The sequence below is a fragment of the Pseudomonas sp. PDM32 genome, from assembly GCF_019219225.1.
GTDB classification, from domain to species: Bacteria; Pseudomonadota; Gammaproteobacteria; order Pseudomonadales; family Pseudomonadaceae; genus Aquipseudomonas; species Aquipseudomonas laurylsulfatiphila.
In genome coordinates, this window is record NZ_JAHUWE010000009.1 from 1 (window position 1) to 57,671 (window position 57,671).

The window sequence follows — 57,671 nt, forward strand, 5'->3', positions numbered from 1 at the left end:
AGCTGCGCGACAAAGGCATGAGCGAAGCCGACGTACACAAACTCGCGCCGCACAAGGTGATCCCGGGCAATCGTCCGAGCAACACCCTGGTGGTCGAGCGCATCAGCCCGCGTCGCCTCGGCGCACTGGTGGCGATGTACGAACACAAAGTCTTCGTGCAAAGCGTCATCTGGGGCATCAATGCCTTCGACCAGTGGGGCGTGGAGCTGGGCAAAGAGCTGGGCAAGGGCGTCTACAACCGCCTGGTCGGCAGTGAAGAAACCCCGGCCGAGGACGCCTCGACTCAAGGGCTGATCAACTACTTCCGCGGTCGGCACCGCGGGTAATCTGTCGAAATCTGCTGAAGCTGACCGGCCGCCGTGGGTCGTTTGTCCCCCCTCGTGGCAGACATCAATCGTCCAATAGCGGACTATCAGTATCACGTCATTACCTGGCGTTGTTCTGCGACGGCTAAAGCAAACTGAACTGTCTGACTCCCCCTTCAAATCGGACAATTGAAATGGATACAGATCGGCACCGGTTAACGCAGTTGCCGTGGTGTTGCGTTGAGCATTTTTTTCATCAGTCGCCGCAGGGAAGTGGCATCTCGGTATCCGACGCGTTCGGCGATGGTGTCCACTGAGTATTTGCTGTTAACCAGCAGCTCCCTGGCCTTATTGGCCTGGACCCGCTGGATCAGCCGCAACGGACTGTGGCCGGTGGCCTTGTGGATGTGTCGAGACAAGGTTCGCTCTGACAAGCCAAAGTCGGATGCCAGTGCCCTGACGCCGATGACCACCGGAAGCGAGGCTTCGATGTGGGCCGCCAGTTGCGCGATCAATTCATTTCCCTGAGCCATCATGGCAGGAACCATGAAGGGCGATTGCAGTTGCCGACCATCGATCAGTAGCGTCCGTGCAACCGCATCGGCCAATGCCGGGGAGAAACGGTTGCGCAGCAGCTGCAACATCAGATCGCTTTGACCTAACGCAGCACCCGCCGTCACCAGCGGCGGGTCGAGGATCACCATTCGGTCTGCATCTACCTTGCAGTCCGGCGCCCACTGCTGGAGTAGAGGCGCCATCCACCAAGAGGTGGTCACGCAGCGTCCTGCGAGCAGGTTCGCCGCCTGCAACACTAATACCGCACAGCACGACGCCGCGACCTGCCCTCCGGCCTAGACACTCCAAGTGCCAGCCGTTCGCCCTGCCCCGCTTTGCAACGGGGCAAGGCAGCTCATCGTTACTGTTTGATCAAATCACTGGGCTTCCAGCTCTGGTCGAAAAACGCTTGCTTGGGACCATACAAACGCACGATTACCAGGAAGCCTTTGCCCGGTACGGTACGAATCCAGTTCTTGCCCGTACCCGGTGATTCGGGGCCGAAGTAGAGGTCGGTCGAGCCATCGCTGTTCTGCGCCGGTTTGTCCATCTGGTTGAGCGACGGGAACGGCTGGCCGTTGTCCAGGCCCGAGGCGGTCAGGTTGTCGTAGGCCGTCACCGACCAGAACAACGCTGCCGGCACATTGGCGGGCAGGTTGAGCTTGTAGGTGTGGGCGCCGTCGAGGAACTTGCCGTCGGCATCGCGGGTGGTGGCGGGATATTTGGCGCCGGCGCCGACCATGTTCATCACCATGCCCGGGCTGTCCGAGTAGGCAGAGGTGAAGAACGCCACACGCTGTTCAAGGTTGGTGAACGTGCCGCTGGACTGGAACTCGGTGTTTTCCCCGGCGAAGGTGTTCACGTACTGGCGATCCGTGTAGTACAGGCCGCCCGGCTCTTTCATCAGCAGATGACTGGTGACCACCTTGCTCATCTTGAACGCGGTGCGTGCCGCCTCATCCAGCAGCTTGCGCCGCTCGGCATCCGGGGCGAAGACCTTGCCCTTTTCGATGCCGATGGTGTGCAGGAAGCCGCGCATGTCCATGTCCGCCGGGTCGACCGCTTCGGCTTCAATGAAGCGCGACAGCAGGTCGAAGTAACGGCCGTCCTCGGGGAACAGCATGTTGATCGGGGCACCGGTGGCATCGGGGAACTGCATCGGCAGCGCCGAATCCTTCTTGCCCAACGGATAGATCTTGGTGCGCTCGACTTCGGCCACCGGCACGCTCAGGTCTTTCGGGTCCTTGAAGAAGGTGCGCCAGAACAGGAACACGTTGTTGGTGCGCGAGCGGTAGACGTAGCCCTCAGTGGGTTCCGGGCCGGTGTAGCCAGGCGGCAGCAGCACATAGGTGCCGCCCTTGCCCTTGTCCGGGCCGGCCAGGCCGACGTCGCCGCGCCAGGTCTTGCCGTCAATGGTCGGACCGACAATCGGCCGCTGGAAGAAGTCGTCGAACATGCCCTGCACGCCGGGCGGTGCTTCGACCACCAGCGGACCGTACTTCGCCAGGTCCAGATAGCTCATTGCGTAGACCAGGTCGGAGTTCGGCGTGGTCACCAAGGTCTTGGCGTTGATGCGCTTTTTCCAGGTCGGCAGGATGTTGTAGCCGGCGCCGAATTGTTTCTCCGACGCCTCCTTCATCGACCAGATGTTGATGGCCGGCAACGACCAGAGATACGACTGCACGGCACGCTGGAAAATCAGCTCGTCGATCATGCTGCGTGCGGTGGCCTCGGTCGGGAAACCGTTTTCGAAGGGCTGGTTGGCCAGCTCTTCGTACCGCGTGGCGGCATCGGCGACGCCGCTCAGGGAGACCGCCACTGCCAGGGCGGTCAGGGTGTTACGCAAGCTGCTCATGGGATGTCCTTATGTGGCGCAGTTTGAAGATAAATAGGGGCACTGTTTTCAGTTGAGCTTGACCACCGCCGGCGGCGTCCACTGGCCGTTCATCGCGGCGGCTTCAGGCCAATAGGCGCGTACGTAGAGGGAGAAGTCGGCGCCCTTGGGCGCGGGCAGCCAGTTGCTTTCCTTGTCGGCACCCGGGGATTCGCTCTGCACGTACAGCGTCAGCGAGCCGTCGGCATTGGGCTTGAGCGATTTGTTCTTGGTGCCCAGGGAATAACGGCCCAGCGGGTTATCCGCGAAGAAGTGCTGTTCGTTATACAAAGTCAGCGACCAGAAACCCTTGACCGGCGGCAAGGCATCTTTAGGGAAGGTCACGCTGTAGCGCTGGCCGCCATTGAGGCGCGTGCCGGACTGATCCAGGTCCTGGTAGAAGTACTTGGTCTCGATCTGCTTGTTGACGAAGATGTTCGAGCGGGCCACCGCGGTGCGCAGGAAGTAGTCGGTGCCGAACGCTGCGCCGTTGTCGATAGTGCTCCAGTGATTGGGCAACTGCTTGCCATAGTTGCGGAACTGCAACAGCGGCTTGACCACTTCGACATCAGACTTTTGCGCCTCGTCGATCATGGCCTTTTTAAGCACCGGATCACGCTGGGCGATCTGTGCCAGTACCGACAACTGCGCATAGCGTGCTTCTTCGCCGGGCAATGGCTTGGCGTCCTTGAGGAGTGCCGGCAGTTCATCGAAGAATTTTTCCGGTAGCACCCAGCGGGTTTCTTCGGCGCCTGCCGCTTCTGCCGGGAATTTCGGCGACTTGCTCCAGTCACGCTGCTTGAGCTTACCGTCGTACTTGGACACCGGGTACATATCGATGCCGGACAAGTACTGTTGAATCGCCTTGCGATCCTCGGTTGTATCGTCCTGGAACACCCGTGGAATCACGAAACCGGTGTTGGTCTTGGCGCGGAAAACCTGGGTGATGCCCTCAGGCACCTTGCCGTTCCAGTCCGGGCCCACCAGCAGGTAGAAACCGGGTTTGGTGCCGTACATCTTGCCCAATTCGGCGAAGCTGTCGGAGCGCAGGTCCACGACCTGATACACCCAGAACCGGTCGCCGAAATCCGGTACCTGCAACACCACCGGCTCCAGATCCAGCGCGATGCTGCCGGCGCCGTAGACCACGTCCTGGTTCGGGCAGGCCACCAGGCGTTCACCCGGCGAGATGTAATCGGTGAGCATCGACAGATGATTGATCGGCGCCACGGGCACGATGCCGCCCATCAGGCCGGCTTGCGGCAGATCCTTGAACTTCAGCCGCCGGTTATAGATGTTGGCCATCGGCCAACCCCAGAAATAGGCTTCGCGCGCCATCATGCGCACATAGGTTTCGGTCACCTTCACATCGGCCTCAGGCCCGGACACCTGAGCCACCGGCTCACTCTGCGCCTGCACGGCAGTCGCGCCGAGCAACATCGCCGTTGCGAGCAGGCAAAGGGAGAAAAGAGGAGTCTTTTTCATGAAGGTGCTTCCTTGCTTGGGAGTTTTACAAAGATGTGTTCTTACTTGGAATCACATCTAGAGAAACTACCAGACGAATATGATTCGACCAAGAAGAGCCGTGAACTAAGTCATGTTGTTCGCCGCTGCTGTCCGCAAGAAAGTTTATGCCAAACTGATGTGCTTCGAGCCTTTAAACCGACCGGTTGAGCATTAGCAAACGTACTGCCAGAGCCGTCATCACCACAGCAAAGCTATAAGTGCCAAGGCGTTTGGAAAATAGGCCCTCGCGGAAACGACCATGCAGTCGACCGCTGAAGAATCCGAGCAGGGAATGGAAAATCAGTGCGATCAGCGCAAGCAATAATCCCAAGAATATCAACTGTGAGGTAACGCTGCTTACACCCACGCTCACGAACTGCGGTAGGAATACCATGAAGAACAACAGCGCTTTGGGGTTCAACAGGCTGTTGAGCGTGGCTCTGACAAAAATCTTGCGCATCGAAGCCTGTGTTGCTTGAGCATCTGTATCCACAGGAGGAGCCCTCAATGCTTGCCAGGCCAACCACATTAGATAACAAGCGCCTGCCCACCGCAGCAGGTCAAATGCAGGAGCCCAACTCATTACCAGTGCGCCAAGCCCCGTACTGACAATGATGGTCATCAGCACATCGGCCAGGGTTATTCCCAGAGCTGCGGCGATACCCGCGCGCCAGCCGTGGGCAACTGCATGACTGGTGACGATAGCCATGTTAGGGCCAGGCACTATCAGCAACAGCAAGGCTGCAACAACGAAAAGGTAGAGATTAGTGGTGTCCGGCATAAAAATACGTCCTTCGGGAAGAAGTTATGCTAACCGGTGGTGATTAGGCAGACGCAGGTACAGTGAGGGTTGATTTGGCCATAACAGTCAGGCATGAAAAAAAAGAATCTGAAAACATGTCGACTGGTTGAAAACAAAGTCAAAAACAGCCCTTGGGAGAGCGTCTGCTCTTGGCCCAGAGTGTGTAAAAACGCTTCGCCAAAATTGAAGTGGGCGCATCTACGTTAAATCTGAAATTTATCGACACGTCAGCAGATGTGGATTTCGCGTAGAAGCGCGATTTCCAGTCCAGCTTTGAGTACCTGTCGCGCTCAAAAACGTTTTTACACACCCTCGGCCGTTTTCAGCCGGTCACCAAAGGCAGAAAACGGCCAGAAACAGTCACTGGAAACCCATCAGCGAATTTGTAATGAGCTTCCCATTGCCCGCTCTACCTTGTTAGAGCAGGCTGGTACGGGATGAGTGACTGCTAAACTCTACTCCGCCAACCCTAACCGCAACCGGCTTCGATGGGATAAGCCGGCTTGCAAGGCAAATGCAACTATCACGGTAGATGGCGCGGAAAAGCTGCTCAGGCCGCCGCCGGAAAACATCAACGCAAGACCCAATGCGGCGGCGCCAAACCAGGCCGTCAAGCCCACCGGGTTAAACGCGACCACCCGTTCGAGCGCTGCCACGTCACTGCGTCCGTAGACAATCTGCGCCAACGCCACACCCACCCAGGCCACCACGAAAATCCCCTGATAGGCCAACGCCTTGAGGAGGTAGGCAAACACGTCTGCGAGCATCAAGCCGTAGACGATCACCCCCACCGCCACTGCCCACATCAGGTACGAACCGCGAAGGCCAATTCGACCAAAGAACGCCTGCATGTTCAGGGTTGCCAAGTAATAGTTGGCGGTGTTGATCCGGGTTTGTGTGGCCCAGACAAACAGCAATCCCCACAGGCCCATCAACTGCAAAATCGCCATCACCACCGAGACTTCGTTCAGCGCGCCTTCGTGGGGAATGCTGCTGACCAGGTAAATACCCGCCGCGCCGTTGAGCAGAAACGTCACCGCGTAGAACGGCATGCCGAAGTTCCAGCGACCGTGGTACTCGGCGTCTTCAGGCTTGCCGAAACGCGCATAGTCGAAGGTGAACAGCATCAACACCCAGACGCCCATGTAGGCGACAAAACAATCCCACCAGCCGAATGCACCAGGCGTTGCCGGGCCGAAATCCAGCCATTGCGGCTGGTAGCCATAACGGCTGATCGATAGCCCCACCGCCACCAGCAAACCACCGAGATACACCGGCAGCAACACACCGTTGAGCTTGTCCAGCCAGTGCTGCACGCTGCCCAGGATCATCGGCACGCTGTAGAGCACCACCACCAATGCCGCCAGCGGATAGACCAGTTCCGGGTACAGGTGATTGAGCGCGACGGCGATCACCGAACCTTCAAACACCGCGTAATAGATCGCGGTCGAGAAGAAAATCAATGTCGCCAGGCACGCCCCGGTGCTGCCGAACAACAGCCGTGAAAACAACGCCACCGACAAACCGCTGCGAATCGCAAAGCGGCTGAGCACGCTGTTGACCAGTCCATAACTGATCACCGACAGGACCATGCCGATCAGCGCATTGCGCGCACCGAACGACAACGCCAATGAAGCACCCACCACGATGTAAAACATTGCACTGCACACCGCCCACCAGGCCATGGTCAGGGACAGTCGACCCATGCGCGCTTCGGTGGGAACAGGATGATGCGCCGGGTCTTGCCCGGTTTGACTCGATTGCGATAAAGCAGCCATATGCGTGAACTCCAAAACCAGTCAAAGGTTGAAGCGCGGGCAGCCGTCACCACGCCGAAGTGCGGCGTTGGCGTACCGTTTGGCATGGCCCGCGCTAGACGGCGGGCAGAATCAGGAAGGGAACAGCTTGCTCAGGCAGCTGAGTTTTTTCTTATAGGAACGTCGCGCTTCCAGCGCCTCTTCGAGGGTTACCGCGACAAAGCGGGCCTTCTGGTTGGGTTGCATCTGGCCGATCAAATCGAGGTCGGCGCTGATAACCGTGCCAATCATCGCGTAGCCGCCGCCGGACACCGCATCACGGTGCAGCACGATGGGTTCGAGCCCGGCGGGCACCTGGATCGAACCGATCGGGTAGCAACTGTCGACGATGTTCGACGGATCAGAACCGGCACCGAACGGCTGCTCCCGGGGCTGAAAGCTCAGCGCACTACCGCCCTTGAAGCGATAGCCGATGCGGTCGGCTTCCGAACCGACCGTCCACGGCTCGGCGAAAAAGCTCTTCGCCGCCGATTCGGTCAAGCGGTGGTAGTACAAGCCGGGCACCACCCGCAGGGTGATTTCGCCACCCAATGATTGCCGTAAGGCCATGGGCAAACTGGCCCCGGCGCGGCTCCTGCCACTGGCGATGCCCACCGGCAATTCGTCGCCTGCAATCAGGCGTCGCCCCTGAAAACCGCCGAGCGCGCCCAGCGCATAGGTGGAGCGACTGCCGAGCACCACCGGCACATCAATGCCGCCAGCCACCGCCACGTAGGCACGAGCACCGGCCTTGGGAAAGTCAAAGCGCAGTACTTGCCCGGCTTTCACCATGAACGCGGTGTCGTGGTGCATTTCCACGCCATCGACCCGTGGCGTCATGTGCGCGCCGCTGACCGCCACCAATGCATCCTGCTGAAACTCCAACTCAGGCCCGAGCAGCGTGCATTCCAGCGCCGCCAAACCTGCCGGGTTGCCGACCAGTTGATTGGCCGCGCTCAAGGCGTATTGATCCAGCGCGCCGGATGGCGGAATGCCCAAGTGGTAATACCCTTCGCGGCCCAGGTCTTGTACCGAAGTGGCGAGGCCGGGTTTGAGGACCTTGATCATGCCAACACCTCCTGCAACGACTTGGGATAGCCAACGGGATCGGCGAGGAACGCGTCCAGCGAAAACTCCACCGGCCGAATCCGCAGATCAAAACAACCGGCTTCCACTTCGGCCACCGCGTGGTCGTAGGCTTCACGGTCCATCGGTTTGAACTGCACGATGTCGCCTGGACGGAAAAACACCATGTGTTCTTGCAGGTACGCGAGGTTCTGTTGCGGGTCGTAGATCGGCGCGGGCGTGACGCCAAACATCTGATAACCGCCGGCGCCGCGCACCGAGTAAATGCAACCAAAGCAACCGCCGTGACCAAGGGTCAATTTCGGTGTGTCGGTGCGCGGGCGCAGGTACTTGGGCACCTGCAACTGACGCTCGCGCTCGACCATCTGGAACATGAACGGCAGCCCGGCAACGAAGCCGACCATCGAGACAAACCACGGCGCGCCACTGTGGGCCGCGATGAATGCATCGACGTCGGCCAGACCGTTGATTCGTGCGGCGTATTCCAGGTCCGTGGCGCTCGGGTCTTGATGGCGGTCGCGAAAACGCATCAGGGTTTCGTGGGTCCAGGGATCGTTGTAGAGCACCGGAATCTCGATAATCCGCGTCTGCAAAGTGCGCTCGGCAACGGCTCCGGCCTCGGCGATTTTTACCGCTTCGAGCAAGGTGTGAGGGGCGATGCGATCCGGGTCGAAACGAATCTGGAATGAGGCGTTGGCCAGGCAGATATCGAGCACGCCATCCAGCGCCAGCCGTTCCACGGCGCGGGTGACGGCCAATCCTTTGAAGAACGCGTCCAGGGACATGCTGTCGCTGACTTCGGCAAACAAATGCTCATCGGCGCCAAAGCTGTAGCGGATGGGAGTACTCATGCTTCACCTCCGCTGCGGCGCTCGGCCAGCCAGGTTTCCAGGGTGCCGGTGTGAAAGTCGGCGCTGTGCAGCCACGGTTGTTCCAGCAATTCTCCGTGCAACGCCAAGGTGTTGGCCATGCCGGTGAGCGTGGTTTGCTCTACTGCCACCCGTGCGCGAGCCAGGGCCTCGGCACGATCACAGCCATGGACAATCAGCTTGGCCAGCAGCGAGTCATAGTACGGCGGCACGCGGTAACCTTGATAGAGATGGGTGTCAACGCGAACGCCCTTGCCTTGCGGCCAGATCAACGATTCGACCAGACCGGGGCTGGGGAAGAAATCCCGTGCCGGGTCCTCGGCATTCAGGCGCATTTGCAACGCGGCACCTTGGAGCTGGATGTCGCTTTGCTTGAAGCCCAGCGGCTCACCACCGGCAATGCGCAACATGGCCTGAACCAGGTCAATACCGGTGATCAGCTCGCTGACCGGGTGCTCAACCTGAATCCGCGTGTTCATCTCGATAAAGAAAAACTCGCCGGTGGCATCGTCGTACAGGTATTCCAGGGTGCCGGCGCCCTTGTAGCCCAGCGACTCGGCCAGGCGTACGGCGCTGGCGCAAAGCGTCTCGCGCTGCTGCGGATCGAGGGCCGGCGACGGTGCTTCTTCAAAGATCTTCTGCCGACGTCGTTGCAGCGAACATTCGCGCTCGAACAAATGCACGGCGTGCTGTCCATCGCCCAACACCTGTACTTCGATGTGCCGGGCACGGCTGATAAACCGCTCCAGATACACCGCGCCGTTGCCGAATGCTGCCTGTGCCTCGCGCTGGGAACGGGGAAATTCTTCGCTCAGTTGCTCGGCGTTTTCCGCCAGCCGAATACCGCGCCCGCCGCCACCGGCCGAAGCCTTGATCAACAGTGGATAGCCGACCGATTCGGCCGCCTCGAGCGCCGACGCGACGTCGAACAGTTCACCGGGCGAACCCGGCACCACCGGTACGCCGGCCTCCTGCGCAGTACGCCGCGCCTCGGCCTTGTCGCCCATGCGGCGGATGGTATCGGGGCTTGGTCCAACGAAAATCGCACCGGCCGCGAGCACCGCTTCGGCGAAATCGGCGTTCTCCGAGAGAAACCCATATCCCGGATGGACCGCGTTGGCGCCCGTAGCTTTAAGGGCACCGAGCAATGCCTCGACGTTCAGGTAACTTTTATCGGCACGGGCCGGGCCGAGAATGTGCACCTCGTCGGCCATGCGCGCCGCCCGGGAATCGACGTCCGCTTCGCTGCATGCAGCAACGGTGGGAATCCCCAGCTCCCTGGCGGCACGGATAATCCGCACGGCAATCTCGCCGCGGTTGGCGATCAGTAATTTACGAATGCCTTGAGTCATGATCGTGCCCTCACTCGTCGTCGAGTGTTGCGATGACCTGACCCGGCTCCACCGGATCACCGTCTTCTACCAGGAAGGCGCTGAGGCGACCGGCCGTCCCGGCGGTCAGTTCGGAAAACTGCTTCATGACCTCGATCAGGCCAATCACCGTGTCGGCGCTGACTTGCGCGCCGACCTCGACGTAGTTCGCCGATTCAGGTGTGGCTTTGCGATAGAAGGTACCTGGCAATGGGGTGATGACAGTGTGTTCGGCCATGTCTGTTCCTTTTGGAATAGTTGTAGAAAGGCAGGCAAAAATGAGTCGGTATTCAATCCCTGGCGTCTGTGTGCCGGGTCATTCGTCCAGCTTCAGCGCGGAGCGCGAACCTTGATCCCGGCGTTATCCAGTGCTCTGCGTGTGGCCTCAACCAACGACAGAGCACCAGGGGTGTCGCTGTGCAAACAAATGGAGTCGAATTCAATCGCCAGGTCTTCACCTTCGACTGTGCGCACCACACCTTCCTGGCAGGCCCGCAGCACACGCGCGGCCACCTGGGCCGGGTCGTAGGCGCGCACGTTGCGGGTGAAGACGATGGAGCCGCTCAAGTCGTATTCGCGGTCGGCATAGAACTCGCGAATCACCGGTTGCCCCAGCTCTTTGGCGACGCGCCAGATCACCGAGTCGGGCATGCAATACAGCAGCAACTCAGGCTCCAGGCGCTGCAGGTTCTCCACCAGCAAACGGGCGGCTTCCTCGTCCCGGGCCAGGTGCATGTACAACGCGCCATGGGGTTTGATGTGTTGCAGCGCCACGCCTTGAACCCGGGCGAGTTCACGCAAGGCACCCAACTGGTAAAGCATGTCGTCGACCAGTTCCTGCGCCGGGGCATTGATATGTCGGCGGCCAAAACCGACCAGGTCGCGAAACCCTGGATGCGCGCCGATGGCCACGCCCAGGCTTTTCGCCCGTTCGATCGTGCGACGCATGGTGCCGGGATCGCCGGCATGAAAACCGGTGGCGATGTTGGCCGAGCTGATGAAGGCCATCAGTTCATTGTCGACGCCGTCGCCGATGGTCCATGGACCGAAGCCTTCGCCCATGTCCGAGTTGAAATCTATTGCCTGCATGACGCTTGCTCCTGACGCTTGTGACTTCATGCAGACCACGTTAAATTCCAGCCACCCCCTTGGGAAGATCTATTATCAGATGGGTCATCTTCTGAAAAACAGATACCTCGTCGTCCGGAGTTTTCATGTCACTGACCCTGCGCCAGGTCCGCTATTTCGTCGCTACGGCCGAAATCGGGCAAATCTCGCAAGCCGCGATTCATTTGAATATTTCCCAGTCGGCGGTGACCACCGCGATCAAGGAACTGGAGGGGATTCTCGGCACACTGTTGTTCCAGCGCTCGGCCCAGGGCATGAGCCTGACCGATGCCGGTCGGCACTTTCTCAATCGTGCCTATGTGATTCTGCGCAGCGTCGATGACGCGTTGAACAGCCCGCTGCCGGACATTCGCGCCAGTGGCCTGTTGCGATTGGCAGCGAGTTACACGGTGATCGGGTACTTCCTGCCGCACCACCTGCAACGCCTTGAACACTGGCACCCGGACGTGGCAATCGAGGTCCACGAACAGGAGCGCACGGCCATCGAGGAAGGCCTGCTGGAGGGTCGGTTCGACATGGCAGTGGTGCTGACCGCGAACCTGACGCACCCGGACATCGTCTCGGAAATCCTCTTCAACTCCGAGCGTCGGCTCTGGTTGCCCAGCCATCATCCGCTATGCGAACGCTCGGCCGTCAGCCTCGCCGACGTCGCGAAAGAGCCCTACATCCTGCTGACCGTCGACGAAGCCGAACAAAGCGCCATGCGCTACTGGGAACATGCGCATCAGCAGCCAAACGTGCGGGTGCGTACCAGTTCAGTCGAAGCGGTGCGCAGCATGGTCGCCAATGGCAGCGGCGTGGCAATCCTCTCGGACCTGGTGCACCGCCCCTGGTCACTGGAAGGAAAACGCATCGAAACCCTGACAGTCACCGACAAGGTGACGCCGATGAGTGTCGGACTGGCGTGGCATCGCGAGCGCGAATTCAGCCCGGCGATGCAGGCGTTTCGTAACTATTTCCACGATGCATTTCTGGCGCCGCAACAGCTGTCTGCGCGACGCTGAAATCAGCGAAAACCATGCCCTCCTTTTGTGGACTTACGATGAGAGCTTTGGGCCATTTCCGGTCTGTTGTGACGGGAAGATTTTGGCCGTTTTCTGCCCGTCACGAATGACCGGTCGTTTTCAGCCGGCCGCCACAGGCAGAAAGCAGCCAGTGGCAGCCATTCAGGCCACCCGCAATGCTTCATGGAATAAAACCGAAGAAGCCATCCCCTCCTGACCTACTCGCAACACCTCACACCCCTGAGCCGTCGTCCGTCTCCGATCAAATGCAATCCATCAAAATCGATACCCACTGTTGAGATGCCCGGTTCTCACCTACTCCCCCATTCCCGATTGACATCCCTCGTCCAAAGCCATTTCACGCGTCTTTCCAACCCAGCAATCCGTCTCTCGACTTCACTCACGATAATTAACTTTAAGTAAACAGTGTAATAACCACGACCCCATTCAATCCTTTTAGCTCAGCTGATAATTTTAATTCAGCGCCTTAACCACATCTTTCATATGGAATTGCCCCTTGGGCATGCCGGCGTCCTTTTGCACAACCAAAAGCTCCAAACAAAAAAACAAGCCTTGAGATGCAGTGAGGAAATCAAAGTGGATAAAGACTCAGCCGTTGATTCGCTGACTGATGTGATGGCCAAGTTCACGGCCTATATCGGCAAGCGCCTGCCCACCGACGTGAAGAAAAAGACTGCCCAGTTGCGCGCAGCGGAAACCAATCCATTGGCCATTGCTGTCTATGACTCCATGGCCGAGAACCAGGACTACGCCGACAAGCTGGATCGGCCCAGCTGTCAGGACACCGGGGTGATTCAGTACTTCATCAGCGCTGGCGCCCGGTTCCCGCTGTTGGGCGAGCTGGAGAGCATCCTCGAAAACGCCACGCGCGAGGCCACCATCAAGGGTCCCCTGCGCCATAACGCAGTGGAGACCTTTATTGAGAAGAACACCGGCACCAACACTGGCTCGAAGATTCCGTGGCTGGACTGGGAGATCATTCCGGATGCCGACTATGCATTGATCGATGTGTACATGGCCGGTGGCGGTTGCACGTTGCCTGGCTCGGCGAAGGTGTTGATGCCCGGTCAGGGTTATGAAGGCATCACCGAGTTTGTCTTTGACGTCATTACGTCGCGCGGCGTCAATGCCTGCCCGCCACTGTTGGTTGGCGTGGGCGTCTCGACGTCGGTGGAGACGGCTGCCCGTTTGTCCAAGCGGGCGATTCTGCGCCCGGTGGACTCCAGCCACCCGAACGAAAGCGCGGCACTCATGGAGCAATTGCTGGAGCAAGGGTTGAACGAGGTGGGCATCGGCCCACAGGGCCTGACCGGTAACAGCAGTGTGATGGGGGTGAACATCGAGTCATCGGCGCGTCACCCTTCCACCATTGGCGTGGCCGTGTCCACCGGTTGCTGGGCGCATCGGCGCGGCAAGATCCGCATCAACGCCGACCTGTCCTACGACATCCTCTCCCATGAAGGAGTAGTACTGTGATCAAAGTCCTTAATACCCCTATCAAGGACGAGGACCTGGCCGGTCTGAACGTCGGTGACGTGGTGTACCTCACAGGCCAACTGGTGACCTGCCGTGATGTGGCGCACCGTCGCCTGATCGAGCTCAAGCGCGAGCTGCCGGTAGACCTGCGCGGTGGCGCGATTTTCCATGCCGGCCCCATTGTGCGCAAGAAAGATGATGGCAACTTCGAGATGGTGTCCATCGGGCCGACCACCAGCATGCGCATGGAAAAATTCGAGAAGCAGTTTATCGAACAAACCGGGGTCAAACTGATCATCGGCAAAGGCGGCATGGGGCCTGAAACAACCGCTGGCTGCCTGGAAAACAAGGCGGTGCATGCGGTGTTCCCGGGTGGTTGCGCGGTATTGGCCGCCACCAAGGTGGAGGAAATCGAGCGCGCCGAGTGGCAGGACCTGGGCATGCCGGAAACCCTTTGGGTGAACCGGGTACGCGAGTTCGGCCCGCTGATCATTTCCATCGACACCAAGGGCAACAACCTCTTCGAACAGAACAAGGTGCGCTTCAACGAGCGCAAAGGGTCGATCATCGAGAAGATCAACGCCCAGGTACGCTTCATTAAATGATCCGCGGGTGAGTGATTCTGTTCACTTAAGTACGAACAGATCACCTGTGGCGAGGGAGCTTGCTCCCGTTGGGCTGCGCAGCAGACCCCTGTTTTTTTTAAACAAAGAGCAGGGCCGCTGCGCGCCCCAACGGGAGCAAGCTCCCTCGCCACAGGTTGTGCTTCCCGATCCCATGTAATGCCCTCAGCAACACCCTTTCCTGCCAATGCCCTGAGCCTTTCTGCCACGCCTGGACCGCAGGTCCTTGCATCACCCTCCTCTCAGTAAAAACCAGGCCCGCGATCCTCACGGCTCATGCCCGGCCAATCGCTCACATCTGCGAAAACGGCATAGACACAAAGGCTTTTCGCGCAGGATCGGCTGGAGTATATGTATTGAAACGCAAGCGATGGTTTAGCGTAAAACAACGCGATAATTAATCTGGAGTCATGAATGACGAACACCCAGGACTTGGGTTTTTTCTTCCTGCTGGCTAAACAGGGCAGCCTGGTCGCCACCGCCAGGGAGCTTGGCGTGACGCCACCGGCCGTCAGTAAACGCCTGGCTTCGCTGGAAGCACGGCTGGGGGTTCAGCTTGTCAACCGCACGACCCGCTCCATGAGCCTTACCCCCGAGGGTGAACTGTATTACGCGCATACCGCGCGCATTCTTACCCAGGTCGACGAAATGGAGCAGCTGGTCAGCAGCAGCCGCGCCACGCCCAAGGGGCTGATCCGGGTGAACGCATCACTGGGTTTCGGCCGTCGGCATATCGGCCCTGCGCTGGCGGCTTTCTACGCCCGTTATCCGGAGGTGGAAATCCAGCTGGAAATCAGTGACCACCCGTTGGATCTCGCCACCCACGGCTTCGACTTGGGCATTCGCTTCGGCACGCTGCCGGACGCTGCGCTACATGCCCGCAAAATTGCCTCAAACCGGCGGTTGCTGTGCGCTTCGCCGATTTATCTGGATAAGCATGGGACCCCGGAAAAACTCTCCGACCTGCAAAACCACAACTGCATTTTCATTCGCCAGAACGAATCCCCCTACGGTGTATGGAACTTCAACAACGGCGGGCGGACCGAGAGCATCAAGGTTCGCGGGGCCCTGGGCTGCAACGACGGTGAGGTCGCCCTGAACTGGGCGCTGGAGGGTTACGGTGTGCTGCTGCGCGCCGAGTGGGACATCGCCCGCTATGTACGCAGCGGGCGGCTGCGCCTGGTGATGGAGGACCATACCCCCACCCGCGCAGACGTGTATGCGGTCTACCCGCAGCAACTGCACCTGTCAGCCCGGGTACGCAGCCTGATCGACTTTCTGATCGAACGCTTCAAGCAGATCGATAACATCGAAGACCGCGGATAAAAAAATGCTGTCGACTCCACGGGGAAATCGACAGCTCAATGACGACCTTTCGATCAGATGTGGGAGGCTGTTTTCACACCACCCAATGGATGGGCATTTTCAGGCTGCAAGGTGAAGCTCGGGGCCTTGGCGGCTGCCACCTCCTCCACCACCTGCTCTTCACCATCGAGCACCCGTTTCAGCCGGGCTGTATCCAGCGCCCCCACCCACTTCGCAATGGCCAGGCACCCTACCCCGTTGCCGATGGTATTGGTGATGGCGCGGGCCTCGGACATGAATCGATCGACACCCAGCAGCAGCACCATGCCTGACACCGGAATGTTGCCCAGGGAGGCCAGCGTCGCGGCGAGGATGATGAAGCCCGAGCCACTCACCCCCGCCGAACCCTTGGAGGTGAACATCAACACCGCCAGGACAATCAATTGGTCGGTCAAGGTCAATGGCGTGTTGGTCGCCTGAGCGATGAAGATGGCGGCGATGGTGTAGTAGATGGCCTGGCCGTCCGGGTTGAAGCTCAGCCCGGCGGGAATCATCATGCCGGCCACCGGCTTGGAGCACCCTGCCTGTTCCATTTTGGTGATCATCTGTGGCAGCACCGACTCCGAGGAACTGGTGCCCAGTACGGTGAACAGCTCTTCCTTGATGTAGCGCAGGAACTTCCACAAGCTGAACCCGCTGTAGCGGCAGATCGGCCCCAGCACGAAGATCACGAACACCACGCAGGTCAGGTACACACAGGCCATCAACTTGCCCAACGAGAACATCGAGCCGAAACCGTATTTACCGATGGTGAAAGCAATGGCCCCGAACGCGCCGAGGGGCGCCAGACGCATCACCATGTTGACGATGTTGAACATGCCGCGCATGAGGCTGTCGATGACGTCGATGAAGATCCTGGCGCGGGGGCCGGCATTGGCCAGGGCTACGCCGAGCAGGATAGAGAACAGCAGGATCTGCAGCACATTCCCCTTGGCGAACGCATCGACGATGGTGTCCGGAATGATGCTCAGGATGAAATCCATGAACGAGTTGTGCGGTGCCTGGGTGGTGTAGGTGGCAATGCTGGAGGTGTCCAGTGCCTTGGGGTCGATGTTCATGCCGGCACCAGGCTTGAACACATCCACCACGATCAGGCCGATGGCCAGGGCCAAGGTGGACACCACTTCGAAGTAGAGCAATGCGCGCACGCCCACGCGCCCCAGTTCCTTCATGTTTTCCATGCGTGCGATGCCGCTGACCACCGTCAGGAAAATCACCGGGGCGAGGAGCATCTTGATCAGTTTGATGAAGCCGTCGCCGATGGGTTTGAGCGCTGTCCCTGTTTCGGGAAACAGCACCCCGACGATTGCACCGAGTACGACGGCGATGAGTACTTGTACATAGAGTTTGCCGAGTATGCGTTTCATGGCGGACCCTGAATTTTTATTGTTGTCAGGAAATGCCCGGGAGTCCGGTCCGAGTGACCGGCCCCCGTGGCGCAATAGCACGATAAGGAAGTGTTTAACGCCGCAGCAGCGCAATGACTGCATCGGTCACCTGGCGAGTGGTGGCCGTGCCGCCCAGGTCAGGGGTATGCACGCCCGCCTCGGTCACGGCTTCGATGGCCGACATCAACTGACGCGATGCCTGCACCTCGCCCAGGTGGTCGAGCATCATGGCGGCGGTCCAGAAGGTCGCGATCGGGTTGGCCACGCCTTTGCCGGTGATGTCAAAGGCGGAGCCGTGGATGGGCTCGAACATCGAAGGGAATTTCTTGCCCGGGTTGAGGTTGGCGGTGGGCGCGATGCCCAGGCTGCCCGACAGCGCAGCAGCCAGGTCCGAGAGAATGTCGGCGTGCAGGTTGGTGGCCACGATCACATCCAGGGTGGATGGCTTGAGCACCATGCGGGTGGTCACGGCGTCTACCAGCTCCTTGTCGATTTTCACGTCAGGGAAGTCCTTCGCCACTTCGTAGAAAATCTCATCCCACAGCACCATGCCATGGCGCTGGGCATTGGACTTGGTGACCATGGTCAGGTGCTTGCGTGGCCGGGTACGCGCCAGCTCGAAGGCAAAGCGATGGATTCGCTCGACACCGGCACGGGTAAACACCGACACCTCGGTGGCCACCTCTTCCGGCAAGCCCCGATGCACCCGGCCACCGTTGCCGGAGTACTCGCCTTCGGAGTTTTCGCGGATCACCACCCAATCGATCTCGTGGCCGTTGTTCAGTGGGCTTTTTACACCCGGCAACACGCGAGCCGGACGCACGTTGGCGTATTGGTCGAAGCCTTGGCAGATCGGCAGGCGCAGGCCCCAGAGGGAGACGTGGTCCGGCACATTGAGCGCACCCACGGCACCAAAGAAAATGGAATCGAATGTCTTGAGCTCTTCCAGGCCACCTTCGGGAATGTAGTGGCCGTTTTTGAGGAAGTTGTCAGAGTTCCAGTCAAAATGTTTGAAGTCCAGGGCAAAGGTGCCCAGGCATTCGGCCAGTGCCTTGAGCACTTCAACACCCGCGTCGATTACCTCCACGCCGATACCGTCACCAGGAACCGCTGCAATTTTGTAAGTGTTCATCGTCAACTCCACCTTTTATTTTCGTGCGCCTTCGAAGGGAGATCAGCCGGCGTGTGGCTGGAATATACGAAGTGAGCAACAGGCGTTGGTTAACTCAAAATCACTACATTATTAAATTCAATTCATTAATTGCTGCTGGGCTTTCTACACACGCTGTTATTGGCATCGCTGGATTATTCCGGGGTGACTGCGACAGGCAGCTCTGGGTCCAGCCTGTGTGAAAACGCCTGCAATTTACGCGAGGGTATGGCGCTACTAGCTATGAGGCGTTCGCAGCTGGGCCGAAAAGCTATCGATGCCTATCTGATAATCATAAAAATAAATCAGGAGGCGGTCGTGAAGCTGGAAAAGCGTAGTATCGAGTTTGTCCCTCACAGTGAACGTTACGGAACGCCACGGCGGTTGTTCACCATCTGGTTCAGTTCCAATTTCCAAGTGACCGCTTTGATGGTCGGTACGCTGGGTATCGCCTCGGGGTTGAGCTTCGGCTGGACATTGCTGGGCCTGCTGATTGGCAATCTGGTCGGCACCGTGTTCATGGCCGCGCACTCCGCCCAGGGACCTCACTTGGGGGTTCCACAAATGATCCAGAGCCGGGCACAGTTCGGTGTTTACGGCGCCGCGATCCCCCTGCTGGTAATGGTCACGGCGGCGGTGCTATTTCTTGCCGCCAGTGGCGTCTTGATGCGCGATGCCTTAAAGGCGCTGGTGCCAATGAGCGACGACCAGGCCATTGTGGTGGTCGGCATTCTGACTTTCATCATTGGTTTTATAGGCTACGAGCTGATCCACCGTATGGGGGCGTGGATGAGCCTGTTATCTACCTTGGTGTTTGCAAGCGCCCTGGCCTTGATCCTGCTGCACCCCAGCGACGCGGCATCAACAACCGTCTCAGGTACGGGCTTTACGTTGGCGGCCTTTAACCTGGTCATAGCGCAGGCTGCCTCCTGGACCTTAGGTTACGGCCCCTACGTGGCAGACTACTCGCGTTACCTCCCCGCGAACGTGAGCACCCGTGCCACGTTCTGGACAACCTATTGTGGTTGCGCACTGGGCTCTTTTGCCATGATGGCATTAGGCGCTTTACTGGCAGTAGCGATACCTGCAGCGCTTGAGCGCGACCCTGCAACCGCCATTGCCATGTTGTTTGGCCCGTGGGCACCTTTGGTACTGGGCGTGATCGCGCTTGGCGTCATCCAGTACAACGTACTCTGCTTGTACAGCGCCTATATGTCTTCGGTCACGATATTCGGAGCCTTTGGAGGGCTCAAATACGTCACGGCTCCAGCAAAAGCATTGGTGATGGCCATTTTGACCGTTGCTGCGACCCTGATCGCCATAGCCACCCAGTACCGTTTTGACACGTTTTTTGCGGATATTCTGATCGGTCAGTTGTATTTGCTGATTCCCTGGAGTGCGATCAACCTGGTTGATTACTACTGGGTGTGTCGCGGCCACTATGAAGTAGGTGACCTGTACGACCCTAAAGGCCGCTACGCCCGCTTCAACGGGCGAACCCTCATGGTCTATGCCGTTTCGATAATCGGCACGATTCCCTTCATGAAACTCTCGTTCTACACAGGCTTTGTAGCGAACTGGCTAGGCGCCGACATTAGTTGGGCGATGGGGTTGGTGTTGGCCGGGGGGCTGTACTGTGCGGTCAACAGCCGACCCGTTGTTAAAAGCTCGCGCATGTTTGGTCAAAGATCTCTCGAATAGGCGAAGCGAGAGACGTCGTCAACGCTTCGCCTACAGCCATTCGACGATACAGTGAATTGTCCCCGGTTTGATAGATGCTTTGGGGGGCTGCTTTTGGCCGGTTTCAGTCCTTCGCGACAGGCATCAATCGGCCAATTTCTGCCGATGCTGACCGGCAACCATGAGTCGCCGGCAGCCCGTACGTCAACGCAAGTCCCAAGGCCGATTACAAGGCGTATAACTATCAAATCAAAAGGCGGGTCACCCGGAACAGGCCCTCCAAAGGCAGCGCCCGGGCCAGCCGCCCCAGGCCTGATCGGCGCCTGCGGCGCGGAGCGATGTGATGAGTTGCAGAGCATGGCGATGGGCTCGCAAGAGCCTTCTTGGCTGCATCGGGCTGACCTTGCTGGTCGCTCCACTGTGCGCCAGCGCCATGTACAAGTGCCAGGCCAGGGACGGAGCCATCAGCTACACCAGCCAAGCCATCGCCAGCGCCCGCTGCACTCGCCTCAATGGCATGGCCGGCGCCGGTGTCGGCACCAAGGCAATGGCCCTGCCACGGTTTGTGCGGGACGACAACACAGACGCGGTGCGGGTTCGGGTATTCACCTTCATCCACAGGGGTGTTCGTCAATATGTGAGCCGGCGCCCCGTCGGGATTTCCGCACGGGTCGATGTCATTGATCTCTATTTCATCAAGGGCTGCTACCTGTGCAGGGCGCCGAAGGATTTCAAGGTCGCCTCACTGCGCCTGGACACCCAATCCTATCGCCGGGAGATCGAAGCCGCTTCGGGTCTTTATGGTGTCGATCGGGCGCTGGTCCGCGCCGTGATACATGCCGAATCGGCGTTTCGCCCCTACGCCATTTCCGAAGCCGGCGCCCAAGGGCTGATGCAGTTGATGCCCGCCACCGCCGAGCGCTTCGCCGTGGACGATCCGTTCGACGCACGACAGAACATTCGTGGCGGCGTGCGCTACCTGGCCTGGCTGCTCAAGCGTTTCAACGGCAACCAGGTGCTGGCGTTGGCAGGTTACAACGCCGGCGAAGCGTCCGTGGCCGAGTACAACGGCGTGCCTCCCTACGCCGAGACGCAATCCTACGTCACCCTCGTGCAGTCCTTGACCGAACGCTATCGCAACCATCGCTAGTGCCGTAGGGCGCATAACCCGAAACAGCTAATACGCCGGGCGGGAAATGACTCAAGCGATCTTCCACGCTCACCGGTCGCTATCGGCTGTGGATTCAACCGGTCGTTGCAACAGATTGGCTGAATCGTTCAGCGGGCGTTTCGCAATTCCGTGTTTTCCGAGGGCGGCTATTGAGCGGCCTTGGCTCTCCATCAGCAATTGCGACGAATAGAGCTACGCTTGTCTGCTATGGAGGGACTTTGCGCAGTCCTTCATAGGGCAGCGGAGCCAAAAAACATGGATATTGAACAGGATGTTTATCCTGCGGCCACCGTTCTGGTGGTCGATGACACGCCAGACAACTTGATGCTGATGACCGACCTGCTCAAGGACAGGTATCGGGTCAAGGCCGCCAACTGCGGCGAAACGGCGTTGCGCGTGCTGCAAAACAATCCACTGCCGGACCTGATCCTGCTCGACATCATGATGCCAGGGTTGTCGGGGCATGACGTCGCCCGGCTGCTGCAACAAGATCCGCGCACCCGCCAGATTCCAATCATTTTCCTCACCGCCCTGGCGTCAATGGAAAACGAAATCCAGGGCCTGGAGCTGGGCGCGGTCGACTACATCACCAAGCCGATCAGTCCGCCATTGGTCCTGGCCCGGGTGCAGACCCAACTGAAGATCAAGGCCGCGGCTGACTTCCTACGCGATCAGAATGACTTCCTCGAACAGGAAGTCCAGCGCCGCACCCGTGAGGTCATAGCCATTCAGGACGTCACTATCCAGGCCATGGCTTCACTGGCCGAAACCCGCGATAACGAGACGGGCAACCACATCCGTCGTACCCAACACTACGTCAGGCTGCTGGCCGAGCTGCTGCGCGATCACCCGCGTTTCAATCCGTTCCTGAACGATGACAGCATCCGCCAGCTGTTCAGGTCGGCACCGCTGCACGATATCGGCAAGATCGGCATTCCTGACCACATCCTGCTTAAACCGGGGCGTTTCACCCCGGAAGAATTCGAGATCATGAAAACCCACACCACCCTGGGGCGCGATGCCATCCAGCGTGCCGAGGATCAGTTGGGCCTTTCGGTGGATTTTCTGCGCATGGCCAAGGAAATCGCCTACAGCCACCAGGAAAAGTGGGATGGCAGCGGCTACCCGCAGGGACTGGTTGGCGAAGAAATCCCGATGAGTGCCCGATTAATGGCGGTGGCGGATGTCTATGACGCGCTGATCAGTCGTCGTGTGTACAAGGCTGGAATGCCGCATGAACAGGCCGTGGAGATCATTCGGCAGGGGCGCGCGAGCCACTTCGACCCAGACGTCTGTGATGCCTTTCTTGCCAACGCCGAGCAATTCCATCTCATTGCCGAGCGCTTTGCGGACAGCGATCAGGACATGGCCATGCTGGTCGACCTGCAACGCACTCTCCAGAAACCCTGAACGGTCAACGCGCCGGTTTTTCATCAACGGGAATTGCCATGACCCGAGTACTCGCTCAGCTTGAACGCCTGCCTCTTCGTATCAAGCTGATCCTCGGCTTCGCGACGCTAGCGGCGCTGGTTCTGGTACTCGGCGTGCAGAGCCTGCGTACCCAGGATTTGTTGAAAGCGGATATGCAGAGGCTGTACCAGCATGAGTTGGCGGGCATCGAACCCTTGCAGGAAGCACGGGTGCAGATGTCGCATCTCATGCAGGGATTGCAGCATGCCGTCGGCGGCAACAACGCAGATGATCGTAGCAAGGGCGTCGAGCAATTTCGTGAGGCTCGACAACATCTTCAAGAGGCGCTGCTACAGACACAACCGACCCTCTGGCGCGAGGAAAACCAGGAGCGATTCGCCACGTTCGAAGTTTTGTTGAAGCGTTTGCTGCACGACGGTGAGGCAGCACTGGAACTTGCCGCTGGGGATCAGGCGCAAGCCTTGCGGATGATCAATAGCGTCGGGTTCCAGGGGCTGGATGAGCGAGGGGACAACTTGCTCAAGGAGATGGCGCGAATCAAACAGGCCTCCATTCATGACACGGCCAAACAGATCGCAGACTTTGCCGGGCGCAGCACCCGGCTCACTTATCAATTGCTGCTGGGCGGCCTGGCACTGGCGTGGTTGATGGGCTGGTTGATCAGCCGTTCGATTCGCCTGCCCCTTTACCGGGTTCGCGCCGCCGTTGACGAGCTGACCGCCGGCCGACTGGACGGGACGATTCCCCATACCGATCTGCAAAATGAAACCGGTGATCTGGCGCGTGCAATCGCGACACTGCAAACCGAGTCGCAACAACTGGAGCGCCAACGCTGGGTCAAGGCACAAACCGAGCAACTCCAGGCCGACTTGCCACAAGCGGAAACGCCACGGGAGCTGGCCCAGGTCTTTTTGCGGCATATGGCGAGCATGCTCGGCATATGCCGGGGCGTGCTCTATAGCCTGCAAGAGCAGGATGAAAGCCTGCAACTGATTGGCGGTTACGCGACTGATCCCGATTACCCGCCGGCGCCGACGGTGGCTCTGGGAGCCGGCCTTCTAGGACAATGCGCGCTGGATCGTGCGCCCCGCGAATTGCAGGGGTTGACGCAGCCGCTCGGACGGTTGCATTCGCAGTTGGGTGAAGTGCCGGCGAGCTATCTGCTGATGCAGCCGGTTTTGCGTGGTGAGCGTCTGCTCGGCGTGCTCGAACTGGCGGGTTATCAAGCGCTGGGGGCCCGTGAACAGTCGCTGTTGCAGGAGGCCATGCCACGCCTGGCCGGTGCAATGGCGGTGATGGAGCGTCATCTGGCGGTGCAATCCTTGCTGAGCGAGACCCGGCGCCAGGCCGATGAAATGGGTCAGCAGGCCTTGCGCCTGGAGCTGCAATCGAAGGAGCTGGAGGCACAACAGACTGCCTTGCGTGCCACCAAGGCCTGGTACCGCGCGATCCTCGAGGCGGCACCGGACGGCATGATCGTCATCAATGCCGAGGGCGAGATCCTGATGACCAACCCGCAACTGGACACGCTGTTCGGTTATGCCACAGGTGAGTTGGTGGGCGAGACCATCGAGCGGCTGGTGCCTGATGCGGCGCGCGGTCGGCATGTGGCGTTGCGCAATGGCTTCATCGCCCATGGCAACACCCGGCAGATGGGCGCGAACATGGACGACCTCAAGGGCCTTCGCAAGGATGGCAGCCTGTTTGCCGTGGAGATCGGCCTGTCGCACTTGCCGCTTCTGGAGGGGCGTGGCACCTGTATCTGCGCCTCGGTTCGCGATGTCAGTGAGCGGCGGCAGATGCAAGCGGCGCTCAAATCCAGCGAAACGCAGTTGCGTGCGGTATTGGACAGCAGTCCGGTGGCCATGCTGATCCGTGGCGATGATGGCCGCCTGAGTTACTGCAACCCGGAGCTGGAGGGCCTGTTCGGCGTCAGCCGCGAGCAACTGGGCGAGATGGATGAAAGTCACTTCTGGTGCGACGCACAGGCACACGACCGTTTCCTGGCCGCAGCCGCCAAGGGCGCGGTTTTAAACTTCGAGGCCAGCCTGCAGCGCGATGGAGGAAAGCGTTTCGAGGTCTTGCTCTCGGCCGTCCCCCTGACACTCGGTGAGCGCAACATCAGCGCCAGTTGGTATTACGACATCACCGACCGCAAGGCCGCCGAGGCGCAAGTGCAGCACGCCCGGGAGATCGCCGAAGAGGCGACACGGGCCAAGAGCGAATTCCTCGCCAACATGAGCCATGAAATCCGCACGCCGATGAACGCCATTATCGGCATGAGTCACCTGGCGCTGCGCACCGACCTCGATAACCGGCAACGCAACTACATTGTGAAGGTGCATCGCTCGGCGGAGAACCTGCTGGGGATCATCAACGACATCCTCGATTTCTCCAAGATCGAAGCCGGCAGGATGGACCTGGAGCTTATTCCGTTCCGCCTGGAAGACGTGCTGGAGAATTTCACCAACGTGGTGGGCCTGAGAGCCGAGGATAAAGGCCTGGAACTGCTCTACAGCACGGTAGCCGATCTGCCGACTGCACTGATTGGCGACCCGCTGCGGCTGGGCCAGGTCCTGGCCAACCTGGGCAACAACGCGACGAAGTTCACCGAACAGGGTGAAATCGTGCTGGGCATCGAGCGCGTGGGGAGTGACGAGGGCAAGGTCGAGCTGCATTTCTGGGTGCGTGACACAGGCATCGGCATGAGCGAAGAGCAATGCCAGAGAATTTTTCAGTCTTTCATCCAGGCCGACAGTTCCACCACTCGCAAGTATGGAGGGACCGGCCTGGGCCTGGCGATTTCCAAGCGTCTGGTGGAGATGATGGGAGGCCGCATCTGGGTCGAAAGTACACTGGGCAGCGGTTCGACGTTTCACTTTTGCGTAAGTCTGGGCCTGCAGGCGGCGGCGACTGCGCGACGCATGTTCACCGCCGATGAGCTGCTGGGCATCCGCGTGCTGGTGGTCGATGACAACGCCAGTGCCCGGGAAATTCTTTCGGGCATGGCACACAGTTTCGGTGTCGAAGTGGACGTCGCCGAAAGTGGTCGCATGGCCCTGCGCATGCTGGCGCAGGCCGAGAAAGATTCGTTGCCGTTCGACCTGGTCCTGATGGACTGGCGGATGCCGGGCATGGATGGGGTGGAGACGGTCCGCCAGATGCGCTCCGCCAACCTGGCACGCACACCGTCGGTCATCATGGTCACCGCCCTTGATCGCGAGGAGTTACTTGAACAGGCCAGGCACCAGGACGTACATCTGCCGGTGGTGCTGACCAAGCCGGTCACGCCGTCCACCTTGCTGGAAGCCATAGGTACAGTGTTCGGCAAAGTGCCCCAAACCGCTACCCGCGCCCATGAGCGCAACGAGCAGAGCGCTGACAACATGGCACGCCTGGAGGGTGCGCGACTGCTGCTGGTGGAGGACAACGAACTGAACAGGGAGCTGGCGTGCGACTTGTTGCAAGAGGCAGGCATCGAGCTCGAGCTGGCATTCGATGGCCAACAGGCCCTCGACTGGTTGGCCCGGGACGGCGATTTCGACGGTGTGCTGATGGACTGCCAGATGCCGGTGATGGACGGCTATACCGCGACCCGCAGGATTCGCCAGCAATCGAACTTCGCGGCATTGCCGATCATCGCCATGACCGCCGACGCCATGGCCGGGGACCGCGAACGCGCCCTGGCCTGCGGCATGAATGACCACCTGTCCAAGCCATTGGATGTAGACAGCATGTTCGCCACGCTGGCCAGGTGGATCAAGCCACGGCCCGGGCGTGGCAGTCGGGCGCGGGAGACGAGCGTTGCCGAGACATCAGGACAGTTGCCCACCGAGCTTGCAGGTATCGATCAGGTCGCCGGGCTGGCTGCCTGCTCGGGCAAGACTGCCCTTTACTTGCGACTGTTGCGCACATTCCATGAGACCCAGAAGAACTTCGTCGAACAGTTCAAAACGGCAATCACCGATGCCGATCCGATGGCGGCTGTTCGAATGGCTCACACGTTGCGTGGTAACGCGGGGAACATCGGTGCCAAGGCGCTGGCACAGGCTGCAGCCCAGCTGGAACAAGCGTGCCGGGCTGGCGAGCCGAGCGATGGAGTGCAAGCTCACTTGACCGAGGTCAGTCGGTGTTTGATACCCGTTTTGAGCGCGCTGGCGCTTTTGCCCGAGGAAAAAACGGCTTCAGGGGCGCAGCCGCCGCAACACGAGGCGGAACTCAGTGGCCGGCTCACCCGGCTCAGGCAATTATTGGCCGAGAGTGACACCGCCGCCATCGAGGCCCTTGATGAGTTACGGCGCCTGTCCCTCGATGATGCATTGGCCAGGCGTCTGAGCCGGGTAGCGCAGCAGCTCGAGCGCTTCGACTTCGATCGGGCCCTGGCGTTGCTGCAAGGCGAAATCGAACGCTCCGCCCTGCACCCCGAATGACCGTCACTTCGTCATTCTGGATTTTGTATCAATCACCTATTGCAGGCGCCAAATGACTGGCTGCCAGGGTCGTTTTCAGTCCCTCGCAACGTGCAGCTTTCGGCCAGGAGTTGTCGCCGACGAGCGGCAGCCTTGCGGAGGCCCAATGCGCTAGCCTTTAAACGCTTGCCCGAGCAGCCAGCGAGTCCATTGGACGGTGCAGGCCGCCCGCAGGCATCACGACCGCCATCAACTCCTGGAAGAAGCACCGTGGCCAAATACCTGATCTCTTTTCCAAGCGCGGCGATGGTGGTGCCCGATGGCGAATGGGAAGCGGTGCGCCGCGACTCACACGCTGTGATTGATGAGGCGAAAACCGCCGGTGTCTACGTCTTCGGCGGCGGAATCGACAACGACGTACCGCCCGTACTGGTCTCTGCCGACGGCGCGGTTGCAATGGGCGGCTATCCTTGGGCGCCCACGCTCGACGGGGGCTTCACCGTGCTGGAACTGCCTTCGCGCGATGAGGCCATAGCGTGGGCGGCGCGCATCGCCAAGGCCTGTCGCTGCGACCAGGAACTGCGCGTCTTCGGGTTCGACCCGCAGTCCTGAGGGCAGCACGGAAACCGGCAAGTGCGGCCTGACACTTCATTCATTGCAGATCATCACAGGTACGCCCCACCATGCGAAATCCACTCAAGCATTCAAGCGTTCGTCTTGGTTTTCTACTGGGTGTTATCTCAATGGGGCTGACCGCTTGCACCAGCGACGAAAACCTGACTGCAGCGAATAAAGAAATTACTCGACCACCTGTCGATGACAGCGAGACGTCGTCTGTGCGAATCACAACCAGTTGGCTACAACACTCACTTAGCCAAACGGGTTGCCTGCAGCACGCCAGAGCGGCTCTTACGAAAGCGAGATATTTTGTTGAAGCAGGAGAAAGATCAGTTTATGGGTTGCGTGAAGGCATGACTTTTTCGATTCGCTGCGACTACGAAGGCGTTGCCTTTCTCGCAGTAGCTTATCGCCACAGGCCAAGTACTCAAACCCAGGATCGGATCCTGAATGAAATCACCAGGCTATTTTAAGGACTGCAGGCGAGAGCTACTGGCGCTCGCCCGCAGCGAGACCAATGCCGGTCCTGATCTCTGAGGCACACATTGGACTTCCCCTTCCCGGACGGTGCCTGGAATACGTCTTCGAGGGATTGCCGGATGTCCGCTTCACGCCCTGAGGAAGCAGGAACCTTCAAGGCCCACTCTCCCATAACTCAGCCGCCACCTGCGAGCATTGCTACGCCCAGCAATCGACCTGAGGATGCCAACCGCTCGACAGAAGTCGCCATTCAATCCCGAGCAATCTTGTCATTTGCCAAGGCTTAGGGCAGGGTCGATACCACTGAGATCCCTGCCAAAGGAGTCACCCCATGTCAAAGCTATATCCCAGTATCGATCCCGAGGGGCTGGTCGAGTACTCAGTGGTCTACACCGACCGCTCGCTCAACCACATGTCGCAGTCATTTCAAGGCGTGATGAAGAACATTTCCACGACCCTGAAACAGGTCTACAACGCCCAGGCTGTTGCGGTGGTCCCGGGCAGCGGCACATTCGGCATGGAAGCGGTGGCGCGACAGTTTGCCACCGACCAGCCATGCCTGGTGATACGCAACGGCTGGTTCAGTTATCGCTGGAGCCAGATCCTTGAGATGGGCAGCATCCCGGCGGCCACCACGGTGCTGAAAGCCCGACCGGTCGACACGGGTCGCCAGGCTGCCTACACCCCACCTCCTCTGGACGAAGTGCTGGCAGCCATTGCGGCGCACAAGCCGCAGATAGTCTTTGCCCCCCACGTTGAAACCTCATCGGGGATTATCCTGCCCGACGAGTACCTGCGGGCCGTCGGTGACGCCGTGCATGCGGTGGGTGGCCTGTTCGTGCTGGACTGCATCGCCTCAGGCACCATTTGGGTTGATATGCACAAATGCGCAGTCGACCTGCTGATCAGCGCACCGCAGAAAGGCTGGAGCGCCTCCCCTTGCTGCGCCCTGGTGATGTTCAGTTCCCTGGCCCTCGAGCGCATCGAACAGACGCAAAGCAGCAGCTTCGCCTGCGACCTGAAAAAGTGGCTGCAGATCATGCAGGCCTACGAACAGGGCGGACATGCCTACCATGCGACCATGCCCAGCGACTCCCTCGCGCGATTCAACGAAGTGATGAAAGAGACGCAAGCCTACGGTTTCGACAAGGTCCGCAGCGAACAACAGGCGCTGGGCGACCGGGTGCGCGCCATGTTGACCGGCAAAGGCATCAAAAGCGTGGCCGCAGCCGGCTTTCAGGCCCCTGGCGTAGTGGTGAGCTACACCGATGATGCCGACATCAAGAGCGGCAGGAAATTTGCCGACCACGGCCTGCAGATTGCCGCCGGAGTGCCGTTGCAATGCGACGAACCGGCCGACTTCCAGACCTTCCGCATCGGTCTGTTCGGACTCGAAAAGCTGCACAATATCGAGCGCACGGTCAGCACCCTCGAGCAGGCGCTGGACGAGGTGATGGTTAACTAAGGTTCTTCAAGGAATCCCGGGGGGACACAGATAACGAAATATCTGTAGGAGCTGCCGAAGGCTGCGATCTTTTGATCCTCAGCAATCTCCAGATCGCAAAAGCAAGATCAAAAGATCGCAGCCTCCGGCAGCTCCTACAGGGGCACATGTGCACCACCAAGCAACGAGGCCTATGCTTGGTCTACTGCCGGAACTGATTGAGCAGATTGTTATCCACCAAGCCCGTGAAGGCGTTATTACCCCACTTGGGGTCAAATTAGAGTCAGGCCCAATGAGGAGTCCGCCATGACCTTAGTCGATCGCCTCAGGTATTTGCGTGTCGCCCTGGTTTTGGCTGGCCTCGCGTGCCTTGCTCTCTACCCACTCATGTTGTTCTGGCCGTCCGGCTGGGCCTGGCACGTCGGTCACTCGGACTACCCGATGATGATCGTTGGCATCTACGCCACACTTGGCGTGTTCTTGATCCTGGCCGCACGTGATCCATTAGCCAATCTGAGCCTGATCTGGTTCACCGTGTGGTCCAGCGCCGTACACGCAGCAATCATGGCCGTCCAGACCGTCACCCAGCCGGGGCAAATGGGGCACTTGGCAGGTGACGTGCCGGCGCTCTTCATCGTGACGGTTGCCTTGGCCATCTTGACGCCCCGCTCGCAATTGGCCGCTCGGCCCGGGACACACAATCGGGCCTGAGAACAGGCATGACACGACTTTCATCCCGGGAATACTGCGTAGACAGTACTTGCCGTGCTGCCCGCGATTTGGGCTTCGATGCCTACTCATCGCCGATCGACCCAAGCCAAGGGTCGATCAGACCGCTTGGGGGCCGACGCGACGGCTGATATCTTTCCCGCGCACCAGATCGCGTCCGATCGACGCTGAGCCCATCAAGGAAGATAAAAACAATGAAAATACTGTTCATCGCTTCGCTGGGAATTTTATCGCTGACTCAAACTTCACTGGCCTTCGCGGATAATGCCAATGGAAAAAATCTCTATCTACAGCGATGCAGCATGTGCCACGGAACAGATCTCAAGGCAACAGGACCACTGGCCAATAAAAGCAATCCACCTACGCCTGATCTGACAACGTCCGCTTTCAAAAAGCGATTGAATGATTATCCGGGCGTGATTGTCTCTTCGATAATACTTCGCCCAAATGGCGACTTGATTCCAGGAACCTTGCGGGAGAATGGCGTAAAGCTATCGCCGCACGCATGGAGCGTTAAGGATCTGCGCGATTTGAATCAATACATGGGGGGTGTGATTTCACAAAAACGATGATCTTGAAGTGCCGGGTCCTGACGCCCGCGCTTGACTCTGTCCCTTGGGGCAACCCCTACCCTGCCTTGTCCATTTCAGGCTCCGCCGTCCCAGCTTGAACCCCACCGCCTGGGCCGTGCGGATCATCTGCACCTGCGTCAGGTGATGGGCCGTGTACAACCGATAACTGCCACGGCGCTGCGGGCTCAGCAGGCCCATCTGCTCATATAATCGAATGGCTTTGGCAGTGCACCCCGAATAGCGGTCATTCAAACTGCCCAAGTAAAGACTCATACACAAAAGAGTCAGGTCTAGAAACAACTCGAACAGGCGGTGTGCTTGAAAGGCCCTGCGCAAAGGCTAATTCAACTCAGGCTGAACGCTGAGCGATTGTCAGTAATATCCCGAAGCTCACGAGCAGGCCGCCAAAAACTCGGTCAATCCATAGCCGTGCAGCCACCAATTTCTCGCGCACCATTCCCGCTGAGAAGCAAAGCGCGACGAGGCTGAACCACACTGCGTGCGCCCCAGCGATAAACAGCCCATATGCAATTTGCATTGTCAGGGCGGTGTCCGGTTGTATAACACCCATGAACAGACTGACGATGAAGATCGATGTTTTCGGATTCAACGCGTTCGTGAGAAATCCCGTCCGCAGAGCTGCCAGATCGGACATGGCGGGTGGCGGTGCGTCCAGCTGTTCGATAGCCGGCTTGGATCGAAGCATCTGGATGCCTAGATAGACGAGATACGCAGCTCCAGCCAGCTTCAGCGCATTGAACAACCAAGGCGTTTGTTGAAGCACTAACCCTAGTCCGAGCAGCGTATAGCAGACATGGACAAGCACCCCCATACCAATTCCTGCAGCTGTGAGGACGCCCGCCCGTCGAGACAGCAGCAATCCGTTGCGAGAAACCATGGCGAAATCTGGCCCAGGACTGATGCATGCGAGTATTGTAATGGTGATTACTGCTATCCATTCGCTCATACGACATCCTTCAATTATTGGTAGTAGAAAGCGATGTTTACAGATCCTGCTCTTTGGTAATAACGATGATTTCTGATGAACATAGTGACTTCAAATCACTAATCACCGAGGCTCGCCTGCCTTCTCTGCTCGCGTTGCGTTGCTTCGAATCCGCCGGACGGCTCGAAAACTTCGCACGCGCGGCTGACGAACTGCACCTGACACCAGGTGCCATAAGTCGAGCAGTACGCTTGCTTGAAGAGGATCTGGGCGTTGACCTGTTCGAGCGGCGTAACCGAAGGGTTTTTTTAACTGACGCCGGCAAACGCCTGGTGAAAGCAGTTAGTGAAGGGCTTGGATTGATGAACCAGGCCGTTCGCGAAATACGCACCGACGCCCGTCGTACCCGTCAGCTTGTCCTGTCCTGCGAGCCAACACTGTTAATGCGATGGTTGATCCCTCGTTGGAGCGACTTCCAAACACAACATCGAGGGCTGGACATTCATTTAGTGGCCGGCGGCGGCATCTTTTCATTCGACCACGGCATCGACTTGGCCATTCGGCGGGACGATTTTCCTCGCCCCTCCGACTATCATGCCGAAACCCTATTCCCTGAGAAGATCGGCCCTGTATGCCGGCCGGAAAAGGTAGATCAATGGTTTGGCAAAAGCAGAAAATGCCTGCGTTCCTCGGCCCCGCTGCTTCAGACTAATAGCCGACCTACCGCTTGGCAGGAGTGGGCTACTGCAAAAGAACTGCCCGCTCCTGCCATGGAGATGCAATCTTTTGAGCACTTTTATTTCAGCATCCAGGCGGCTGTCGCAGGCCTCGGGGTGGCCATTGGCCCATGGCACTTAGTGCGCGACGATATCCAGAGCGGCGTGTTAGCCGCGCCATTAGGATTTATTGAAGACGGCACACGCTATTGCCTGTTATCTCCCACCCCCCCTCAGCCAGGCAGCCTGGAAATGGATTTACTTAACTGGTTGCAGGCAGTGGGCTGAGTCTTGTCGAGGCGCAGCGCTTGTCAGCACTGGCGCCTCATCGCCAAATGGCTGCCCCTTCGGTGGAAGGCTATTGAAATTCCCCGTTATTGCGCGCTCTTGGACCCATCAGGTACTCCCGTGAGAAGTTGTTCACACGCTCGTATCGCTGCGTCATGGTGCGGCAACAAAGCTTGTTCCGGAAGATTCGCGACTGTGTTCATCCATGGGTCCTCGACTGCGGTTCGCCGCCCTGCAAGTGTTTCAACCACAGCGAGACCGCAGAATGGTCCCATCAACGGATCGTAGCCCCCCTCATGCACAGCGACGACCCGCGATTTGCACACTTCTTCTGCCAGATTCATTACCTGAGTCGTCAGCTCGCGATATGCCGCGGAGTACAGGAGTTGGCGGCCAAAGGGGTCCATCGCAGCGGAGTCAAATCCGCTCGCAATCACGATGAGATCCGGTTGAAAACGGCGCACCGCAGGCATTACGACACGCTCGAATGCGCCCAGGTAGGCCCCTCGGCCCGACCCTGCGGGTAGTGGAATATTCAGGTTGGCACCCAGTCCGGGACCCGTTCCGATGTCTTGTACCTTTCCGCGTCCGATGGGGTAAAGGTCGTCCTGGTGAAGAGAGATAGTCAGCACCGACGGATCGTCATAAAAAAGGGTCTCGGTCCCGTTACCATGATGAACATCCCAGTCGATGACCGCGACTCGTTTCACCGCTCCTGTTTGCTGCAAATGGCGGATTCCGACCGCGGTGTTGTGGAATATGCAATAGCCCATACCCTGACTGGCAATCGCATGATGTCCTGGCGGTCGAATGAGCGCGTAGGCGTTCGTCACAGTACCCGATACAACTGCATTGAACGCCGAGATGACAGCGCCTGCGGCAAGTCTGGCAATGTCTGCCGACCCTGGTCCGACGGGCGTTTCACCGTCGCCTGCATCGCTCCACACAGGACCGGTCGGGTTCAGGATTCGATCGACATACTCCGGAGTGTGCACCCGCAACAGATCGGACTCCGAGGCCGGGCTGAAGGGTAACGGAACAAGGTATTGATCGAGGCCGCTTCGCTTGACGAGGCTTGCAAAGCGTCGCTTGGTATCGCCCTTCTCAGGATGGTCGATGGGTTCCTGCCACGGTAGGCTCCAAGCCCGCGTGTCATGAGTCATAAATCTTTCGTCCCAAATCCAGCCGGTTGTCGTCATGGTTCTAACTCTACTTTTTCGTGTCGATAGGGATAAGTTCTTTGCCCGAAACATCGGGCTGCCTTCATAGCTCGCCAGCTATTCCTTCTTTTTCCACCAGGCTTCGCTCGTAGCTCAAATCAAGAGTCCGAGATGTGAGCAAATAGAGGAGGCTTGCGACTACAAGACCTACAAACATCGAGATGTCGATATCACCCATCCGGTGAGCTATCCATCCAGTGAAAGGCTCGGTGACAAAAAACGGCACCATCATCACCAGTGCTCCGATATAGGCGACGTTTCCTTGCCATCCCCATCGGCCGTAAATACCGGCCGGATTGAAGAGTTCGCGGATCGAATAACACCCCTTGCGAACGATATAAAAGTCCACCAGATTTATTGCAGTCCATGGTGTGAACAGATAGGCCAGAAATACCAATACGTTGCCGTAGAAAACATTGAATTGTTCCTCCCCGACCATTGCCGCGACAAAGCCTACGGACAGGGTCATCGCGACGATTGTGATGCCCCTCAAAAACAACGATGGCCGGACCCGACGGAAACAGTCGACGATCGAGATCAGGGTCAAGCTGCCTCCGTAAGCGTTGAGCGCCATCACCACCAGAAGACCGATGAACAACAATGCGACGGCTATTCGACCACCTCCTGCCATCAGGGCGTCGCCACCTTGCGCGATCGCCATGATGACGGAGACGCCGGGGGTCGCTGCCGCGAGCAAGGAGCCAAGGCCGATCACCCATAGCGCTGATATCGCTGAAGGCAGATAGGTCCACAGGAACGACGATCGAGTGGAAACGGTGGGTGGGAGGTAGCGGGAGTAGTCCGATACGTATGGCGCCCAACCAAGCTGGAAACCTGCGACGATTACGAAGGTGGTCGCGAACGAATGCCATTGAATGGGCCCCGGAGTGAAAGCACCCGAAGGAATCCCGCCCCGCGCCACCGCAGCAAAGGTGAGTATCACGACCGTCAAGGCCAGCGGTGCGACCAGGAATCGGTTAACCCGATGGATCCACCGGTAGCCATACAGCGCCAAGGTACCGGCGACCAATACCGCGATTGGGAACCCCCATGAAGTTGGAATCCCGAGGAGGAAATGCAGACTCGATCCTGCAAGGATCGCGTCGGCGACGTTGTAGTTGAAGTAGTTCACAAAGGCGAAGACCCACACCGTGATCGCGGCCCCTAAAAATCCGAACTGTGCTCTGGACTGAACTAACTGCGGTAGACCCAGGTGAGGCCCCTGCGAAGAATGCAGAGCCATGAAAAGGGTTCCGAACAGTGAACCGAACACGGTGGCAACCAGAGTCCAGAACAGTGAACCGCCAAGCGCCAGTGTGGTAACGCCGGTAGCCATTGCGGTCAGGTTGATGTTGGCAACTAACCAGACCGCACCGAGATGTCGCACCGTGCCATGGCGCTCCGCCACCGGTACGAAATCTACAGAGCGCCGTTCCGCACCATCGAGTCGGCCCTGCTGAATGACAGGCGTCACCGTGGTTGTTTTCCCGTTTGATGTCGTTCCCATTTTCTTGTTTTCCTAATTGAGATTGATCGGGGCTGAATCACTGAGGCTTCATTCATCAAACTTTCCGGGGCACCCTCCAATTGCTGGTCAATCGCAGTAACTTTTATTACCTGTACAGCTGAAAGCAGAACGAAAGCTCGATTATGCGTAGCTTCGTTGCCCGGTAACGCTGTGACTCAACCCGCCACCATCGGCAGCTGTTGTCCCTTGGCATTTTCCAATAACGCGGCCGCTAGCCGATTTCGCTCGCCGGAATAGTCTCGGGTGATATTGGGGCCGCGTTGCCGGGTGGCCCATTGCGGATCTGCCAGTAACTCGGCGCCCTGCGCCTCCGGCAGGTGACGGCCACGGATCAGATCGGACAGCCGCTCGGCCAGCATCAGTGTTGGTGCCTGCAAGTCGCCAGCTGTGGCAGCGGGCATCAGCGAGGCATCTACCACCCGCAGCGCTTCCACGCCGCGCACACGACCGTCGGGGAATGTCACCGCAGCTTCGTCGCTGCCCATACGACAAGTGCCGCAGGGATGGTAGGCGCTTTCCAACTTCTGCTTGAGAAAGGCATCTATGGCGGCATCGTCCTGCACTGCCGCGCCCGGGGCCAGTTCTCGACCCCGATAAGGGGCGAAGGCCGGCTGAGCGAAGATTTCCCGCGTCAGGCGAACGCAGGCCCTGAACTCCGTCCAATCATCGCTATGGGTCATGTAGTTGAAGCGTACTCGCGGCAAACTTTCCGGACGGGCGTCACGCAGCCTGACCCAACCGCGGCTCTTCGAACGCTTTGTGCCGACATGCACCTGGAAGCCGTGCCCGGCGGCGAGTGTCTGTCCGTCATAGGAGATGGCCAGCGGCAGGAAGTGAAACTGGATGTCGGGATAAACGATGCCCGCCCGGCTGCGAATATGACCGCCGCTCTCGAAGTGGTTGGTCGCACCAGGCCCGCGCCGGGTAGCGAGCCACTCGATACCGATCCTGGCCTTGCCCAGAAGGCTCTGGGTGGGAAACAGGCTAACCGGCTGGGTGCACTCCATCTGAAGGTAGAGCTCCATATGATCCATCAGGTTTTCGCCCACTTCGGGTGAGTCATGGATCACTGCAATACCCTGCTGCGCGAGCTCCCTCGCAGGTCCCACGCCCGAGCGCTTGAGGATCACCGGAGACATGATGGCCCCAGCTGACAGGATGACTTCCCGCGTGGCCATGGCTCGGGCTGGCTTGCCCGCTACCGAAAACAAAACACCGGTTGCTCGTCGGCCATCGAACATCACTCGGTCAACCAGGCCGCCCTTGATTACACGTACGTTCCCCCGGGCGATGGCAGGTCGCAGATAGGCCCGGGCAGCGCTCATGCGGCGCCCGTCGCAAACGTTCATTTCCATCGGCCCAAAGCCTTCGTGCTGCCGATTGTTCATGTTGTCACTTAAAGCGTAGCCGGCCTCGTTCCCGGCTTTGACGAAGGCCCGATAGAGTGGATTGGTTTCCGGCCCCCGCTTGATGTGCATCGGCCCATTGACCCCGCGCAGTGAGCCTCCGCCCTCGACGTTTTCCAGACGCTGGAAGTAAGGGAGCACGTTGGACCAGCGCCAGCCATCGGCACCCAGCGCCTCCCATAGCTCATAATCCATGGGGTTTCCGCGAACCCAACACATGCCGTTGATCGACGATGAGCCGCCCAGCCCTTTGCCACGGGGTAGGTTCACTTGCCGCCCGTCCAGGCCAGGCTCCGGCTCGGTCTTCATGCCCCAGTTGAAGCGCTTGGTGTTCATCGGGATCGACAGTGCGGCCGGCATCGACACGAAGAGCGAGGCATCGCTGCCACCCGCCTCGATCACCAATATCCGCAAGTCCGGGTCTTCACCAAGGCGATTGGCCATAACGCAACCGGCTGCGCCGGCACCGACGATGATGTAGTCATAGCGCCCTTCGTCTTGCGGGCTGGATAACGATGTTTGCTTTAGAGTCGACATGGTAATGATTCCCACAGACGTAATGCTGGAGGCAGACCCATTCACCCCGCTCGGCAATGTCCGCGCCAGGTTCAGGGTCCGGGTTGGTTTAAAGGAGCGATTGCTCAGTTTGCGCTTTGCGATTGGTTGTTATGACTCACACCCAACTCTTCAGCTGGCTAACCGACAATCACATAAAACTTCAGCATCGGAACTGGCTGACGCCACACACCACGAAACCCCTTGGGCACCAGAAAGGAATCACCTTGGGTATAGGTTTCGCAGAAACCGTCTGCTTCGAGAGTGACCTCCCCCTCCAGTACCACCATGAACTCATCAGCCGGATAGTTCTCGTAACGCTCGGTGTAAGGTTCGCAACGCCAGATACCCGACTTCACCGGTGGCTCGCTACGGCAGAAGTAGGCATGATCCAGGCCCATCGGCCGGCCTTCGATCAGCTCGGCATGTTCCAGAGCCTCGTTCGGCAATTGCTGCCAGTCACTTGGGCCAGTCGAAGAAAAACGGATTGGTAGGAGCATTATGAAACCTCGGAATTGCGTGTTGGGATTGACGTCAAAGCTAAAGTCAGGCTCCTATACGGGCAAGTGACAAGATTTCAGCCTGAGTCACTTCAGGTTACGGAGCGCCCCCTTTGAGAAAACATCAGTCGCTAACCGCGCTTCGCGCCTTCGAGGCCGTTGCCCGACTCAATAGCATTTCGTCCGCTGCGGAAGAGCTGCATGTAACGCGTCCAGCAGTGTCAAAACAGGTTACGCAGTTGGAGAGCGACATGGGCTGCGCCCTGCTCCAGCGCACGGGCAATGTGATCCGCCTGACTTCGGCGGGCCGCGAGCTGTTTGCGGCCCTGCAACAAGCCTTCGAGTTGATTCAGCTGACCACCGATACCATCAGCCGCCGGGCACGGCGGGGAGAGCATCTACGGGTGTTGGTCTGCCGTGACTTCGCGTCAAGCTGGCTGGCCGGCCAGGTTGGGAAGTTTCTGGTTGCCAATCCCGGGATATCCGTAGAAATCACCGCCGAAAACAACTTTAGCTTCCGCCTCGATGAGGATTTCGACTTCCGAATTTTCTATGGTATGCATGGAGCCAGGGCGGGCGGAGGGCTGGAAGAGAATGAGCTGTGCCGCTGGATCGACGTTCTGGTCTGCACCCGCAGCTTTGCAGAAACCTATTTAGGTGAGGGCCACAAGCCTTGCGAAGCGCCTTACCTGATCGATGCCAATTACGATGTCTGGGACGAGTGGTGTACCCTGACCGGGCTGGATCCTGGCGGTCCGCGTCGCCAGCAGACAGTGTTCAACGAAACCACCCTGTGCCTATCGGTCGCCGCATCAGGTGGCGGTCTGACCATCGGCGACAGCTTCCTTGCATTGCCCGCCATCCAAACAGGCGAGCTGATCGTTCCCTACCCGCTGGGCCTGGTCAGCGCGCAGAACTACAGTCTGTTCAAACCCAAGGCAAGACCGAACTCACCGGCCAGCCAAAAATTTGAGACCTGGCTACGCGGTGCAATAGATGCCTACCAAGTGACAGTGCGGCAAGCGCTCGCGGAAAAAGGCATTCGAGTAGTGGAGCGCACCGATGCTGTCGACCAAAGCGCCCCTGTCGACTGAACGTGCTGCACCAATTACGGAACCCACCGTTACTGGATCGTCGCGCACAGACTTCACCGCCGGCACGCGGTTATGATCCGGGATACCCAGGCGCCCTTGGACCCACACTCATGCCAGCCTCGAAAATCCTCCCCTCCCCCGCGCCGCTGCTCAAACCCGGTGAGACGGTGGTGTTGTTCGACGGTGTCTGCAAGCTGTGCAATGGCTGGGTGAGGTTCGTGATTCGCCATGACCGTCAGCGGCGCGTGCGGTTGGCGGCGGTTCAGTCACCCGAGGGGCAGGCTCTGCTCGCCTGGGCAGGTTTGCCCATGGATCAATTCCACAGCATGGCGGTGATCCGCGACCGATACTACTGGGAGCGTTCGCAAGCATTTTTCGAAATCTTTGCCCAGTTGCCCGCAATCTGGCGCCCCGTGAACCTATTGCGCATCATCCCTCGCCCACTTCGAGATTGGGCCTACGACCGCATTGCGCTCAATCGCTATCGCCTCTTCGGGAAATACGACACCTGCCTGTTGCCGGATCCTGATCATGAACAGCGCTTTTTGAAAGCGCCCCGCTGAACGCCTCAAGGCGACGTGACGAGCTGGATCAATACTCGGGTTGAAGCTATACCGAAAGGGTTCCGGGCGGGGATGGACCACACGCTCGATTAGCGTCTGAGGAGAATTTCACGGTGTCGAATCAGCTGGTCATACGCAACATGACCCGTCCCGAACTGGACGAACTCGTCGAGTGGGCTGCCCGTGAGGGCTGGAATCCCGGCCTTCACGATGCCGAGCTGTTCTGGGCCACGGACCCTGCCGCCTTCATCGCGGCGTCCCGGGACGGCGAATTGATCGGCGGCGGCGCCATCACCTCCTACCATGGCGAATTCGGTTTCATGGGTTTTTTCATCGTCCGGCCTGAGTACCGCAGCCAGGGCCTGGGCAATACCCTCTGGCACGCACGCCGCGAGCGACTCCTCGCCCGCCTGCACCCGGGCGCGAGCATCGGCATGGACGGCGTCTTCGCGATGCAGGACTACTACGCCAAGGGTGGTTTCGTCTTCTCCCATCGCAACCTGCGTTTTCGTGCCGAGATCAACGAGCGCCCGACGACCTCGCAGGCGGACGACCAGGACATCGTCCCGTTGGCCGCCGTCCCGTTCGATCAGGTGATCGATTACGACCGCACCTGTTTCCCCGCCCCGCGCGCAACCTTCCTGAGCGGGTGGATAACCCAGGCCGATGCTCTCGCCGTGGGTTGCCGGCGCGAGGGCAGGCTGAGCGGCTATGGCGTGATAAGGCGCTGCCGGGAAGGCTGCAAGATCGGCCCCCTATTCGCCGATGACGCCTTGGCGGCCAATGCCCTGTACGCACGCCTGGCGGACTTTGCGCAGGGTGGCCCGCTGTTTCTCGATGCCCCGGAGAACAACCCCGACGCCATGGCGCTCGTGCGCCAACAGGGCATGACCGAGGTGTTCGGCTGCGCACGCATGTACCTCGGCCCTACTCCGGCGATCGCGCACGAACGTGTGTTCGGCGTCACCACCTTCGAGCTGGGCTGATGTCCGCCCGCGACCTCATCGGTTATGGCGGCCGTCCACCCCACCCGCGATGGCCCGGTGAAGCGCGCGTTGCCGTGCAGTTCGTACTCAACATCGAAGAAGGCGCGGAATCCTGCCTGCTCAATGGCGATCCCCAGTCGGAGGCCTGGCTTCACGAGCTACCGGGCCGCCCGCCGCGCGTGGGGGAACCGGACTTGAGCGTCGAGGGCATGTACGAATACGGATCGCGCGCAGGTGTGTGGCGCATTCTGGAACTGTTCCGCGCCCGAGGCCTGCCGCTGACCGCCTTCGCCGTCGGCCGGGCGCTGGAACTCACCCCGGCGATCGGCCAGGCGCTCTGCGCAGCCGGGCATGAGATTGCCGGGCATGGCTACCGTTGGCTGGACTATCGCGACATGCCTGAAGACCAGGAGCGGCGCCATATCCGCCTCACCCTCGACGTGATCGAGCAGGCCTGCGGCAAACGCCCCGTCGGTTGGTACATAGGAAGGGTCAGCCAGAACACCCGCCGCCTGTTGCGCGAGGAAGGCGGGTTTCTCTACAGCTCGGACGCCTACAACGATGACCTGCCCTACTGGCTCCCGGGCTCACCCGCCCACCTGGTGATCCCCTACACACTGGTCAACAACGACGCCCGCTATCTGCTGCCGAACGGTTTCGCCTGCGGTGAAGACTTCTTCCGGCTGCTCAAGGATGCGTTCGACCTGCTGTGGCAGGAAGGCGCGCAACACCCGAAGATGATGAGCGTCGGCCTGCATGGGCGGATCAGCGGCCATCCCGGTCGTGCGATGGCGCTGGCGCGCTTTCTCGATTACGTACAAGGCCACGACGCGGTGTGGATCTGCCGGCGCGAAGAGATTGCCAGGCACTGGATAGCCCGGTTCCCGGCCTGAGAGGGGTTCGGAACGGGCTGAGCCATGCTGGCTTATCAATGTCGCGCTTTTCTCAGGGCCAAGTCGCGTTTAAATCCGAAGGTGATACCGCGAGTGAGTAGTTAGGCGTATGAGTTGGAGGAGTTGCGATGACAACAATCGATGTGAAATCCCGATTTGAAGCAAAGCTTCTTCGTCCGGCAAAGCCGGGTAATGATGCATCGTGGGCGTTCTTAGTACTGCCAAGAGACGCGAGTGAACAGCTTCCGAGGCGAGGAAGGACGACAGTTGAAGGCACAATCAATGGGCACCCTTTCCAGGCGACCCTTGAGCCGGATGGTCAGCTGAGCCATTGGCTGCAGGTCAGTAGAGAGTTACTCGAAGCCGCAGGCATAGCCGTTGGGGATGTCGTTACACTAGAGCTAACCCCTGTGAAGAAAGAACCCGAGCCAGACATCCCAGCCGATTTTCAGGAGGCTCTGGAAGCCACTCCTGAGGCTCGTAAGGTTTGGAACAATACGACGACCATCGCACGAGTAGACTGGATACATTGGATTACTTCAGCCAAGCAACTCAAGACGCGCGCAAAACGAATTGGTGATGCTTGCGATATGCTTGCATCCGGCAAGAAGCAGGTTTGCTGTTTCGACCAATCCGGCTACTACAGCAAGGCCTTCCGTGCGCCCGAGGGTGAAATTCTTTAAATGGAGCATTCCGTGGAATGCGCCTGACAATGCGTTGTGGCCCTTCGCAACGGGCAGAAATCGGTCAGAAATTGCCACTCTAGGGTCTCGGCTAAAAGCCTCCCTCGTTGGTGATCTCATCCGCATTATGTTTACCTCCCGACATCGACAGGCCAACGTCACTTCACCTGCTCGATATCACCGGGCTTCCAGCTCTTATCGATAGCGGGTTCCTTCGGGCCGTAAAGTCGGATGATGGCGAAATAACCTTTGCCTGGCACAGTGGCGAGCCAGTTGGCTTGCTTGCCTTCGGGTGCTTTGGGTCCGAGGTAGAGGTCGGTGCTGCCGTCGGCGTTTTGCACCGGCTTGTCACGCGAACCGAGCGAGGGGAACGGCTGGCCGTTGTCGAGACCGGAAGCATTGGCGGCATCGTAAAGCGTCACCGACCAGAACAAGGCGGCAGGAATGTTGGCCGGCAGGCTCAGGTGATAGCTGGTATCACCCGACAAGGGCGTGCCCCCGCTGTCGGTGAAACTGATCATATATTTGGCACCCTTGCCTGGGGTTTGGGACATCATTCCCGGGCTTATCGAGTAGTAGTTGGTGAACATCCAGATTCGAGCATCGAGGGCCAGGTACGGATAGGCTCCGGCGACATTTTCCCAACTGTCATTCTTCGACCCGCCCGGATTTGCGGGAGTACCGTCGGCGAAAGGATTAAGCCACTGGCGGTCTGGATAGACTCTATACGAGAGACCATTCGCCTTGTCTGAAAAGCCAATGACACGGCTCATCTCGTAGCCGGTCTTGGCGGCCCGATCGAGGATCTCGCGTGTTTGCGCGTCAGGATTGAAGGGCTGCCCCTTGACGATGCCGATCGCCGCCAGCATGCCGAGCCAATCGGGACCGGCGAGGTTGGCGCCTTCACTGTCCACGAGCAGCTTGAGTTGATCGAAGGCATTGCCGTCGCTGCTCGGCAGCATGTTGACCGGGACGCCGGAGGCATCGGGGTATGTCATCGGTTTCGCCCCGGCCGCGCCGTTCAGTGGATATATCTTTGTCTGTTCAAGATGCGTAACCGCCGGCGTCAGATTCTTCGGGTCTTTATAGAACCCGCGCAGAAAGACAAAGACATTGTTTGTGGCAGAGCGGTACACGTAATAGCCGTCCGGCACTTCGCCCTTGTAGCCGGGTGGCAAGAGGAGAAACTTGCCGCCCTTTCCCTCATCCGGTCCAAACAGACCAACGTCTCCAAAGAACTTGCCACCATCGACCGGGATGGGACGCTGCCAGACATCCAGCAGGATGCCTTGCAACTCAGGCGGCGCTTCCATCACCAGCGGCCCATCCCTTCCCAAGTCGATGTAGCTCATCGCGTAAAGGACATCGGAGTTGGGGGTCGTCACCAGGGTCTTGGCGTCAAGTCTGCGCTTCCAGATCGGCAAGACGTTGTAGCCAGCGCCGAATGTCTTTTCCGAGCCCACCTGCATGCCGAGGGTGTTGATCAAAGGCAGCGCCCAGAGATACGTCTGTGTCGCCCGTTGAAAAAGCAATTCGTCGCGTAGTATCTGCGCGGCCTCCTTCGTGGGTCGGCCTTGCGTGAACGGCAGGTCGGCGAGTTTATTGAAGCTGGCTTCCTGAGCGGAGGCCTGCATTGCCAATTCGCCCATTACTAACGCGCTCACGAGCGCAGCGGCGATCAAGTTCTTTGGATTCATGGTTGCGTCCTCTGCCGTTTGATCACTTCACTGTCGCGATGGCCGGTGGCTGCCACGTGCCGTCGAGTATGGCTTTGTCGGCCCAATAGGCACGGATGTAGAGCGAGAATGGGCCGCTGGGGGCCGGCAGCCAATTACTTTCCTTGTCCTTGCCGGGCGTCTTGGCGCCGGCATAGAGCGTCAGCGACCCGTCCGGGTTGTATTTGAGATTCTTGTTCTTCGTGCCCAGCGAATTGCGCTTTAGCGCGTTGGGATGAAACAGGTGGACGTCGTTGTATAGCGTGAGCGACCAGAAGCCCTTGACCGGTGGCAGCTGGCCCTTGCCAAAGGTGACGGCATAGGTGTTGTTTCCGTTGAGCTGCTTGCCCTGACTATCGTTGTCCGTGTAGATATATTTCGTCTCTTCCGGGCGGTTGTCGTACATGTTCGACTTGGCGGAGGCGGTCCGATTGAGGTAGTCGGTTCCCCATTGGGCGTTGTTCACCGGCGAATTCCAACCATTGCCGGCGGCACGACCGTTGTTGTTCCACCGCAGGAACGGCGAAATCATCTCGTGCTCAGCACCGACAGCGGTTGCCTTGAGCGTCTGCATGATTTTCGGGTCCTTGGCGGCTGCGTCCAGCACACTTCCGATCCAGTTATAGAGGGCTTCCTCGCCTGGCAGCGGCGGCACGCTTTTCATCACCGCAGGTAGTTCGTCGAAGAAGGTTTCCGGGTTCACCCACGAGGCCTCCCCCTTGCCGGTGGTCTTCGGCGTGGGGAAATGCGGTAGCTTGCTCCAGTCCTTGGACTTCATCTTGCCGTCGAACTCCGACAACGGGTAATAGACGATCTGGCTGATCACCGGCTGGACGGCTTTTTGGTCCTCAGCGCTGTCATCGATGAAGATACGCGGAACGACAAAGGCCAGCGACGTGGAGGAGCGCACCACTGCCGTAATGCCGGCTGGAGTTTCGCCCTTCCAGTTTGGGCCGACCATCATGTAGAAGCCGGGTTTGGTGCCGTAGGCCTTACCGATCTCGGAAAATTCGTCGGTGCGCGCGTCATAGTGGGCGAAGACCCAGAAACGATCACCGAAATCCGGGACCTGGAAGACGATGGGCTCTTTGTCCAGCGTCATGAAGCCGGCGCCGTACGCGACATCCTGGTTGGGGCAAGCGATGAAGGTTTGGTCCGGGCTGACGTACCCGGTCAACATTGCGTTCCGGTTGAATGCGATCGGTATCACGCCGCCCAGCAAGCCGGGTTCGGGGGCCTTCGAAAAAGCGTTGCCGCGGTTGGCCATGTTGACCAGCGGCCAGCCCCACAGGTAGGCCATGCGCCCCACCGATTGCACGTAGGCCGTGGTCATGGCGGTGCCGCTCGCCGGGCCGGGAACTTCGCTGGCGGTTGTAGGGATCGCCACCTGCTGCGCCTGAGCGTTACCCGCCAGCATCAGGAAGGCTGCCCCGACGCCCAGTAAAACGGTTAAGGATCGACGATCAGTTTCCTTGACCCGATCATTTCTTCGGCTGGCAGCGCAAGATTCAGTCGACATGTTCAACCTCCAAACTCCGTGAATACGTGAATGGATGCCGAAAAACATGCGGAAAAGAAGGGGCAAACTTTGTGGCGACTGGACCCCTGCGACAGCACCGCGGCGGCACGCCGTTTGATTGTAGCAGCCCAAAATCAGGCAGCTTGGGCCATTCGGCCAGCGTTCCACAGGTACAGCCGCTACCGTTCGCCTCCGGCCTGCCTATGGCTCAACTGCCCCCTCATTCGTTGACTGACTGCTTTCGGCGCTATCGCTCAAGATTTCGAGGGGCAGCTGTGGGTCGAATAGCGACCACCAGCCATTGTGACTGATCCATCCTTGTTCTCCCCTCAACGTGTTCCCGAGCCCGTTGCACGCCTCGGACCATCTTTCCACTAGGCAATACGTTCGAATAGTTACAGCTTGGGTGACAGCCATTGGCCTTGATCCAACCATGTACGGAACCCACACGCTAAGGAGAACCAAGGCTTCGTTGATCTATCGCAGGACGAAGAACCTGAGAGCAGTTCAACTACTGCTTGGTCATACGAAGCTTGAAAGCACTGTCAGATACCTGGGAATCGAGGTCGATGATGCCCTGGAAATGGCGGAACAAACGGAAGTCTGATTATCCATAGTGACGGTCGATGCTTGACCGTCGCTATCCGACCCTAAGCGATCACCCGAAACAATGATCAACGTAAACCCGTAGGAACGTATCCTCTACGGACACTCTGAATTCCGAGGACTTGCTGCCGGAGTTTTGCACTCGGTTTTTGCCGCCGCCACCCCATTAAAATCACCGGCCCAGCGCCTAATGCCAGTCAGTTAAGCGTTTGATCACCGCAAACCTTGTGGGAGCGAGCTTGCTCGCGATGACGGCTGGACAGTCAAACAAGGGGTGCCTGACCGTCTGCCATCGCGAGCAAGCTCGCTCCCACAATGTCCGGGGCTTAACTGATCGGCATTAGGCCCAGCGCCGGCGTTTTCGTTATCGTCACCCAGCGTACAGCCAGCCCGTCAGGCTCATTGGCCTGGCCGCTATTCACTGCGCAGAGCCGCCACCGGATGCAGGCGGGCCGCCCGCAGTGCCGGCGCCAGGCCGGCGAGAATGCCGAGCACCGCCGCCAGCAGCAGTGCCAGCAGCAGAAACAGCGGCTGCAGCGCCAAGGGCAGGCTCGGCATGGCCAGGTGCAGTAGCCCGAGCAGCAGGCCCATCAACAGCAAGCCCAGCAAACCACCAGCCAGGGACAGCAGCGTCGCTTCGGCGAGAAACAGCCCGAGCACCTGCCGCGGACTGGCACCAATCGCCCGCAACAGGCCGATTTCCGCCGTGCGCTCGCCCACAGTGGTGGTCATGATGGTAAGAATGCCGACGGCGCCGACCAACAGGGAAATGCCCCCCAAGGCACCGATGGCCAGGCTCAGGGTGCCGAGAACACGATTGAAGCTGCGCAGCATGTCGTCCTGGGTGCTCAGGCTGAAGTCCTCCTCGCCGTGCCGTTCGCCGAGCACCTGGCGAATCTGCTGACTCAACGCCCGCGAAGTGGTGCCGGCGCCGAACACCACATGGACTTTGACCACCCCGGTGCGGTTGAACAGGCTTTCGGCCCAATCCACCGGGATGTAGGCGATATCGTCGAGGTTGAAGCCGAGCAACTGGCCCTTCTGCGCCATCACGCCGATCACCCGGAAACGCACGCCGCCGACGCGGACCAGCTCGCCCAGCGGATTGCGTACACCGAACAGCTCGACACGCAGCTGATGGCCGAGCACCACATAGGGCGGCGAACGACCGTCACGGGCCACGGGCAGGAACTCCCCCAGGCTCAGTTGCATGCGCCAGGCCTGCGCCAGCTGATGGCCGCCACCGAGAATGTCGCTGCGCCGGCTCAGTTCACCGAACTGGACATCCCCGCTGCCCGGAATGATCGGCACCGCCGCCTCGACATGCGGCAAGCGCCGCAGGGCGTCGGTATCACTGATGGTCAGTGGCCGTACGCTGCCGAGCAGACCGCCGAGGCCGCTGGTCTGGGTCTTGCCCGGGCGCACGGTGATGATCCGCGTACCAAACTGCGAAAAGTTCTCCAGCACATAACCGCGCACGCCTTCGCCTATGGCCGTGAGCAGCGCCACGGCGGCTATCCCGATCGCTATCCCGAGCAGGGTCAGCAGGCTGCGCAAGGGTCGACAGGTCAGCGCCGAGCTGGTCAGCCGGAAACCATCTTGCCAGCGCATCAGTGCGCTCCCGGCGGGCGTAGCGCCGCCACCGGCTCCAGCGCCGAGGCCCGAGCGGCCGGCAGCCAGGCGAACAGCAGCGCCGTGACGAGTGCCAGCAGCACCGCGCTAGCCCGCGCCCACCAGGGTGCATAGAGCGGCAGATCGAACGCCAGGCGCCCCAGCCAGAGCAAGGTTTCGGCCAGCAGCAGCCCCGCCAGCGCCCCCGCCAGGGCGAGCAGCGCCGCCTCGCCGAGGAACAGCAGGCGCAACTGCGCCGCCGTCACACCTATGGCTTTGAGCAGGCCGATCTCGGCGCTGCGCTGGCTCACCGCAATCCATGTCACGTTCATGATCAGGATGCCTGCCACCAACAGGCTGATCGCGGCAATCCCGGCCACCGCCAGGGTCAGCACCGTGAGTATCTCGTCGAAGGCGCTGAGCAGGCTGTCCTGGCTGATCAGGGTGATGTCTTCTTCACCCTCGTGGCGCTCCTTGAGCGCGGCGAGTATCTGCCGCTTGCTGCGCTCGAGAAAGCTCGGCCCATGCACCTCGACAAACACCCGCAACAACCCCTCGCGATTGAACAAGGCCTGGGCACTGGCCACCGGGATGATCAACATTTCGGCGAAATCCATCCCCAGGGATTCGCCCCGCTCACTGAGGATACCGACCACCCGGAAGCGCCGGTCGCCGGCGCGCAACCATTCACCCAGGGCCGGGCGCGCACCGAATAGCTCGCGCCGGAGTTTGCCGCCGATCACGCAGACGGCCTCGGCCTGCTCAGGGTCCAGCGCCGGCAGGGGCTGGCCCTGGACGACCGTCAGTTGGCGAATGGCGAAGAAGTCTCGCGTGGTGCCCAGGGTCAGCACCTCACGATTACGGTTACCGACTATCACCTCCATCTGCCCGGCCTGCATCGGCGCGACCCGGCGGATGCCCGGCAACCGGGTGATGACCTGTACGTCCTGCAAGGTCAACTCGTGCGGCGTCAGTCCGGTGAGCGGCGGCATGCGCCCCGTGGTTTCCTTGCGACCCGGGAAAATGATCAGGATGTCGCGCCCGAGCAGCGAGAACTCGTTCAGGACGAAGGCCCGCGCGCCCGCACCGAGACCGGTCAGCAGATTGACCGCCACCACCCCGATAGCGATGGCCAGCAGCAGCATCAGGCTGCGCGAGCGATGCCCACGCAAGGCGCCGAGCCAGAAGGCCAGGGCATCGGCGGCACGCATCAGGCCAGCGCCTGCTGCGACGCAGCACTGTGGATCCGCCCGTCACGCATGTGCAACTGGCGCCGCGCGCGGGCGCCCAGGCTGGCGTCGTGAGTCACCACTATCAGGGTCAGCCCCTCGTCGTTGAGCTCCTCCAGCAGGCTGAAGACTTCGGCGCCGGCCTGGCTATCGAGATTGCCGGTGGGCTCATCGGCCAACAACAGCGCCGGTTGCATGACCATCGCCCGGGCAATGGCGACGCGCTGGCGCTGACCGCCGGAGAGCTCGCCCGGGCGGTGGGCAATGCGCTCGCCCAGCCCCAGGCGCTCCACCAATTGGCTGCTGCGCTTGTGCCGTTGCGCCGTGCCAATGCCGGCGAGGACCATCGGCAGCTCGATGTTTTCCAGCACCGTCAGCCGTGCGATCAGGTGGTAGGACTGGAACACGAAACCTATCAGTTGGCTGCGCAATTGGGCGCGCCGCGCCTCGCTCAGCGTCGCCGTGGCCTCGCCCTGCAGCCAGTACTCGCCGGCGCTCGGCGCATCAAGTAAACCGAGGATGTTCAGCAGGGTCGACTTGCCCGAGCCCGACGGGCCCATCACCGCCATGTAGTCACCGGCGGCGATGTCCAGATCCAGGCCGTCCAGCCCCATCACCTGCTGCTCGCCCAACTGGAAGGTGCGGCTGCCGCCGCGCAGGCGGATCATTGCCTGGTCTCCGCCGCATCCACCGGGATCACTGCCGCGGTGTCCTTGAGCCCTTCCTGCTCGAGGCTGGCGACTATGCGCGCGTTCTCGTCCAGCCCTGCGAGCACCTCGGTCCAGCGCCAGTTGCTCAACCCGGTTTGCACCGCCACCTCGCGCAACACCCGGGCGCTGGGGTCATAGCGCAGCACGCGCTGCCCCTCCAGCAGGGTCTCGGTGGGGATGCGCAAAACACTTTCGCGCTGCTCCAGGAGGATCTCGACATCGGCGCTATAGCCGGTGAGCAGGACCAGATTGGCCGGCGGCTGGTCGAAGCGCACCTCGACATCGACGGTGCGCGCCTGCTTCTCCAGTTCACGCACATAGGGCGCGATGCGGCTGACGCGGCCAGCGAATTGCTGGCCACGGAAGGCATCCAGGGTGATCCGCACCGCGGTTCCGGGGTGAACCCGGGCAGCGTCCACTTCATCGATTGGCGCCTCGACATACAGGCAGCTGTCGTCGATCAGGTCGACTGCCGGCGGCGTGGGAATACCCGGCGGCGAAGGGGTGACGAACTCGCCGAGTTCGCCGTTGATTTCTGCGACTATGCCGGCGAATGGCGCACGCAGGGTCGTCTGCTCCAGCAGTGAACGCTGCAACTGCAGGCTGGCGTCGGCCTCGCGGATCAGCACGTTACTGGCATTGCACATCAGCTTCGCCAGGTTAGCCTTGGTCTCGGCCTGATCGAGGCGATCGGCGGCAACCAGCTTGCGGTCGGCCAACTGGCCCAGGCGATCGAGGTCGCGCCGGTCCAGATGAGCCTGCTGGCAGCGCTGTTCGCGGGCGTTGCGTTGGGCCTCCAGCCGCGCCTCGGCCTCCTGCAACCGGGCCTGCTGCTCGTCCTGCCGCAAGCGCATGAGCACCTGACCCGCCTGGACCCGCTGACCCTCGGCGATCAGCAACTCGGCAACCTGGCCGCCGACATTGAAGGACAGATGCGAGCGCCGACAGGACTTCAGCGTACCCGCACGGGTATTGGCCACCAGCGTCTCCACCGGCCCGCGCTCAACCTCCAGCAGCCTGACCGGCAACGGCTGTGGTCGACTCAACCAGCCGCCCAGCACCACCAGACAGGCCAGCATCGACGAGCCAATCAATAATTTGCGCATGGACTTCACTTCCTCCCCACATGGCTTGAGCCTAGGTCAGGAGGGTAAAAGAACAACGCAAAACGTCATTTATCCGACGTTTTTCAGACGAGCGTCAGAGGAGCGCCAAATAAATGGCAAATGAGATTTATTTCTCTCGCAACGGCTGTTCGCCAGCCATGCCAACTCAATTGAATTCCTTGCCGCGGCGACACTGCGACGTCGAAATATCTCCGCAAACTGTGCCACGCTTTGCCCACACCCGAATGTCTTCAAGCGGCCAGGAGTGGTCATTCCAGTCCTGTTTGCGCGAAACCTTGGAATTGGCCAACACGCCCTCATAACAGTGGCTATACACAACGTGCCCGAGAGGAAGGACAGACCATGACCAGACAAACCGAAACTGCCATTCTCGCCGGCGGCTGCTTCTGGGGCATGCAGGATCTGCTGCGGCGCTATCCCGGTGTGCTGCACACGCGGGTCGGTTATACCGGCGGCGATGTGCCGAATGCCACCTATCGCAACCATGGCAACCACGCCGAAGCCATCGAGATCGTCTTCGACCCTGCCGTGATCAGCTACCGGCAGATCCTTGAGTTCTTCTTCCAGATACACGACCCCAGCACGCCCAACCGTCAGGGTAATGACCAGGGCCCCAGCTATCGTTCGGCGATCTACTACCTCGATGAACAGCAACGCGACATTGCCGAGGACACCGCTGCCGATGTCGATGCTTCACACCTTTGGCCGGGCCGAGTAGTCACCGAAATAGAACCGGCCGGGCCTTTTTGGGAAGCGGAACCAGAGCACCAGGATTACCTCGAACGCATACCGAATGGCTACACATGCCACTTCATCCGCCCGAACTGGAAACTCCCCAAGCGCGCCTGAAAGTCGAGTTCATGAGGCGCAGAGGAGACCGATTCTGACCGCTAGCTGCCTTTCGTGAAGGGCAGCTTTGGATTGGCTCCTGACTTCAAAACCATCGCCGGCTTTCGCAAAGACAACGGCAAAGCCATTCGCAGCGTCTGTCGTCAGTTCGTAGTGCTTTGTCGCAACCTCAATCTTTTCTCTGCGATGAGGGTTCGCCGACAGACAGTTGAGCAACCTTACGGACCACTCAAATATTGGATGAGAGAAAACGCGGTTGCAGAAAGGATCAGAGTTAACCATGGTGCTCAATCATGAAGAGCACTGGCAGAATCCCATCGCCTCCGCCATCTTGGGTGCGACAAAGCCCTGGCTATTCAGGGCTTTGTAGTTTCTGAAGCTTGCGTTTTCCACTCAGTCTTTTTTGGATCCTTTGCGCACCTTTTCAGTCGTTTGCGCAACGCCAGACCTCCGATACCAACTCCCCCCCCCAATCCGAACCCATTCGAAAGCACATGCGTTATTGCCATCTTCCAGGGCTTCAGGGCGACCAGGTCGAGCCCGGTTGCCGCGTCATCGGGATTCACAAGAATAAGCGTTGGGGGCACGACCTGATCGCAAAGCGCCAATACGGTGAAGCCCTCTCTTTAAGTAGATCCGAGCGCTTAGGTCATTTCGGCTGTTTCAGTTTGCCTCTGACTGACATGACTGATCTTGAACCAGATGGAATACATCGCCGGCAGGAACACCAGTGTCACGATGGTTCCCACGAACGTACCTCCGATCAGTGTGTAAGCCAGGGTTCCCCAGAAGACGGAGTGCGTCAGCGGAATGAACGCCAGGATGGCCGCCAGCGCTGTGAGCAGCACCGGGCGAGCGCGCTGTACTGTGGCTTCGATCACTGCATGGAACGGATCCAGTCCTTCTTGTGCGTTGTGATGGATTTGCCCAATCAGGATCAGCGTATTACGCATCAGAATGCCCGACAGGGCGATCAGCCCCACCAACGCATTGATACCAAACGGCTGCTGGAAGACCAGCAGTGTCGGGACCACACCAATCAGCCCGAGTGGCGAGGTGAGGAACACCATGATCATCGCCGAGACCGAACGCACCTGCAGGATGATGATCAGCAGCGTGACGGCAATCATGATCGGCAACAGCGGCAGTATCGCCTGACCGGCCTTGCCCGACTCCTCGATAGCCCCCGACTGCTCGATACGATAGCCATCCGGCAACTTGCCGATCACCGGTTGCAGTTCCTTCATTATCACGCTTGAGACGTCCGGTGGCTGCAAGCCTTCGGCAATGTCGCCACGTACAGTAATGGTCGGCGTGCGGTCACGACGCCGAAGGACGGGATCCTCCATGCGCACGTCCACTGCCCCTACCTGGGACAGAGGAATCCGCTGGCCCGCCGTGCCCACTAGCGTAAAGCCTTCTATTTTTGCAGGGTCGAGCCGGATATCACCCGCAGCACGTCCGATCACTTGCACCGAACGAATGTCTTCACGAACGGCCGTGATCGGCACCCCTGCCAGCAGGAACTGCAACTGCTGTGCGACAGCACTGGAGGTCAGCCCCACCGCCTGCAAGCGGTCCTGATCCAGGGTGAAATGCAGCGTGGGTGTCAGCGGCCCCCAGTCAGTGTTGACGGTTCGCATCAAGGGGCTCGCCTGCATCACTGCCTGTACCTGAGCGGCGATCTCGCGCAATGTCGACGGGTCAGGCCCCATCACTCGATAGGCGACAGGAAAAGGTGAATATGGACCAAACACCAACTGCGTAACCCTGACACGCGCTTGCGGGGCGAGCCCTTCAGCGACGGCCTCGCGGATACGTAACTTGAGGGCCTCCCGTGCCTCCTGACTCTCCGTCAACACCACAATCTTGGCGAATGACGGATCAGGGAGCTCCGGCGCCATGGCCAGGTAGAAACGCGGCGCACCTTGTCCGATATAGGCCGTGATGATTTTTGCTTCATCCTGCTTTTGTAGCCAGGCCTCAACTTTGGCGGTGGTGAGGCTGGTCTGCGCGATTGAGGTTCCATAGGGCATTTGCACTTCGACCAACACTTCAGGACGATCCGAGGTGGGGAAGAACTGCTTCTTGACCAGGCTCATGCCGACAATCGCCAGGACAAACGTTGCGATAACAGTACCGGCCACCAGCCATTTGTGGGCGATGACGCGCGTCAAAATCCGGCGGAAACGGTTGTAGTTGGCGGTGTTGTAAATGGCCGCCTGCCCCCCTTCGACCTTTTCGATCTTCGGCAACATCTTCACACCCAGATAGGGGGTAAAGGCCACCGCAACCACCCATGAGGCAATCAGGGCAATGCCCACGATCCAGAACATGTTGCTGGTGTACTCGCCGGCTGTCGACTGTGCGAAGCCGTTGGGCAAAAAGCCGATAGCGGTCACCAGGGTGCCGGAAAGCATCGGTGCGGCCGTATGACTCCAGGCATAGGCGGACGCTTTGATGCGGTCGTAGCCTTCCTCCATTTTCACCACCATCATCTCGATCGCAATGATGGCGTCGTCCACCAGCAGCCCCAGTGCCAGAATCAGCGACCCGAGGGTAATACGGTCAAAGTTCTTGCCCGTGGCCGCCATCACCACAAACACCACGGCCAGGGTCAGCGGCACCGCCGCCGCCACGACAATACCGACATGCCAGCCCATGCTGAGAAAGCACACCAGCATCACAACCAGCAAGGCGACGAAGAACTTGATCATGAATTCGTCGACGGCCGAACTGATATTCACAGACTGATCGGTGACCTTGGTAAGCGTCATGCCCAGCGGCATGCCTTCATTGATCCTGGTCGTCTCCACGTCCAGTGCCTTGCCCAGATCAAGACCGTTCCAGCCCTCGCGCATCACGACACCCAGTAACAGCGCTTCCTCACCGTTATTACGCACCAGGAAGGTCGCCGGATCTTCGTAACCACGCTCGACCGTCGCCACGTCCGAGAGCTTCAAGGTTCGCCCCTGAATCGCAAGCGGTGTGTCACGAATTTTCTGCATCTTGTCGAAGGCACCGTCAAGACGAAGGAAGACTTCCGGCCCCTTGGTTTCAATGGAGCCGGCTGGCGTGAGCACGTTCTGATTATTCAGCGCGGCAAAAATATCCTGGGGAGATACGCCCAGCGTGGCCAGTCGATCATGGGAGAAGGAGACAAAGATGCGTTCGCTCTGCTCACCAATGATGTTGACCTTTTTCACACCCGGCACATGCAACAGGCGCTGGCGCAGCGATTCCGCATCACGTACCAGCAGTCGCTGCGGCTCGCCTTTGGCTTTCAAGGCAAAAAGCGCAAAGGTCACATCTGAAAACTCGTCGTTGACCATCGGGCCAATCACACCCGCCGGAAGTTTGATCGCCTCATCGTCGAGCTTTTTGCGTGCCTGATAGAACTCCTCCTGCACTTGGGAGGGCGGAGTGCGATCGAGCAGTGTCACCACGGTGAAGGCGAGACCCGGACGGGTGTAGGTTTCCGTGCGGTCGTACCATTTCAATTCTTGCAGGCGTTTTTCCAGTGGCTCGGCGACCTGGTCCTGCATCTCCTGCGCCGTAGCGCCCGGCCACGCCGTGATGACCGTCAGCTGCTTGACCGTAAACGGCGGGTCTTCCGCACGCCCCAGTTGGAAAAACGCCAGGATCCCTGCGACACCGATCAGGAAGATCAGGAACACCGTGATCGAACGCTCGCGAACGGCGAGCGCCGAAAGATTGAAGCGCCCCTGGCTCATGGATGGCTCCCGGCAACTTCGACGTCACCCTGTCGAGCCAGCCTCACCTCTTCACCCTCACGCAGCAGATGTGCACCTAACGCGACAACTTGCTCACCGACCTTGAGATCACCTGCAACTCGCGCTGCATCATCGTCCACGCTCAAAATACGCACAAGTCTCCAAGTCACCTTCGCGGGGTTGCCCGCAACAATCCAGACGCCGGCACCTTTGCCCGGGTCATGGACAGCAGCCAGCGGCACTTGCAACACCTGACCATTTGCGCTGCCTTTGGCGATCCGCAGAGTGACAGTGGAACCTAACGGCGCATTGGCCAGCGCGCCCTCGAGCACATACCGCGCCTCAAAGGTGCGCGTCATGCGATCGGCCGAATCGGAAAGCAACCTCAGCCTGGCTGTCACTGCATCCGTGGCGTTGCCATAAAGCGTTGCCTGCGCGGTGGAACCTGCTGCCGGACGCAGCGTTTCGGGCAAGTGCACAATGGCTTCGCGCTGCCCTGCTCGCGCCAGTCGAACCACAGGCTGCCCCGGGCTGACGACTTGTCCTGGCTCGGCAAGCGTCTCCACCACTACTGCGTCGGAATCAGCAAACAACACGGCATAACCCGACGCATTGCGAGCGACGTCCGCCTGCGCTTGCGCCGCACTGAGCTGTGCTTTTGCGGTATCAGCCGCAGCTTTGACCTGATCGTACGCCGAGGCAGAGATGGCTCCGGCGGCGACCAGGTCGCGATATCGAGCCTCGTCATCCGCTGTTTGTCTGGCTCGCGCCCGAGCGGCCATGACCGACTCTTGCTGTGCCCGCGCCTGCAACCCGAGATCGATCGGGTCGAGGCGCATGAGCGGCTGCCCCCGCTTGACCGTCTGGCCAGTGTCAACCAGGCGCTCAAGTATCTTGCCCGAGACCCGAAAGCCCAGGTCAGCCTGAACGCGGGCGACCACGATGCCAGTGAAAGATCGTGAAGCCTCGGACGCCCCCTGAACCGCAGCGGACCTCACCAAAGGTGCATGCGTGCGTGGATCATCAACGACGGATGAGTCGCCACACGCCGTCAAGACGAGAGGCAACAGACAAACGGCAATCGGGACAGGTAGAAGCCGGCGCATGGGTTCCCTTACTCAGCAATAGGACATGTCCAGTATTTTCGGCGCAGTGACCATATCTGTCAATGGTCACTAAATAACTGACAACGATCGATAAACTATAGACTTAAGTGATTGACAGAGTGTGACCATTATTTAATATGGTCACACGCAATCCTCATTGAAGGACCCCAAATGCCTCCTCTACACCCTATCGCTCTTTTGGTGACCGCCAGTTTGATGGCCGGCTGTGCGGTCGGTCCGGACTATCAACGACCGAGCCTCCCTCTTTCCGATCGTTATCTGGGTCAACCAGCTGTCGAGCACAGGCCTGCAACCGTGCCGACCAGTCTCGTGAGCTGGTGGGATAGTTTTGGAGATCCCGTGCTGACCGACTTCGTCTCCAAGGCTCTTGAACAGAACCTGGATCTGGCGCAAGCGGCAGCGCGAGTCACACAGACACGGGCAGGATTGAGTGCCGCAAATGCCGCCTTGTTGCCCTCGGGGAGCATCGATGGCCAGGCCGCGCGCTCCTACCAATCAATCGAGACGCCACTCGGCCAGGTTTTGAACTCGATGCCTGGCTATGATCGGTACGGAAGTTCTTACGAGCTCAATCTCAATGCTGGCTGGGAGATTGATGTCTTTGGCGGCCTGAGACGCGGACGCGAAGCCGCACTCGCCGAGTACCAGGCCTCCGAGGCAGGCGCGACCGCCACGCGATTGGCGGTTGCAGCACAGACGGCCGATATCTACATCACTATCCGAGGATTGCAGGCCCGGCTGGACATTGCCAAGCGACAAGTCAAAACCCGGCAGGGACTGCTGGAGAAAGTCCGCTTGCTCTACGGCAAGGGCCTCGCCGCCAACTACCAGGTTCAGCAGACTGAGGGAGAGTTAGCGCAAGTCCAGGCGACAGTACCAGTGCTCCAGACTGGCCTGGATGCTGCCATGAATGCACTAGATGTCATGCTCGGCACACCGCCCGGCACTCACCGCACGCAAGTGGCAGATACGGGGAGCATTCCTCTTGTGCCGCAGATCAAGGTCTGGGGAACACCGGCCGATCTGCTGCGCCGCAGGCCAGATCTGATCGTGGCTGAACGCCGCCTGGCAGCCTCGAATGCGCGCATCGGCGTGGCGATTGCCGAGTACTACCCGAAATTCTCGCTCAGCGCATTGCTGGGTAGTGCCACAGCTGTATCCGGCGGCAACCTTTTCACTGGCGGCGCCAATCAGTCGGCGGGTGTACTGGGGCTG

46 protein-coding genes and 5 pseudogenes (1 of these 51 running past the window's edge) are annotated in these 57,671 nt (G+C 59.6%); 24 read left to right on the forward strand and 27 right to left on the reverse strand.

Features of this window, described 5'->3' with window-relative positions:
• Positions 1-326 (forward strand): annotated as a pseudogene (locus KW846_RS17785) (glucose-6-phosphate isomerase); the annotation flags it as partial.
• A 194-nt stretch (positions 327-520) separates the two neighbouring features.
• On the opposite strand, the pseudogene KW846_RS30495 reads toward KW846_RS17785, so the two are convergent.
• The 10 genes and pseudogenes from KW846_RS30495 to KW846_RS17835 all read right to left on the reverse strand — a co-directional run.
• Positions 521-1,153: pseudogene (locus tag KW846_RS30495) on the reverse strand (GlxA family transcriptional regulator); the annotation flags it as partial.
• 68 nt (positions 1,154-1,221) lie between these two features.
• Positions 1,222-2,715, reverse strand: coding sequence for a DUF1254 domain-containing protein (locus KW846_RS17795; RefSeq protein ID WP_218483881.1), 1,494 nt, complete (start codon positions 2,713-2,715; stop codon positions 1,222-1,224).
• 48 nt (positions 2,716-2,763) lie between these two features.
• On the reverse strand, positions 2,764-4,218 hold the full coding sequence (locus KW846_RS17800) for a DUF1254 domain-containing protein (protein WP_218483883.1): 1,455 nt from the start codon (positions 4,216-4,218) through the stop codon (positions 2,764-2,766).
• A 172-nt stretch (positions 4,219-4,390) separates the two neighbouring features.
• Positions 4,391-5,020, reverse strand: coding sequence for a LysE family translocator (locus KW846_RS17805; RefSeq protein WP_218483885.1), 630 nt, complete (start codon positions 5,018-5,020; stop codon positions 4,391-4,393).
• A 476-nt stretch (positions 5,021-5,496) separates the two neighbouring features.
• Positions 5,497-6,819, reverse strand: coding sequence for a cytosine permease (locus tag KW846_RS17810; RefSeq protein WP_218483887.1), 1,323 nt, complete (start codon positions 6,817-6,819; stop codon positions 5,497-5,499).
• Between the two features lie 111 nt (positions 6,820-6,930).
• Positions 6,931-7,905 carry a biotin-dependent carboxyltransferase family protein gene (locus KW846_RS17815; protein ID WP_218483888.1) on the reverse strand — a complete coding sequence of 325 codons (975 nt, stop codon included), beginning with the start codon at positions 7,903-7,905 and terminating at the stop codon, positions 6,931-6,933.
• Positions 7,902-8,774 (reverse strand): allophanate hydrolase subunit 1, encoded by an 873-nt coding sequence (locus KW846_RS17820; protein WP_218483890.1) that lies wholly within the window; start codon positions 8,772-8,774, stop codon positions 7,902-7,904. Before KW846_RS17820 ends, KW846_RS17815 begins: the two co-directional genes overlap by 4 nt.
• Positions 8,771-10,144 carry an acetyl-CoA carboxylase biotin carboxylase subunit gene (locus KW846_RS17825; protein ID WP_218483892.1) on the reverse strand — a complete coding sequence of 458 codons (1,374 nt, stop codon included), beginning with the start codon at positions 10,142-10,144 and terminating at the stop codon, positions 8,771-8,773. The genes KW846_RS17820 and KW846_RS17825 overlap by 4 nt, the downstream gene beginning before the upstream one ends.
• Before the next feature lie 10 nt (positions 10,145-10,154).
• Entirely contained in the window at positions 10,155-10,400 is a 246-nt protein-coding gene (locus KW846_RS17830) for an acetyl-CoA carboxylase (protein WP_218483894.1), read from the reverse strand.
• Between the two features lie 92 nt (positions 10,401-10,492).
• A complete protein-coding gene (locus KW846_RS17835) occupies positions 10,493-11,251 on the reverse strand; it encodes a 5-oxoprolinase subunit PxpA (RefSeq protein WP_218483896.1) in 759 nt (252 codons plus the stop codon).
• A 125-nt stretch (positions 11,252-11,376) separates the two neighbouring features.
• On the opposite strand from KW846_RS17835, the gene KW846_RS17840 reads away from it, so the two are divergent.
• The 4 genes from KW846_RS17840 to KW846_RS17855 all read left to right on the forward strand — a co-directional run bounded on the left by KW846_RS17840 (position 11,377) and on the right by KW846_RS17855 (position 15,740).
• Positions 11,377-12,294 (forward strand): LysR family transcriptional regulator, encoded by a 918-nt coding sequence (locus tag KW846_RS17840; protein WP_007972975.1) that lies wholly within the window; start codon positions 11,377-11,379, stop codon positions 12,292-12,294.
• A gap of 597 nt (positions 12,295-12,891) precedes the next feature.
• Positions 12,892-13,791, forward strand: a complete 900-nt coding sequence (gene ttdA, locus KW846_RS17845) for a L(+)-tartrate dehydratase subunit alpha (RefSeq protein ID WP_218483899.1) — start codon at positions 12,892-12,894, stop codon at positions 13,789-13,791.
• Positions 13,788-14,396: a L(+)-tartrate dehydratase subunit beta gene (ttdB, locus tag KW846_RS17850; RefSeq protein ID WP_007972978.1), complete on the forward strand. Its 609-nt coding sequence runs from the start codon at positions 13,788-13,790 to the stop codon at positions 14,394-14,396. The genes ttdA and ttdB overlap by 4 nt, the downstream gene beginning before the upstream one ends.
• 432 nt (positions 14,397-14,828) lie before the next feature.
• On the forward strand, positions 14,829-15,740 hold the full coding sequence (locus KW846_RS17855) for a LysR family transcriptional regulator (RefSeq protein ID WP_007972980.1): 912 nt from the start codon (positions 14,829-14,831) through the stop codon (positions 15,738-15,740).
• A 53-nt stretch (positions 15,741-15,793) separates the two neighbouring features.
• Here KW846_RS17855 and KW846_RS17860 read toward each other — a convergent pair whose 3' ends face one another.
• Together KW846_RS17860 and KW846_RS17865 are read right to left on the reverse strand one after the other, a co-directional pair.
• Positions 15,794-17,146 carry a dicarboxylate/amino acid:cation symporter gene (locus tag KW846_RS17860; RefSeq protein ID WP_007972982.1) on the reverse strand — a complete coding sequence of 451 codons (1,353 nt, stop codon included), beginning with the start codon at positions 17,144-17,146 and terminating at the stop codon, positions 15,794-15,796.
• Positions 17,147-17,240: 94 nt separating this feature from the next.
• Positions 17,241-18,299 (reverse strand): tartrate dehydrogenase, encoded by a 1,059-nt coding sequence (locus KW846_RS17865; protein WP_218483901.1) that lies wholly within the window; start codon positions 18,297-18,299, stop codon positions 17,241-17,243.
• Between the two features lie 336 nt (positions 18,300-18,635).
• Here KW846_RS17865 and KW846_RS17870 point away from each other — a divergent pair, with 336 nt between their 5' ends.
• The 9 genes from KW846_RS17870 to KW846_RS17910 all read left to right on the forward strand — a co-directional run bounded on the left by KW846_RS17870 (position 18,636) and on the right by KW846_RS17910 (position 30,851).
• Complete coding sequence (locus KW846_RS17870; protein WP_116582229.1) at positions 18,636-20,018, forward strand: cytosine permease; 1,383 nt, start codon at positions 18,636-18,638, stop codon at positions 20,016-20,018.
• A gap of 322 nt (positions 20,019-20,340) precedes the next feature.
• On the forward strand, positions 20,341-21,147 hold the full coding sequence (locus KW846_RS17875) for a lytic transglycosylase domain-containing protein (RefSeq protein WP_218483903.1): 807 nt from the start codon (positions 20,341-20,343) through the stop codon (positions 21,145-21,147).
• Between the two features lie 276 nt (positions 21,148-21,423).
• Positions 21,424-22,578, forward strand: coding sequence for a two-component system response regulator (locus KW846_RS17880; RefSeq protein WP_218483904.1), 1,155 nt, complete (start codon positions 21,424-21,426; stop codon positions 22,576-22,578).
• Positions 22,579-22,616: 38 nt separating this feature from the next.
• Positions 22,617-27,029: a response regulator gene (locus KW846_RS17885; RefSeq protein ID WP_218483907.1), complete on the forward strand. Its 4,413-nt coding sequence runs from the start codon at positions 22,617-22,619 to the stop codon at positions 27,027-27,029.
• 249 nt (positions 27,030-27,278) lie between these two features.
• The gene (locus tag KW846_RS17890) at positions 27,279-27,620 is read left to right on the forward strand and encodes a YciI family protein (RefSeq protein ID WP_116582183.1); all 342 of its coding nucleotides are present in this window, start codon (positions 27,279-27,281) and stop codon (positions 27,618-27,620) included.
• 71 nt (positions 27,621-27,691) lie between these two features.
• Positions 27,692-28,099, forward strand: coding sequence for a hypothetical protein (locus KW846_RS17895; RefSeq protein WP_218483909.1), 408 nt, complete (start codon positions 27,692-27,694; stop codon positions 28,097-28,099).
• Positions 28,100-28,437: 338 nt separating this feature from the next.
• Positions 28,438-29,571 carry an aminotransferase class V-fold PLP-dependent enzyme gene (locus KW846_RS17900; protein WP_218483911.1) on the forward strand — a complete coding sequence of 378 codons (1,134 nt, stop codon included), beginning with the start codon at positions 28,438-28,440 and terminating at the stop codon, positions 29,569-29,571.
• A gap of 285 nt (positions 29,572-29,856) precedes the next feature.
• A complete protein-coding gene (locus tag KW846_RS17905; RefSeq protein WP_218483913.1) occupies positions 29,857-30,261 on the forward strand; it encodes a DUF6632 domain-containing protein in 405 nt (134 codons plus the stop codon).
• A gap of 212 nt (positions 30,262-30,473) precedes the next feature.
• A complete protein-coding gene (locus KW846_RS17910; RefSeq protein ID WP_081500954.1) occupies positions 30,474-30,851 on the forward strand; it encodes a c-type cytochrome in 378 nt (125 codons plus the stop codon).
• Here the strand turns inward: KW846_RS17910 and KW846_RS17915 are convergent.
• The gene (locus KW846_RS17915) at positions 30,837-31,124 is read right to left on the reverse strand and encodes a MerR family transcriptional regulator (protein ID WP_081500958.1); all 288 of its coding nucleotides are present in this window, start codon (positions 31,122-31,124) and stop codon (positions 30,837-30,839) included. The two genes, KW846_RS17910 and KW846_RS17915, sit on opposite strands and share 15 nt — an antisense overlap.
• A 76-nt stretch (positions 31,125-31,200) precedes the next feature.
• Positions 31,201-31,818 (reverse strand): LysE family translocator, encoded by a 618-nt coding sequence (locus tag KW846_RS17920; protein ID WP_218479857.1) that lies wholly within the window; start codon positions 31,816-31,818, stop codon positions 31,201-31,203.
• A 65-nt stretch (positions 31,819-31,883) separates the two neighbouring features.
• On the opposite strand from KW846_RS17920, the gene KW846_RS17925 reads away from it, so the two are divergent.
• A complete protein-coding gene (locus tag KW846_RS17925; protein ID WP_218483915.1) occupies positions 31,884-32,801 on the forward strand; it encodes a LysR family transcriptional regulator in 918 nt (305 codons plus the stop codon).
• A gap of 86 nt (positions 32,802-32,887) precedes the next feature.
• Here the strand turns inward: KW846_RS17925 and KW846_RS17930 are convergent, their stop codons facing one another.
• The 4 genes from KW846_RS17930 to KW846_RS17945 form a co-directional block, all read right to left on the reverse strand.
• Positions 32,888-34,000, reverse strand: coding sequence for a class II histone deacetylase (locus KW846_RS17930; RefSeq protein ID WP_218483917.1), 1,113 nt, complete (start codon positions 33,998-34,000; stop codon positions 32,888-32,890).
• Between the two features lie 64 nt (positions 34,001-34,064).
• The gene (locus KW846_RS17935) at positions 34,065-35,528 is read right to left on the reverse strand and encodes a cytosine permease (protein ID WP_218483919.1); all 1,464 of its coding nucleotides are present in this window, start codon (positions 35,526-35,528) and stop codon (positions 34,065-34,067) included.
• 176 nt (positions 35,529-35,704) lie between these two features.
• Entirely contained in the window at positions 35,705-37,492 is a 1,788-nt protein-coding gene (locus KW846_RS17940; protein ID WP_116582169.1) for a choline dehydrogenase, read from the reverse strand.
• A 158-nt stretch (positions 37,493-37,650) separates the two neighbouring features.
• Positions 37,651-38,010 carry a cupin domain-containing protein gene (locus KW846_RS17945; RefSeq protein WP_007973008.1) on the reverse strand — a complete coding sequence of 120 codons (360 nt, stop codon included), beginning with the start codon at positions 38,008-38,010 and terminating at the stop codon, positions 37,651-37,653.
• Positions 38,011-38,123: 113 nt separating this feature from the next.
• On the opposite strand from KW846_RS17945, the gene KW846_RS17950 reads away from it, so the two are divergent.
• The 5 genes from KW846_RS17950 to KW846_RS17970 all read left to right on the forward strand — a co-directional run bounded on the left by KW846_RS17950 (position 38,124) and on the right by KW846_RS17970 (position 42,229).
• On the forward strand, positions 38,124-39,104 hold the full coding sequence (locus KW846_RS17950; RefSeq protein ID WP_218483921.1) for a LysR family transcriptional regulator: 981 nt from the start codon (positions 38,124-38,126) through the stop codon (positions 39,102-39,104).
• Between the two features lie 110 nt (positions 39,105-39,214).
• A complete protein-coding gene (locus KW846_RS17955) occupies positions 39,215-39,667 on the forward strand; it encodes a thiol-disulfide oxidoreductase DCC family protein (RefSeq protein WP_007973010.1) in 453 nt (150 codons plus the stop codon).
• 113 nt (positions 39,668-39,780) lie between these two features.
• Complete coding sequence (locus tag KW846_RS17960) at positions 39,781-40,653, forward strand: GNAT family N-acetyltransferase (protein WP_218483923.1); 873 nt, start codon at positions 39,781-39,783, stop codon at positions 40,651-40,653.
• Entirely contained in the window at positions 40,653-41,546 is an 894-nt protein-coding gene (locus KW846_RS17965) for a polysaccharide deacetylase family protein (RefSeq protein ID WP_218483925.1), read from the forward strand. Before KW846_RS17960 ends, KW846_RS17965 begins: the two co-directional genes overlap by 1 nt.
• A gap of 128 nt (positions 41,547-41,674) precedes the next feature.
• Positions 41,675-42,229, forward strand: coding sequence for a YdeI/OmpD-associated family protein (locus tag KW846_RS17970; protein ID WP_007973013.1), 555 nt, complete (start codon positions 41,675-41,677; stop codon positions 42,227-42,229).
• A gap of 158 nt (positions 42,230-42,387) precedes the next feature.
• Here the strand turns inward: KW846_RS17970 and KW846_RS17975 are convergent, their stop codons facing one another.
• Complete coding sequence (locus tag KW846_RS17975) at positions 42,388-43,926, reverse strand: DUF1254 domain-containing protein (RefSeq protein ID WP_218483927.1); 1,539 nt, start codon at positions 43,924-43,926, stop codon at positions 42,388-42,390.
• Positions 43,927-43,948: 22 nt separating this feature from the next.
• Entirely contained in the window at positions 43,949-45,463 is a 1,515-nt protein-coding gene (locus tag KW846_RS17980) for a DUF1254 domain-containing protein (protein ID WP_007973017.1), read from the reverse strand.
• A 334-nt stretch (positions 45,464-45,797) separates the two neighbouring features.
• Between KW846_RS17980 and KW846_RS17985 the strand changes: the two are divergent.
• Positions 45,798-46,070, forward strand: a pseudogene (locus KW846_RS17985) (tyrosine-type recombinase/integrase); the annotation flags it as partial.
• 413 nt (positions 46,071-46,483) lie between these two features.
• Here the strand turns inward: KW846_RS17985 and KW846_RS17990 are convergent.
• From KW846_RS17990 to KW846_RS18005, 4 genes are read right to left on the reverse strand one after another with little or no spacing between them, the layout of a single operon-like run.
• Positions 46,484-47,680, reverse strand: a complete 1,197-nt coding sequence (locus tag KW846_RS17990; RefSeq protein WP_218483929.1) for an ABC transporter permease — start codon at positions 47,678-47,680, stop codon at positions 46,484-46,486.
• Positions 47,680-48,891, reverse strand: coding sequence for an ABC transporter permease (locus tag KW846_RS17995; RefSeq protein WP_218483931.1), 1,212 nt, complete (start codon positions 48,889-48,891; stop codon positions 47,680-47,682). Before KW846_RS17995 ends, KW846_RS17990 begins: the two co-directional genes overlap by 1 nt.
• On the reverse strand, positions 48,891-49,577 hold the full coding sequence (locus tag KW846_RS18000; protein ID WP_218483933.1) for an ABC transporter ATP-binding protein: 687 nt from the start codon (positions 49,575-49,577) through the stop codon (positions 48,891-48,893). The genes KW846_RS17995 and KW846_RS18000 overlap by 1 nt, the downstream gene beginning before the upstream one ends.
• Positions 49,574-50,725, reverse strand: a complete 1,152-nt coding sequence (locus tag KW846_RS18005) for an efflux RND transporter periplasmic adaptor subunit (RefSeq protein ID WP_218483935.1) — start codon at positions 50,723-50,725, stop codon at positions 49,574-49,576. The genes KW846_RS18000 and KW846_RS18005 overlap by 4 nt, the downstream gene beginning before the upstream one ends.
• Before the next feature lie 363 nt (positions 50,726-51,088).
• Here KW846_RS18005 and msrA point away from each other — a divergent pair, with 363 nt between their 5' ends.
• Positions 51,089-51,595, forward strand: coding sequence for a peptide-methionine (S)-S-oxide reductase MsrA (gene msrA, locus KW846_RS18010; protein ID WP_218479886.1), 507 nt, complete (start codon positions 51,089-51,091; stop codon positions 51,593-51,595).
• Positions 51,596-51,667: 72 nt separating this feature from the next.
• Positions 51,668-51,778 (forward strand): annotated as a pseudogene (locus KW846_RS30075) (hypothetical protein); the annotation flags it as partial.
• Positions 51,779-52,059: 281 nt separating this feature from the next.
• Here the strand turns inward: KW846_RS30075 and KW846_RS30080 are convergent.
• The 3 genes and pseudogenes from KW846_RS30080 to KW846_RS18020 form a co-directional block, all read right to left on the reverse strand.
• Positions 52,060-52,212 (reverse strand): annotated as a pseudogene (locus tag KW846_RS30080) (beta-ketoacyl-ACP synthase II); the annotation flags it as partial.
• Between the two features lie 27 nt (positions 52,213-52,239).
• Positions 52,240-55,329 (reverse strand): efflux RND transporter permease subunit, encoded by a 3,090-nt coding sequence (locus KW846_RS18015; RefSeq protein WP_218483936.1) that lies wholly within the window; start codon positions 55,327-55,329, stop codon positions 52,240-52,242.
• Positions 55,326-56,435, reverse strand: coding sequence for an efflux RND transporter periplasmic adaptor subunit (locus KW846_RS18020; protein ID WP_218483938.1), 1,110 nt, complete (start codon positions 56,433-56,435; stop codon positions 55,326-55,328). The genes KW846_RS18015 and KW846_RS18020 overlap by 4 nt, the downstream gene beginning before the upstream one ends.
• Before the next feature lie 171 nt (positions 56,436-56,606).
• Here KW846_RS18020 and KW846_RS18025 point away from each other — a divergent pair, with 171 nt between their 5' ends.
• On the forward strand, positions 56,607-57,671 hold the 5' portion of the coding sequence (locus tag KW846_RS18025; RefSeq protein ID WP_218483941.1) for an efflux transporter outer membrane subunit. Its footprint extends 396 nt past the window's final position; only the first 1,065 of its 1,461 coding nucleotides appear in the window; it begins with the start codon at positions 56,607-56,609; its stop codon lies beyond the right edge, outside the window.

What these genes read in the sequence shown, in the direction of transcription:
- KW846_RS17795 (WP_218483881.1), bottom strand. Translation starts at nt 2,715, where the DNA reads ATGAGCAGCTTGCGTAACACCCTGACCGCCCTGGCAGTGGCGGTCTCC.
- KW846_RS17800 (WP_218483883.1), bottom strand. Translation starts at nt 4,218, where the DNA reads ATGAAAAAGACTCCTCTTTTCTCCCTTTGCCTGCTCGCAACGGCGATG.
- KW846_RS17805 (WP_218483885.1), bottom strand. Translation starts at nt 5,020, where the DNA reads ATGCCGGACACCACTAATCTCTACCTTTTCGTTGTTGCAGCCTTGCTG.
- KW846_RS17810 (WP_218483887.1), bottom strand. Translation starts at nt 6,819, where the DNA reads ATGGCTGCTTTATCGCAATCGAGTCAAACCGGGCAAGACCCGGCGCAT.
- KW846_RS17815 (WP_218483888.1), bottom strand. Translation starts at nt 7,905, where the DNA reads ATGATCAAGGTCCTCAAACCCGGCCTCGCCACTTCGGTACAAGACCTG.
- KW846_RS17820 (WP_218483890.1), bottom strand. Translation starts at nt 8,774, where the DNA reads ATGAGTACTCCCATCCGCTACAGCTTTGGCGCCGATGAGCATTTGTTT.
- KW846_RS17825 (WP_218483892.1), bottom strand. Translation starts at nt 10,144, where the DNA reads ATGACTCAAGGCATTCGTAAATTACTGATCGCCAACCGCGGCGAGATT.
- KW846_RS17830 (WP_218483894.1), bottom strand. Translation starts at nt 10,400, where the DNA reads ATGGCCGAACACACTGTCATCACCCCATTGCCAGGTACCTTCTATCGC.
- KW846_RS17835 (WP_218483896.1), bottom strand. Translation starts at nt 11,251, where the DNA reads ATGCAGGCAATAGATTTCAACTCGGACATGGGCGAAGGCTTCGGTCCA.
- KW846_RS17840 (WP_007972975.1), top strand. Translation starts at nt 11,377, where the DNA reads ATGTCACTGACCCTGCGCCAGGTCCGCTATTTCGTCGCTACGGCCGAA.
- KW846_RS17855 (WP_007972980.1), top strand. Translation starts at nt 14,829, where the DNA reads ATGACGAACACCCAGGACTTGGGTTTTTTCTTCCTGCTGGCTAAACAG.
- KW846_RS17860 (WP_007972982.1), bottom strand. Translation starts at nt 17,146, where the DNA reads ATGAAACGCATACTCGGCAAACTCTATGTACAAGTACTCATCGCCGTC.
- KW846_RS17865 (WP_218483901.1), bottom strand. Translation starts at nt 18,299, where the DNA reads ATGAACACTTACAAAATTGCAGCGGTTCCTGGTGACGGTATCGGCGTG.
- KW846_RS17875 (WP_218483903.1), top strand. Translation starts at nt 20,341, where the DNA reads ATGAGTTGCAGAGCATGGCGATGGGCTCGCAAGAGCCTTCTTGGCTGC.
- KW846_RS17880 (WP_218483904.1), top strand. Translation starts at nt 21,424, where the DNA reads ATGGATATTGAACAGGATGTTTATCCTGCGGCCACCGTTCTGGTGGTC.
- KW846_RS17885 (WP_218483907.1), top strand. Translation starts at nt 22,617, where the DNA reads ATGACCCGAGTACTCGCTCAGCTTGAACGCCTGCCTCTTCGTATCAAG.
- KW846_RS17895 (WP_218483909.1), top strand. Translation starts at nt 27,692, where the DNA reads ATGCGAAATCCACTCAAGCATTCAAGCGTTCGTCTTGGTTTTCTACTG.
- KW846_RS17900 (WP_218483911.1), top strand. Translation starts at nt 28,438, where the DNA reads ATGTCAAAGCTATATCCCAGTATCGATCCCGAGGGGCTGGTCGAGTAC.
- KW846_RS17905 (WP_218483913.1), top strand. Translation starts at nt 29,857, where the DNA reads ATGACCTTAGTCGATCGCCTCAGGTATTTGCGTGTCGCCCTGGTTTTG.
- KW846_RS17910 (WP_081500954.1), top strand. Translation starts at nt 30,474, where the DNA reads ATGAAAATACTGTTCATCGCTTCGCTGGGAATTTTATCGCTGACTCAA.
- KW846_RS17915 (WP_081500958.1), bottom strand. Translation starts at nt 31,124, where the DNA reads ATGAGTCTTTACTTGGGCAGTTTGAATGACCGCTATTCGGGGTGCACT.
- KW846_RS17920 (WP_218479857.1), bottom strand. Translation starts at nt 31,818, where the DNA reads ATGAGCGAATGGATAGCAGTAATCACCATTACAATACTCGCATGCATC.
- KW846_RS17925 (WP_218483915.1), top strand. Translation starts at nt 31,884, where the DNA reads ATGATTTCTGATGAACATAGTGACTTCAAATCACTAATCACCGAGGCT.
- KW846_RS17930 (WP_218483917.1), bottom strand. Translation starts at nt 34,000, where the DNA reads ATGACGACAACCGGCTGGATTTGGGACGAAAGATTTATGACTCATGAC.
- KW846_RS17935 (WP_218483919.1), bottom strand. Translation starts at nt 35,528, where the DNA reads ATGGGAACGACATCAAACGGGAAAACAACCACGGTGACGCCTGTCATT.
- KW846_RS17940 (WP_116582169.1), bottom strand. Translation starts at nt 37,492, where the DNA reads ATGTCGACTCTAAAGCAAACATCGTTATCCAGCCCGCAAGACGAAGGG.
- KW846_RS17945 (WP_007973008.1), bottom strand. Translation starts at nt 38,010, where the DNA reads ATGCTCCTACCAATCCGTTTTTCTTCGACTGGCCCAAGTGACTGGCAG.
- KW846_RS17955 (WP_007973010.1), top strand. Translation starts at nt 39,215, where the DNA reads ATGCCAGCCTCGAAAATCCTCCCCTCCCCCGCGCCGCTGCTCAAACCC.
- KW846_RS17965 (WP_218483925.1), top strand. Translation starts at nt 40,653, where the DNA reads ATGTCCGCCCGCGACCTCATCGGTTATGGCGGCCGTCCACCCCACCCG.
- KW846_RS17970 (WP_007973013.1), top strand. Translation starts at nt 41,675, where the DNA reads ATGACAACAATCGATGTGAAATCCCGATTTGAAGCAAAGCTTCTTCGT.
- KW846_RS17975 (WP_218483927.1), bottom strand. Translation starts at nt 43,926, where the DNA reads ATGAATCCAAAGAACTTGATCGCCGCTGCGCTCGTGAGCGCGTTAGTA.
- KW846_RS17980 (WP_007973017.1), bottom strand. Translation starts at nt 45,463, where the DNA reads ATGTCGACTGAATCTTGCGCTGCCAGCCGAAGAAATGATCGGGTCAAG.
- KW846_RS17990 (WP_218483929.1), bottom strand. Translation starts at nt 47,680, where the DNA reads ATGCGCTGGCAAGATGGTTTCCGGCTGACCAGCTCGGCGCTGACCTGT.
- KW846_RS17995 (WP_218483931.1), bottom strand. Translation starts at nt 48,891, where the DNA reads ATGCGTGCCGCCGATGCCCTGGCCTTCTGGCTCGGCGCCTTGCGTGGG.
- KW846_RS18000 (WP_218483933.1), bottom strand. Translation starts at nt 49,577, where the DNA reads ATGATCCGCCTGCGCGGCGGCAGCCGCACCTTCCAGTTGGGCGAGCAG.
- KW846_RS18005 (WP_218483935.1), bottom strand. Translation starts at nt 50,725, where the DNA reads ATGCGCAAATTATTGATTGGCTCGTCGATGCTGGCCTGTCTGGTGGTG.
- msrA (WP_218479886.1), top strand. Translation starts at nt 51,089, where the DNA reads ATGACCAGACAAACCGAAACTGCCATTCTCGCCGGCGGCTGCTTCTGG.
- KW846_RS18015 (WP_218483936.1), bottom strand. Translation starts at nt 55,329, where the DNA reads ATGAGCCAGGGGCGCTTCAATCTTTCGGCGCTCGCCGTTCGCGAGCGT.
- KW846_RS18020 (WP_218483938.1), bottom strand. Translation starts at nt 56,435, where the DNA reads ATGCGCCGGCTTCTACCTGTCCCGATTGCCGTTTGTCTGTTGCCTCTC.